Consider the following 54,388-nt stretch of genomic DNA (forward strand, 5'->3'; position numbering starts at 1 on the left):
AGGGCCATCGCCGCACCGCTCGCCAGCACGGCGGCGACGGTGCGCCGCAGCAACTGGCCGATGAGCACGCCCAGCGCCAGGCCGAACAGCGGCCAGGCGACGGGGACCACGCCGAGCACGGGGTAGGTGAACCCCTGGAACGGCGGGTCGAAGGCCCCCCGGCTGTTCAGGATGTCCGACCACCACACCCAACTGGTCAGCCCGGACAGCACGGTGGACAGCAGCAGCACGACGGCGCCCGGGACGGCGAGCCGGGCGGCCAGCCAGCGGGCCGGGCCGACGGACTGCGCCAGCACCAGCCGCAGGGTGCCGCGCTCGTACTCCTGGGCGAGCAGCGGACCGCCGAGGAAGGCGCCGAGCAGCACCGGGACGGCGGCGATGGCCGGCTGCAGGCCGTCCGTGAAGATCCGGGTCAGCAGACCGAGCCGGCGGTACTGCTCCCGGCACGCGGGATTCCAGTCCATCGCGTCGTAGCAGCCGCTCTGCTTCATCAGCCCGGTCTGGTCCTGGATGAGGAAGTGCAGGGCGACCAGGAGCAGTGCGGCGAGGATCGCCGGAATGGCCATCACCCTTATCTGCAAGCGACTCTGACGCCAAGCCAGCCAGAGGACACCGCGCGGACCGCGGGCGCGGCGGACGGGCGCGGACCGCCCGGCCGCACCGTCCGCGGGCGCCGGAGCGGGCGGACCGGTCAGGGTGCTGGTGCTCATGCGGCGGCCTCGCGATCGGTTTCGGTGACGGCGGCGGGGGCGTCGGCCGGGGTCGGTACCGGAGTGCGGAGGTAGGAGAGCAGCAGTTCCTCCAGACTCGGCCGGGTCGACTCCCACGGCCCGTCGACCGGCTCCCCGGTGTGCAGCAACGCGGTGACCTGGCGGCCGCGGACCCGCCGCTCCACGGCGGTGCCGGCGGGCAGTTCGGCCCCGTCGGCGACGCCGGTGAGCAACTGATGGCCGTCGAGGATCTCCTCCAGGTCACCGGCCAGGCGGATCCGGCCCTCCTGGACCAGCAGCAAATGGTCGATGACGCCGTCGAGTTCGGGCAGGATGTGGGAGGAGACGAGGATCGTGGAGCCGCGCTCGGCGGCCTCGGCCATCAGCACGCCCATCAGCTCGTGGCGGGCGAGCGGGTCGAGGTCGGCCATCGGCTCGTCGAGCAGGAGCAGTTCGGCGCGCTTACCGAGCGCGACCGCGAGCGCGACCCGGGTGCGCTGGCCGCCGGAGAGCGAGCCGATCCGCGCGTCCGTCCGCAACTCCCCAATCTCGACAACCCGTTGGGCCGCCTCATCGTCCCACCGGGGGTTGAGCTCGCGCCCTATGCGCAGGGTGTCCGCCACCGTGAAGGAGGGGTAAAGCGGCTTCTCCTGGGTGACGTAGGCGACCCGGGCGCGGGACTCCGGGGTGCTCGACACCTCGCCGAACACCCGCAGTTCGCCTTCGGTCGGTTCGATCAGGCGGGCGGCCAGGGTGAGCAGGGTGCTCTTGCCCGCCCCGTTGGCGCCGACCACGCCGCAGATCCGGCCGGCCGGGACGGTGAAGTCGCAGTGGCGCAGCGCCCACCGGCCGCCGCGGTAGCGCTTGCCCAGCCCCACGGCCTCGACGGCCGGCGGCCCCTCCCCCGGTATCGCGTCCGGTACGAATGTCGCTTCCCTCATGCGGTCCCCCCGCCCTCCCTAGTTCGATGCGGCCGGATCGGCCGGCCCGGATGACGTGCGCGGCGCCGCCGGGGCGCCGGTCTCGAAGCGCTGCTCCACCACGGCGGCCATCAGCGCGGCGATGTCCTCGCGGTCGAGCCCGGCCGCGCGGGCCTCGTCGACCCACCCCACCAGCCCCGCCCGCAGCGGCCCGTCGGCGGCGGCCTCGGGCCGGGCGAGCGAGCGGCGGACGAAGGTGCCCAGGCCCGGCCGCGGTTCGACCAGCCCCTCGCGTTCCAGTTCGCGGTAGGCCTTCAGCACGGTGTTCGGGTTGATCGCGGTCTGCTCGACGACCTCCCGCGCGGTCGGCAGTTTGTCCCCCGGCTGGAGCACACCGAGCCGCAGCGCCTGCTTGGTCTGCTGCACGATCTGCTGGTAGGTGGAGACGCCGCTGCGCCGCTCGATGCGGTACTCGATCACACCCGCATCACCCTTTCACTAGTTCATTAGTGGAATAGTGGCGGACCACGGTGCCTCGGTCAAGTCGGAACCGGGCCCCTCAGGGCCGGCGCAGCAGCCGCAGGTCTCCGTCGTCCACGACCCGCCGGTAGCCGAGCAGTTCGTACCGGCCGAGCATCCGGACGGTGTCCTCGATCGCGCAGGGCGCGTGCACGCTCGGGTCGGCCAGGTCGACGACCACCCACTGCGGCCCGTCCTGCAGCGCGTCGGCGAGCGGCGGCGCCGGTTCGCGGCAGACCAGGCCGACTGTGGTCCGCCCGGCCAGCTGCGCGGCGAGGCGGTTGGAGGCGGCGACGGTGGCACCGTCGGGTATCCGGGCCAGCATCTCCCTGGTCTGCGTGAGCCGCGCCGAGGTGCCCCAGGCCCCGGGAGCGACGGCCTCGCGCAGCGGGAAGAGCGGGAGCGTCACGGCGGCGACCAGGCCGGCGACCGCCAGCCCTCGCCGGGCCCGGCGAGCGGCGGCACGGTCCGGCGTGGTGGGCCCGGACGTGCCGGACGGCACGGCCGCGCCACGGGCGAACGCGCCGGTCCGGCCCAGGGCGTCCACCAGCGCCGCCAGCAGCAGCGGCATCAGCACCGCGCTGTAGTGGTAACCCACGCCCCAGTAGTGCGGGTTGTCGGCGAGCAGCCGCCAGCCCAGGGTCGGCAGGCAGAGCAGCGCCAGCGGCGAGCGCAGCCCGAGGAGCCCGGCGGTCGCGGCGGCCAGGGCGAGCAGCAGCCACTTCAGCGGCGGCCAGACCAGCCGCACGGCCGCCTCCCACGGCGCCCCGGCGGCCTCCCCGGCGCCCAACTGCCCCCAGTAGTCGAAGTCGCCCCCGGCGTTGAACGACGGCAGCACCACCAGCATGGTCAGCGCCGTCGCGGCCAGCCCGAAGACCGCCGTCGCGAAGCCCAGCACCCGGACCCCGCTCCCGCGCGGGGCCCGTCGGCAGACCAGCGCCCCGACGGCGGCGACCGTCAGCCCGAGATCCTCCTTCACCAGCACCAGCGGCAGCGCCCAGAGCACCGCCGCGACCGGCCGTCCCCGCCCGAGCGCGACGGCCGCGAACGCCAGCAGCGGCACGGCGAAGGCGATCTCGTGGAAGTCGTCGGCCACCGCCTCGACGATCCCCCAGGACACCCCGGTCAGACAGCCGACGGCGACGGCCAATCGCAGGCCGCCGACCTCGTAGGCCCACCGGCTCAGCGGCACCACGGCCAGCGCCATCAGCACCGCCTGGGCGATCAGCAGCGTCACGGCGCCCGGGAACGCCCGGTAGAGCGGGGCGAGGACGACCAGCACCGGGTGGAAGTGGTCCCCGAGCAGGTGGTAGCCGGGGCCCTTGAGCAGCACGACCGGCGCCTCCCCGTGCGCGTAGCCGCGCACCGCCTGCTCGAAGATCCCCAGGTCATAGGCCTGGGTCAGGATGCGCCGGTGCCGGTTGACGGCCACGCAGGAGTAGAGCACGGCGAACACCCCGGCCTGCCCCCAGGACAGGACCCGGGGCCGCCGGAGGGAACGGAGCAGTCTGCGGAGCACCCACATCAATGAACCACCCTTTCACTATCTAATTAGTGAAAGGGTGGTGGAGTCCCGAAGCGCCCGTCAACCCCGGCCCGACCGGACCCGGGGGTATCCCACCTCCCGAAGGTGGGGTTAACTCCCCTGCTGGGAAGGGGGTTTCTCAGGTTCCGGGGCGGCGGCCGGGCCAGCAGACTTCCTGCCATGAGCCCACAGCCCACGGCCGTCCCGGTCCCGGCCGCACCACCGCGCCGCGACCCGGACGGCAGCGACTTCGCCCAGCTCACCCGCCGGATGGTCGAGGAGGGACTGCTGGAGCGCCGTCACGGCTACTACGCCGTCCGCTTCGGCGTCACGCTGGCCGCGTTCGCGGGCGGCTGGTACGCCCTGTTCGCGCTGGGCGACACCTGGCTCCAGCTCGCACTGGCCGCCGCGATGGCCGTCGTCTTCGGCCAACTCGGTCTGCTCGCCCATGATCTGGCGCACCGCCAGGTCTTCGGTGGGCGCCGTGGCAGCGAGACCGGCGGGCGGATCGTCGCCAATCTGCTGATGGGCATGAGCTACGGCTGGTGGATGAACAAGCACACCCGCCACCACGCCAACCCCAACCACGAGGGCCGGGACCCGGACGTCGCCCCCGACATCGTGGTGTGGTCGCAGCAACAGGCCCGGCAGGCGCGCGGCGTCCCCCGGTTCATCGGCCGGCGACTGGCGTACCTGTTCGTGCCGCTGCTCCTCCTGGAGGGCCTCAACCTCAGCTACAACAGCTTCCGCGCGCTGCGCAGCCCGTACCTGAAGCGCCCCCGGCTGGAGGGCACCCTGCTCGTCCTGCACTTCGCGGCCTACTTCGGGGCCGTCCTCACCGCGCTGCCGGCCGGCAAGGCGGTCGCCTTCCTCGCCGTCCACCAGGCCCTGCTCGGCGTCTACCTGGGCTGCGTCTTCGCGCCGAACCACAAGGGCATGCTGATGGTGACGCCGGAGATGCGGCTGGACTTCCTCCGCCGCCAGGTGCTGACCTCGCGCAACGTCCGGGGCAACCCCGTGCTCGACACGCTGATGGGCGGCCTCAACTACCAGGTGGAGCACCACCTGTTCCCCAGCATGCCCACCCCGGCGCTCCCCCGCGCGGCCCGGATCACCCGCCGGTTCTGCGCGGAGAAGGGCATCCCGTACCACGAGACCGGACTGCTCCGCTCCTACCGCGAGATCTTCGCCCACCTCCACCGCACCGGCGAGCCGCTGCGCGCGGACCACTGAGCGACCGGCTCAACGCCCCTCCGGGCTACGTGAGTTCGTCGGCGAGCAGGTCCATCAGCAGGTTGTCGTGCCAGCTGCCGTCGGCGCCGCGCTCGTACTGGCGCATCACGCCCACGGGGCGGAAGCCGACCTTCTCGTAGCAGCGGATGGCCGGGGCGTTGTCGACCGCCGGGTCGATGACCAGCCGGTGGAAGCCGTGGTGGCCGATCAGGTGGCGGGCCAGGGTACGGACGGCGTCGGTGCCGTGGCCCCGGCCGTGCCGGGCCGGGTCGAGGTAGATGTCCAGACCGGCGTGCCGGTACTCGTCGTCGTCATTGGCGTACCACTGGACGGCGCCGACCACCCGGCCCCCGGCCTCGATGGCGAAGGTCTCGGTACCGGAGTCGGCGAGGTCGTCGGCGACGGCCGCGGTGAGGTCGTCACCGCCCCGCCACCGGGCGAGGACCTCGGGGGTGCGGCGGATGGCGGCCAGGGCCGGGATGTCCTCGGCCGTGGCCGGGCGGAGCGTGACGTGCGCGCCGTGCAGAATCGTCCCCATACCAGCGGATGCTTCCACGGAAGACCCCGCTCGGCGAACCGTTTTCGACTTTGCACGCACCGCCTCCCGGCAGGGATGATTCGCCGTCGTGATACGTCTGCTGATCTTCCTCCTCTTCGTGGTGGGCTACATCGTCTACCGGATCGTCCGCCGCAAGCGCCATCTGAAGTGGGCCCAAGAGGGCTTCGACCCGGCCGCGTACGGCATGCCCCCGCGTGAGCGGCTCGACCCGACCCGGGCCGGGCCGCCGGTCCCGCTGGAGCAGCGGCGTCACTCGCAGGCGATCGCCGACGCGGCCTGGGCCGGGGACTGGCGCCCGGCCGCCGAGTACGTCGCCGAGGCCGGCGACCACTGGGACGAGCGGTGGTCGCGGTTGGGGCTGCTGGCGGCGATCGCCGGCAACGGCGACGGCTGGCTGGGCGCCTGGCGCTCCGCGGAGCCCGGCAACTGCGACGCCGCCACCCTGGAGGCGAAGCTGATGGTGCACCGCGCCTGGGAGGTGCGCGGCTCCGGGTACCGGGACGAGGTCGGCGACGACGCGATCGACGCGTTCCGCGAGCTGCTGCCGGCCGCGATCGAGGCGGCCCGCCGGGCGGCCCTGCTGGACCCGGCGAACCCGGGCCCGTGGGTGGTGGTCGTGACGGCGGCGCGCGGGGCGCAGTTCACCCCGGAGAAGTTCCAGGAGGCCTGGGACGAGCTGGTGAAGCGGGCCTGGTACCACTACGACGGTCATTGGCAGGCCATGCAGTACTGGTGCGAGAAGTGGTTCGGCTCGAACAAGCAGATGCTGGCCTTCGCCGAGCGGGCCATGGACGCGGCCCCGCCCGGGAGCCCGCTGGGCGGGATCTACCTGCACGCCCTCGCCGAGCTGGAGAACCGCGGCGGCATCGCCGGGACGATCGCGGCGGACAAGACCAAGTGGCGCGTCGAGAACCTCGCCGCCCAGCTGCGGCAGGTCCGGCCCGACGACGAGCGGATGCCGCAGCTGCGGCACCTGCTGGCGCACTTCGCCGGCGAGGTGGAGGCCTACGACGTCGCGCTGGAGCAGTTCCGGGCGATCGGGCCGTGGTGCGGCGCCGCGCCGTGGAACGACCGGGAGGACCCGGCGGCGGCATTCGACCTGGCCCGCGCGCTCGCCGTGAAACGGGCCAAGGCGGAGCCGCTGGCGGCCGAGCTGCGGCCGGCGAAGAACTCCGGCGCGGGGCAGGGGCTGTAGGGCCCGCCGCGACGAGGACGAGGGAGGGGCGTTCCCCGCGCTGCGCCCCTCCCTCGTCGCTCCCCTGTCGCTCCCCCGCGAGCGGGCCGCCCGGGTCAGGCGGTCTCGACCGGCAGGCCGGCCGCGGACCAGTCCTGGATGCCCTCGCGGTACTTGCGGACGTCGGTGTAGCCGAGCGCGGTCAGGCGGTCGGCGACCTGGCCGCTGTTGGGGCAGGCCTCGTTGGAGCAGTAGGTGACGATGGCGGCGCCGCGGTCGGGCAGCAGCTCGGGCGCGAGCCGGTCGACGTCGGCCCGGACGAGCTCGATCGCACCGGGCAGGTGCTGCTGGGCGTAGTAGTCGCCGCCGAGGGTGTCGACGACGGTGACGGAACCGGCCTCGATGGCGGTGGCCAGTTCGGTCCGGGTGATGAGTGCGGTCATGCTGCGCCTCCTGGGGCTGCGCGCCGATTCGGACTATAGTCCGCTTATGACTCAGGACAGTACCGGACCGCAGTCCGCTTATGCAACGCCTGCTCCGGCCCCGGGCGCCCCCGTCCCGCTGGAGCTGCTGCGCACCCCGCCGCCAGTCGAGCGCGCCGACGCCGCCCGCAACCGGGCCGCCGTGCTGGAGGCCGCGGCCCGGCTGTTCGCCGAGCACGGGGTGGAGTCGGTCTCGATGGACCAGGTGGCCGCCGCGGCGGGGGTCGGCAAGGGCACGCTGTTCCGCCGCTTCGGCGACAAGGCCGGGCTCGGCGCGGCCCTGCTGGACGCCCGCGAACGCGCGCTCCAGGACGCGGTCCTGCGGGGCCCCGCGCCGCTCGGGCCCGGCGAGGCGGACGCCGGGGCGGCGAGCGGCGAGCGGCTGGCGGCGTTCGTGACCGCCTATCTGGACTACCTGCTGGAACACCTCGACCTGGTCCGGATGTCCGAGACGGCCGGCCGGGGCTCGCGCTACCGCATCGGTGCCTACCGGTTCTGGCACCGGCACGTCGCGCTGCTGCTCGGCGCGGGCGGGCACGCCGAGGACCCCGAGCACGACGCGCACGCCCTGCTGGCGGCGCTGGCGGCCGAGCACGTGGCCGCCCTGCTCCCGGAGCTGGGCGAGGAGCGGATCCGGGCGGGGGTCCTGCGGCTCGCCTCCCGGATGACGTGACGGCCCGGACGACGTGACGGCCCGGGCCCGCCGCTTCCGGTGGCCGGGTCCGGGGAGTGCCGAAAGAATTCTCGGGCCGGCTGTCGAAACGGCCGCCGTCCGTTCGACGCAGGGGTGAGCGGCGGGGAGAGGCCCCGCCCGCACCGACGAGGAGTGAGCCGCCATGCCGCGCTTCATGACGCTGATCCGCATCGACGAGGAGCAGGCCTCCGAGTTCCAGCCCGACCCCGGGTTCGAGGAGCGGATGGGGGCCCTGTTCGAGGAGATCACCAAGGCCGGGGTGATGCTGGACACCGCCGGGCTGCTGCCCACCAAGGAGGGCACCCGGCTGCTCTGGGAGGGCGGCAAGGTGACCTGCACCGACGGCCCGTTCACCGAGACCAAGGAGGTCGTGGGCGGCTACGCGCTGCTCCAGTGCAAGGACAAGGCGGAGGCGGTCGAGTGGACCCGGCGCTTCCTGGAGACCCACCCGGCGCAGTGGACCGTCGGCGCCGAGCTGCGGCAGATCGACGAGGCCGCCACGCCGCCGGAGGCGTGAGCGGCGCGGCGGTGGTTTGCCGCCGTCGGTGACGGCTGCTCTGATGGGTGATCGTGACGGAGCGCAACGCGGGAGCGGCGGGGGCCGCACCGACGACGGGAACGACGGGAACGACGGGGCCCGCGGAGGCCGCGGAGACGGCCAGGACCGTCGAGACCGTGTTCCGGATCGAGTCCGCGCGGATCATCGCGGGCGTCACCCGGATCGTGCGCGACGTCGGCATCGCCGAGGAGCTGGCGCAGGACGCGCTGGTCGCCGCCCTGGAGCAGTGGCCCGAGTCGGGCGTCCCGGACCGTCCGGGCGCCTGGCTCATGGCCACCGCCAAGCACCGCGCGATCGACCTGGTCCGCCGCCGGGAGACGTACGCCCGCAAGCTCGCCGAGGTCGGGCGGACGCAGGAGGACGTGCCGCCGCCCGAGCCGTCCGGCCCCGACGACATCGACGACGACCTGCTGCGGCTGATCTTCACCGTCTGCCACCCGGTGCTGTCGGCGCCGGCCCGGATCGCGCTCACCCTGCGGCTGCTCGGCGGGCTGACCACGGCGGAGATCGCCCGGGCCTTCCTCTCCACCGAGCCGACGGTGGCCCAGCGGATCGTGCGCGCCAAGCGGACGCTGGCGCGGGCCGGGACGCCGTTCGAGGTCCCGTACGGGGAGGAGCGGGCGGCCCGGCTCTCCTCCGTGCTGGAGGTCGTCTACCTGGTCTTCAACGAGGGCTACTCGGCGACCGCCGGGGACGACCTGCTGCGGCCCGCGCTCTGCGAGGACGCGCTGCGCCTGGCCCGGGTACTGGCGGCGCTGATGCCGGCCGAGCCGGAGGCGCACGGGCTGGCGGCGCTGCTGGAGTTCCAGGCCTCCCGGACGGCCGCCCGCACCGGGCCGGGCGGCGAACCCGTCCTGCTCGCCGACCAGAACCGGGCCCGCTGGGACCGGCTGCTGATCCGGCGCGGACTGGCCGCACTGCGGCGGGCGGGCACCGGGCCGTACTCCGTGCAGGCCGCGATCGCCGCCTGCCACGCGCGGGCCGCGCGGTACGAGGACACCGACTGGCCGACCATCGCCGCGCTCTACGGCCGGCTGATGGCGCTGACGCCGTCGCCCGTGGTGGAGCTGAACCGGGCCGTGGCGCTGTCGATGGCCGAGGGGCCGGCGGTGGCGCTGGAGGTGGTGGACGCCCTGGCGACGGAGCCGGCGCTGCGCGGGTACCACCTGCTGCCCAGCGTCCGGGGCGACCTGCTGGCCCGGCTGGGGCGCCGCGCCGAGGCGCGGGCGGAGTTCGAGCGGGCGGCGGGGCTCACCCGCAATGTCCGGGAGCGGGGGCTGCTGCTCGCCAAGGCGGCGGAGGCGGCCGAGGCGGCAGCAGCCCGGGCGGGCGAGGGCTGAGGCTTCGAGGGTTCTGCGGACTTCGAGGGTTTCGAGGGTTCTGCGGGTCGAGGGGAATCAGAGCGCGTCGTCGAGGCGCAGCCGGGCGCTGACCTGGCCGAGGCCGTCGGCGAGCACGGCCAGCTGCTCCCGGGTGAGCACGTCGATGAGCAGTTCGCGGACCAGCGCGACGTGCCCCGGGGCCGCCTCGCGCAGCATCTCGCCACCCTGCTCGGTGAGTTCGGCGAAGACGCCGCGCACGTCGCTGGGACAGGAGCGGCGGCCGACCAGGCCCATCTTCTCCAGCTGGGTGACCTGGTAGGTCAGCCCGCTCTTGGAGGTGACCAGCCTGTCCGCCAGCTCGGTCATGCGCAGCGAGCCGCCCGGGGCGGCGGAGAGGTGGACGAGGATCTCGTACTGGGTGTGGGAGAGGCCCGATTCCTCCTTGAGCTGGCGTTCCAGGCGGCGGTTGAGAAGGTTGCTCGCGGTGACGAAGCTCCGCCAGGCGGCCATCTCCTCCTCGTCGAGCCAGCGGGGCTCGTACGGGGAGGCGGCGGAGGGGGGCGCCGAGGGTGCGGACGAGGTGGAGGGCATGAGGTGATCGTACTCCTATTGTTCAAATTCGAACGAAGGTGTACGGTCGAAGTGTCGGTGTTCAAATTTGAACTACCGGCATCCGCCACCCAAGGGTCCACCGCAGCCGAGGGCCAGAGGAGAAGAGCCGCCATGAGCACCGCCGCACCCGAGCGCATGCCCGCCCTCTACCTGTCGCACGGTGCGCCGCCGCTCGCCGACGACCCCGTCTGGCCCAAGGAGCTGGCCGCCTGGTCCGCCGACCTGCCGCGCCCCAAGGCGATCCTGATGGTCTCCGCGCACTGGGAGGAGGCCCCGCTCGCGCTCGGCGCCGTCACCACCGTGCCGCTGGTCTACGACTTCTGGGGCTTCCCCGAGCACTACTACGGCGTCCAGTACGCCGCCCCCGGCGCACCGGAGCTCGCCGAGCGCGTGCGCAAGCTGCTGCGCGCCCCCGGCACGCCCGTCCAGGACATCCCCGACCGCGGCCTCGACCACGGTGCCTACGTCCCGCTGGTGGAGATGTTCCCGGAGGCGGACGTCCCCGTCCTCCAGGTCTCCATGCCGACGCTGGACCCGCAGCGGCTGCAGGAAATCGGCCGCCGGCTCGCCCCGCTGCGCGACGAGGGCGTGCTGATCGTCGGCAGCGGCTTCTTCACCCACAACCTGCGGGCGCTCAGCCGTGACGGGCAGGTCACCTCGGTGATGGCCGAGTTCGACGACTGGGGCCGGCGTGCCCTGGCGGCCCAGGACCTCGACGCGCTGCTGGACTTCGAGCGGAAGGCCCCGGCCGGCCGGCTCGCCCACCCGCGCACCGAGCACTTCGCCCCGCTGTTCGTCACGCTCGGCGCGGCGGAGCACGAGCTGGGCAGCCAGCGCACGGTGATCGACGGGTTCTGGATGGGCCTGGCGAAGCGCTCGATCCAGATCGGCTGACGGCCGGGCCCTCGCCTCCCGCGCTCCGGTCAGAGCGCGCAGCAGGTGAAGCGCTCGCCGATGTGCTCGGGCTGTTCGATCTCGTCGACCAGCGCCACCGCGTAGTCCGGCACCGAGATCCGGCTCTCCCCCTCGGCGTCGGTGAGCAGCTGCTCCAGCCCGGTGCGGTAGCGGCCGGTGCGCTCGCCCGGGCCGATGTGGGCGGCCGGGCTGAGCACCGTCCAGCGCACGTCCGCGACCGTCCGGTAGTACGCCAGGGCGTCGCCGTGGGCGTGCATGATCTGCAGCACCGCCTCCGGCAGGCCCGGGGCGTCCCAGACCCTGGTGCCGGGGGCGGTCTCCAGGCTGCCCGCGCCGCCGACCGCGAGCAGCCGGGGTGCCTCGCCGCCGAGCCGGCGCAGCCCCTCGACCAGCGCCCGGGCGGCCGGTTCGATCAGCGCCAGGTGGCCCGGGCCGTCGCCGCCGCCGACCGCGCTCACCAGGACGTCCTGCCCGGTGGCGGCCCTGGCCACGTCCGCCGGGTCCAGCACGTCGCCGGCCTCGACGGACACCTCCCCCGGAAACCGCGCGGCGTCGAAGCGGGACGGGGTGCGGACGACCGCCGTCACCCGGTGGCCGCGGGTGGCGGCCTCCGCGACGACGGCGCTGCCGATGGTGCCGTTGGCGCCGAACACGGCGATCCTGGCCATGGGGGTACCTGCCTGTTCTCCGGGGGCCGGGTGGGGGGGCCGGGTGGGGATCCGGAGCCAGCAGTAGCACCCGGGGCGGGCGGGACCCTGGCGGACACGCGGGGTCGGTGGGACGGTGGGCCGATGACCGATCATCCATTGGACGGAGACGACGTCCGGGCCGCGCTCGGCGAGCTGACGGCCGTGCTGGGCCCCGCGGCCGAGGACGGCGGCGCCCGCTGGGACGCACCGGCCGGACCGCTGGAGTGGAGCTGCCGGGAGACCGCCGCCCACATCGCGCACGACCTGCTCGCCTACGCCGGGCAGCTCGCCGCCCGGCCCGGCGACCGCTATCTGCCGCTGGACCTGACGGTGCGCCCGGAGGCCGGGCCGGCCGAGGTGCTCACCGTGGTGACGGCCTGCGCGCACCTGCTCGCCACCGCCCTGGACGCGGCGCCGCCCGAGCTGCGGGCGTACCACTACGGGCCGTGCGACCCGGCCGGCTTCGCCGCGATGGGCGTCACCGAGACCCTGCTGCACACCCATGACATCGCCCTCGGGCTCGGCCTGGAGTGGCGGCCCCCGCGGCGGCTCACCTCGGCCGTGCTGGCCCGGCTGTTCCCCGACGCTCCGGCCGGCGACCCGGTGGACGTCCTGCTCTGGTGCACCGGCCGCGGAGAGCTCGACGGCCGCCCGCGCCTGACCTCGTGGAGTTGGCGGGCGGCCGTCGGATAGCGACCGGTGTCAGGAGGTGACGAGCCGCTCGGCGGCGCTGCGCACGACGCAGAACTCGTTGCCCTCGGCGTCGAGGAGGGTCGCCCAGCCCTTGCCGTCCGGGGTGCGGTGGTCCTCGAACAGCGTCGCGCCCAGGGCGAGGAGGCGCTCGACCTCCTCGTCCCGGGTACGGTCCTGCGGCTGGAGGTCCAGGTGGACGCGGTTCTTGACGGTCTTGCCCTCGGGCACCCGGATGAAGAGCAACGAGACACCCGCCGAGTTGACCTCCACCTCCTCGTCCCCCGGCTTGTCGCCCTCGCCCAGGGCGCCGTCCAGCGCCTTCACCCAGAACTGCGCCAGGGCGTAGGGGTCGGAGCAGTCGATCGTCACGTGTCCTACAAGAGAAGCCATGACGGTCACTCTGACCTCGATCGCCGCCCCCGTCCAGTCGTTATCCGGCGGTCCCGAAGGCCCCGGCGCCCCCGGCGGGCCGGCTGTGCCAGTGGCCGTCGAGCGGGTAGCGCGGAGGGGCCGCCGGGACGAGGGCCTCGAAGGGGTAGCCGGCCTTCTCGGCGACCCGGCAGGACGCCGCGTTGTCGCCCTCGTGGAAGAGGTCCAACCGGACCAGCCCGTCGGCGGCGAAGGCCTCCGCCGCCCAGGCGGTGAGCGCCGCCAGCGCGCGCGGGGCCACGCCCCGGCCGCGTGCGGCGGCGGCCGTCCAGTAGCCCACCTCGGAGCCGGCACTGCCCGGGGCGCCGCGCTTGAGCACGACCTGGCCGACCAGCACGCCCTCCTCCAGGACGGCGAAGGAGTACCGGCCACCCTCGCGCCGGCCCCGGTCCTCGGTCTCCAGCCAGCGGGCGGCCTCGTCCGGGCCGGTCACCCGGTTGCGGACGTAGCGGCGCAGCACCGGGTCGCGGTGGATGTCGATCAGGGCGGGTGCGTCGTCCGCCCGGAAGGGGCGCAGCAGCAGCCCCTCGGCGCTCGGGGCACCGGCGGTGGGCGCGGTCGTCACCGCAGGCCCTCCCAGCCCCAGCGCGGGGTGGGCCCCGGTTCGCCGAGGTCGGTGCCGGCCGGGGAGGCGGAGACGTCCTCGGCGATCCTGGTGCCCCAGTCGAAGTACTCCAGGACGCGGGTCCGCAGCAGCCCGTCCTCGGGCAGTTCCTTGCGCACCGCCTCGGCCATCAGCTCCATCCAGCGCAGCCGCTGCTGCTCGGTGATGGCGAGGCCGAGGTGGGCGCGGAGCAGCGCCTGGTGGCCGCCGAGGTCGGTGGTGAAGCGGTCCGGGCCGTCGAACACCTCGGCCAGCCAGAGCGCGACGTGCTCGATGTGGGTGGGAGTGAAGTGCGCGAAGACCGGCGCGAGCAGCGGGTCGGCGAGCACGCCCTGGTAGAAGGTGTTGCTCAGCCGCCGCAGGGCGTCGAGGCCCCCGATCGCGTCGTACAGGCTGCCGGAGCGGTGGTCGGTCATCGGTTTCTCTCCCCCGTGGGCGGATCTCCTGCCGCCTTTCCTAGCAGTGGAACGCCGGGCCCGCCTCCTCCCGGCCCCCTGTTCGCCGCCGGCTCACCAACCGGAGCCCGGACCTCCGTTCCGGGCCGGGCTTGACCTTGCCGTTGGCGGCAGGGTCGGAGGGTTGCGGGCATGAACGGGACAGTGGCGCAGGGGCTCCGGGTGGTGGTGGTCACCGGGGCGGGGACCGGGATCGGGCGGGCGACGGCGTGGGCCTTCGCCGAACAGGGGACGCAGGTGCGGGTGGTGGCCGTCGGGCGGCGGGCGGAGCCACTGGCGGAAACGGCGGAGCGGAGGCCGGGACGGATCGTGCCGGTGGCCGCGGACATCACCGCGCCGGACGGTCCCGAACTGGTCGTCCGGGCGGCACTGGAGCGGTTCGGACGGCTGGACGTCCTGGTCAACAACGCGGGCATCGCGCCGCACGCGACGCTCGGCGACTACACCCCGGAGGGCGTCGGCGCGCTGCTGGCCACCAATCTGACGGCGCCGGTCCTCCTCGCCCAGGCCGCGCTGCCCGCGCTCACGGCGAGCCGGGGCGTGATCGTCAACGTCAGCACCGCCGTCGGGCAGCGCGGCTGGCCCAGCAACTCGGCCTACGCGGCGAGCAAGGCGGCGGTGGACTCGCTGACCCGCAGCTGGGCGGTGGAGCTGGCACCGCGCGGCATCAGGGTGGTGGCGGTGGCGCCGGGCGCGATCGAGACGCCGATCGGCGACCACGCCGGGATCGGCCCCGAGCGACGGGCGGCCCTGCGGGCGTGGCAGCTGGCGAGCACCCCGCTCGGCCGGATCGGCGACGCCGCCGAGGTGGCCTGGGCGATCACCCGGCTCGCCTCGCCCGGGGCCTCCTTCGTGACCGGCGTAGTGTTGCCGGTGGACGGGGGCGCGGTGGTGGGCTGAGCGGCGCGGCAGACGGACGGGGGCGAGCACGGGTGCTGATCGGCGAGCTGGCGCGGGCCACGGGGACGACCCCCCGGGCCCTGCGGCACTACGAGCAGGCCGGGCTGATCGGCTCCGGGCGCGCGCCCAACGGCTACCGGGTGTACGACGAGGCGGCGGTGGTGCGGGTGCGCAACATCCGCGCGCTGCTGGAGGCCGGGTTCACCCTGGAGGACGTCCGGCCGTTCCTGGGGTGCCTGGACCGCGACGCGCTGGGGCCGCCGTCGGCCGGCGCGCTGCGGATCGCCCGGGAGCGGCTGGCGGTGCTGGAGCGCCGGATCGCCGCCCAGACCGAGGCCCGGGACCGGCTGGCCGCCGCGATCGAGGCCGCGCAGAAGGCCACCGTTTCCCGGGCGTGGGGCCCGTCCGGGTGACACCCCCGATCGGGGGTGTGCAGGGGGCGGCGGGCGGAGGACAGTGGGGCCCATGCAGATTCCACTCTCCGTGATGGACTTCCTCGACCGGGCCGAGCTGGTCTACGGCGACCGGGTCGGCATCGTCGACGAACCGGTTCAACCGGCCGAACCCTGGGCCGATCTGACGTACCGTCGGATCGCGCGGCTGGCGCGGGCGCAGGCCGCCGGGCTCGACCGGCTGGGCGTGGGCCCCGGCGAGCGGGTCGCGATCGTGTCGCACAACTCGGCGCGGCTGCTGACCTCGCTGTTCGGCGTGAGCGGGCACGGCCGGGTGCTGGTGCCGGTGAACTTCCGGCTGAAGGCCGAGGAGGTGTCGTACATCGTCGAGCAGAGCGGCGCCTCGGTACTGCTGGTCGACCCGGAACTGGCCGAGCCGCTGGCCGGGGTGGTCGCCAAGCACAAGTTCGTGATCGGGTCGGCCAGCGACGCGCTGCTGTACGACTTCGAGCACGCGCCGCGCCGGTACGCGATCGACGAGAACGACACCGCGACCATCAACTACACCAGCGGAACCACCGCCCGCCCCAAGGGCGTTCAGCTCACCCACCGCAACGTCTGGCTGAACGCGACGCTGATGGCCCTGCACTTCGGGGCGAGCGACCGGGACGTCTACCTGCACACCCTGCCGATGTTCCACGCCAACGGCTGGGGCCTGCCGTTCTCGCTCACCGGGCTGGGCGCCCGGCACGTGGTGCTGCGCAAGGTGGACGGCGCCGAGATCCTGCGCCGGGTCGAGCGGCACGGGGTGACCTTCCTGTGCGGCGCGCCGGCGGTGGTGCAGATGGTGCTGGACGCGGCGGCCGAGTGGGACGGGCCGGTCCCCGGCCGGGACCGGGTGCGGATGGTGGTGGCCGGCGCGCCGCCGCCGACCTCGGTGGTGCAGCGGATGGAGTCCGAACTCGGCTGGGAGTTCATGCAGATCTACGGCCTGACCGAGACCTCGCCGGTGGTGACGGTCAATCGCACCCGCGCCGAGTGGGACGAACTGCCCGCCGAACAGCGGGCGGAGAAGCTGGTGCAGGCGGGTGCCCCGGCGATCGGCAACCAGGTGCGGGTGGACGGGCAGGGCGAGGTGCTGGTCCGCTCCAACGTCGTGCTGGACGGCTACTGGCAACAGCCGGAGGCCACCGCGGAGGCCCTGCGGGACGGCTGGTTCCACACCGGTGACGGCGGCGTCCTGACCGACGGCTACCTGACCATCTCGGACCGGAAGAAGGACGTCATCATCAGCGGCGGGGAGAACGTCTCCTCAATCGAGGTGGAGGACTGCCTCTACGACCACCCGGCGGTGGCCGAGGCCGCGGTGATCGGCGTGCCGGACGCCAAGTGGGGGGAGACGGTCAAGGCGCTGGTGGTGCTGAAGCCGGGCGCGGAGACCGGCGAGGCGGACCTCATCGCGCACTGCAAGCAGCGGCTGGCCGGCTACAAGTCGCCCACCTCGGTGGAGTTCCGGGACGCGCTGCCGCGCACGACCACCGGGAAGCTGCAGAAGTTCCGGCTCCGCGAGCCGTACTGGTCGGGGCGCGAGCGCAAGGTCAACTGACCGGTCCGGCCGGGGGATTCAGCCGAGCAGGCCGGATTCCCGGGCGGTGAGGGCGAGTTCGGTGCGGTTGCGGACGCCGAGCTTGTGCATGGCGCTCTTCAGGTAGCCGGTCACCGTGTTGCAGGTGAGGCCGAGCTGGGCGGCGATCTCCGGGTTGGTCCGGCCGGTCGCCGCCCAGCGGAGCACCTCGTGCTCGCGCCGGGTGAGCGGGGTGTGCGGGAGTGCCCGTGCGGCGCCGGAAGCGGCGCCGGTAGCGGCGGTGGCGGTGGGGGCCGGGGTCGGCGCGGCCGGGGGCTCGCGCCAGGCGGCCGCCCCGGCGAGGGCCAGGGTGGCGGCCTCGGCGAGCCCGGCCACGGCGGCGATCCGGACGTCCCCGAACGGGACCACCGCGCGCAGCGAGGCGTACACCACGCCGTGCACCGTGCCGTCGTGCAGCAGCGGCACGGTGAGCATCGCGTAGAGGTCCTCGGCGATGACGGCGGCGTCGTAGTGGTGGGAGATGGTGGTGTCGGCCCGGTAGTCGGGGGCCCAACTGGGCGCCCGCTCGGCCAGCGCCCGGCCGCCGAGGCCGGTGCCGGCCGACACCTGGAGGTCGTGCAGCAGGTCCGCCCGGGTGCCGGCCCAGTGCCGCAGAACCATGCCCTCGCCCCCGCCCCCGGCCACGCCCGGCTCGGGCACGCCGACCAGGCCGACGTCGGCGCCGCAGTCGGCGATCACCCGGCGGGCGAGGTCGCCGAGCACGGCGTCCCGGACCAGCTCGGCGGCCCGGGCGGCGAGGCCGTCCGGGGCCTCGGCGCCGCGCTTCGACGCGGTCGGGGCGGTCGTCATCGCGCGATTGTCACACGACCTCCCGGTGGTGGGGAGGGGTCGCGAACGTGTTCGGGGCGCGTGTCGTGCGGAGTTGCGCGGAGTTCCGGGTGGGCGCGGGCGCGGCGGCGTAGGGTGCGGGCGCGGGGTTACCGGCGGGTCACCCCCATGGCCCGTTGCGGCCCGCCGGGGCTTCCGATGTTTCCAAGGTTTCCGACCGTTGCGAAGGGGAGATCCATGGCCGATCCGAACGTTCCCGAGAGCTCGTCCGTCCTGGCCGGGCTGCTGGCCGACCTGCGGGCCGAGAGCGGGGTGCTGGACGGACTGGTCGCCGCCCTGGACCCCGACGACTGGGCGCTGGACACACCCGCGACCGGGTGGACGGTGGCGCACCAGATCGCCCACCTGGCCTGGACGGACGACTGGTCGGAGCTGGCCGCGCGCGATCCGGAGGCCTTCGTCGCCGAATCCGGCCGGGTCTTCGGCGAACTGCCGGCGGCCGGCGCGGACCCGGTGGAGGACGGCGCGGCGCGCGGGGCGGGCGAGCGGCCGGCCGCACTGCTGGCCCGCTGGCGGGCCGGGCGGGAGCGGCTCGCGGCCGCGCTCGCGGCGGTGCCGGCCGACGCCCGGCTGCCCTGGCTGGGCCCGCCGATGAAGGCCGCGTCGATGGCCACCGCGCGGCTGATGGAGACCTGGGCGCACGGCCAGGACGTGGCGGACGCGCTCGGCGTCCGCCGGGAGCCGACGGCGCGCCTGCGGCACGTCGCGCACCTGGGGGTGCGGACGATGGGGTTCGCGTTCACCGTGCACGGGCTGCCCGCCCCGCAGACCCCGGTGCGGGTGGAACTGACCGCGCCGGACGGCGGGTCGTGGACCTGGGGACCGGCCGACGCCGGGGACCGGGTGACCGGCCCGGCCCTGGACTTCTGCCTGCTGGTCACCCGGCGCCGGCACCGGGACGACCTCGCGCTGACCGCCGTCGGCGAGGTGGCGACGGCCTGGCTTCCGATCGCCCAGGCCTTCGCGGGACCGCCCGGAGCGGACCGGGAGGCAGGGTCGTCGCTTTAGCGGATGATGCGTCAAATACGCCGCATTGCACGGCAAACCACACGTTTCGGCGATATACAGGGTTCGTCGTCGAATGATGGACTTCGGGCATGACGCGAATGAACCCGCTGCGCACCGCCCTCGCCGGGGCCGCCGCCCTGCTCGCCGTGGGCGGTCTCGTCGCCACCCCCGCCCAGGCCGCGTTCGCGCCGCCCGCCGGGCGGACCGGGGCCGCCGCCCCGGCGCAGGTCCGGGCGGGGACACCGGCCGCGCACGAGGTGGTCACGTTCTTCGAGGAGTACCGGCGGGCGGTGCTCGGTGAGAGCGGCGAGAGCCCGCGGGCCGTCCGCGAGCGACACCTCGCCCCGCACCTGAACCTCCGCCTCGACGCCTGGGCGCAGCAGCACGGCGCCGACCCGGTGTTCCGGGCCCAGAACGTGCCGGTGGACTGGTCGGCCCAGCAGGTGAAGGAGGAGTACGGCTTCGCCTCGGTCCGGCTCACCGAGTTCTGGGGCGGGGGCGGGGGCCAGGAGGTCTGGTACACCGTCCGCCTGAGCGATCTGCGGATCGTCGAGCTGAACGACCAACCCGCGTTCTGACCGGCCCGCCGGAGGGCCCGGTCACCATGGACCCCGGCGCGGCGCAGGCACCCCCCACGACTGCGCCGCGCCGGTCATCTGCCGCTGCCTCCCGCCGTCACGCAGGAGCAGCAGCCCGCCGCCCCGCTCCAGGGCGCCCGCCGTCCAGGCCGGGAGCGACTCGCCGACCAGCCATTCGGCCTCCTCGGCCGCGTCCTCGTCGCCGCCCGGCAGGAGTCCGGGATCCTCGTTGATCCGGCCGGGGTCGAAGCCCGCCAGTTCGGCGCGGACGCGGCCGGGTTCGGGGCCGGCCGCGAGGGAGGGGAAGGGCCGGGGGCGCGCCCAGAGGCCGGCCAGCGCCGAAAGCCCCCAGGCCTCGAAGGCGTCCGCCAACTCGTGCCGGCCGCGCCCGGGCAGGACCGCCGGGCCGGCCGGATCGCGCCGGCCGGTGGGTCCCGCCCGGAACTGCGCTCTGCGGCAACGGCGTCGAGTCCATGGGGACGATCATCCGCACCCGTCACAGTCCGATCCGCAGCGGGGTGAGCCGGGTGGCGACCAGGTTGGTGGCACCCCGGTCCCGCTCGACGTGCCCGTGCACCAGCAGCCCGGCCCGGTCCAGGGCGGTGCGGCGCTGGGACTCCCAGACCGGCCGGCTGCAGATCACATTGATCAGCCCGGTCTCGTCCTCCAGGCTGAGGAAGAGCACCCCGCCCGCCGTCGGCGGCCGCTGCCGGTGGGTGACCAGGCCGCCGACCACCACCGCCGTCCCCGCCGGAACGTCCGGCAGCTCGGCGGCCGAGAGCGCGCCGCCGCGCTCCAGATGGGCGCGCAGGTGCTGGAGCGGGTGGCTGGTCGCGGACGTCCCGGTGGCCCAGAGGTCGGCGATGGTCTCCTCGACCGGGGTCATCGCGGGCAGTTGCGGCGCCTCGGTGCCGGGCGTGGTGCCCGGGATGAGGTCCGCCGAGACGCCCGCGAAGGCGCCCGCCGCCCAGAGCGCCTGCCGCCGGCCGAGCCCGAAGCAGCCGAACGCGCCCGCCGCGGCCAGCGCTTCCAGTCCCGGCGCGGGCAGCCCGGTGCGGCGGGCGAAGTCCTCCAGGTCCGCGTACGGCCGCCCGGCCGCGATCGCCTCGGCCTGCGCGGCGCCGATGCCGCGCACGGTGTCCAGGCCGAGCCGGATCGCGGGCTGCGGCTTCCCGGCGGTGAGCGGCGGGGTGGGCGTCGGCCCCCGGTACGGCTCCAGGGTGGGTCCGGCGCCGCTGGCGTTGACGTCCACCCCGCGCACCCGCACCCCGTGCCGCCGGGCGTCCGAGATCAGGCTGAGCGGCGAGTAGAAGCCCATCGGCTGGTTGGCCAGCAGGGCGCAGGTGAACGCCGCCGGGTAGTGGTACTTGAGCCAGGCGCTGGCGTACACCAGGTAGGCGAAGCTGATCGCGTGGCTCTCCGGGAAGCCGTAGTTGGAGAAGGCCTCGATCTTGGTGTAGACGTCCTGCGCCACCTCCTCCGGGATGCCGCGCCCGGCCATGCCGTCGAGCAGCCGCTCGCGCAGCCGGGCGACCCGTTCGTGCGAGCGCTTGGCGCCCATCGCCTGGCGCAGCCGGTCCGCCTCGGCGGGGGTGAACCCGGCGCAGTCGATGGCGAGTTGCATCATCTGCTCCTGGAACAGCGGCACCCCGAGGGTCTTGCCGAGCGCGTTCTCCATCAGCGGGTGCGGGCAGCCGGGCGGCTCGACCCCGGCGCGCCGGCGCAGGTACGGGTGGACGGAGCCGCCCTGGATCGGGCCGGGCCGGATCAGCGCGACCTCCACCACCAGGTCGTAGAAGTGGTCCGGCTTGAGCCGGGGCAGGGTGGCCATCTGGGCGCGCGACTCGACCTGGAAGACGCCGACGGTGTCGGCCCGCCGCAGCATCGCGTACACGCCCGGGTCGTCGTCCGGGATGGTCGCCAGGTCGTACTGCTCGCCGTGGTGCCGGGCGACCAGGTCGCAGGTGTCGTGCAGGGCGGCGAGCATGCCGAGGCCGAGCAGGTCGATCTTGACCAGCCCGGCGCCGGCCACCGACTCCTTGTCCCACTGCAGCACGGAGCGCCCCGGCATCCGGGCCCACTCGGTCGGGCAGATCCCGGCGATCGGCTCCCGGGTGAGCACCATGCCGCCCGAGTGGATGCCCAGGTGGCGCGGCAGGCCGTGGAGCTGTCCGGCGAGCGCGAGCACGTCGGCGGGGACGACGGCGTCCGCGCCGGGCGGCGAGCGGAAGTCGGCCTGCCGGCTGAACGCGTCCACCTGTCCCTGCGGGTAGCCGAGCACCCGGGCGGCGTCGCGCAGAGCCAGCCGGGGCCGGTAGGTGATCACATTGGCGACCTGGGCGGCGTGCTCGCGCCCGTAGCGGCGGTAGACGTACTGGATGACCTCCTCGCGGCGGCGGTTCTCGATGTCCAGGTCGATGTCCGGCGGCCCGTCGCGGGCGGTGGAGAGGAAGCGTTCGAAGAGCAGCTTGTAGTGCACCGGGTCCACGGCGGTGATCCCGAGCGCGTAGCAGACCGCCGAGTTGGCCGCCGAGCCGCGCCCCTGGCACCAGATGGACTCCCGGCGGCAGAAGTCGACGATGTCGTGGACGATCAGGAAGTAGCCGGCCAGGTCCAGCGTCTCGATGACGTCCAGCTCCCGGGCGAGCTGGCGCCGGGCCGGGCCGTTTCCGGGCCCGAACCGGGCCGGGCCGCCCTCGGCGACCAGTGCGCGCAGATGGCTGATCTCGGTGTGGCCGGGCGGGACGGGGTAGCCGGGCAGCTCCGGGTCCAGGGTGGCGAAGTCGAAGGCGCAGGCGCGGGCGAGGTCCACGGTGGCCTCGCGGACGCCGGGGAAGCGGGCCAGCCGGGCCGCCATCTCGCGGCCGGAGCGCAGATGGGCGGTGCCGGCGGCCTGGGTCCAGCCGGCCGCCTCGGCGAGGGTGCGGCGGTCGTGCAGGGCGGCCAGGCTCTGGGCGAGCCGGCCCTCGGCGGGGCTCGCGTGATGGGCGTTGGTGGAGGCGACGGTGGTCAGGCGCAGCCGGGCGGCGAGCGCGGCGAGGGCGTCGTTGCGCAGGTCGTCGCCGGGGAGCCACTGGTGGATCAGCTCGACGTGGACGTTCTCCGCCCCGAACGCCTCGGTGAGGGTGCGGAGTTGGTCTTCGGGGTCGGCCGGGCCGCTTCCGGCGGCGGCCAGGGCGGCGGGGGCGCGGCCGAGGCGGCAGCCGGTGAGCACCGCCCAGTGGCCGCCGTGCGCGTCGGCGAGGGCCGCGAAGTCGTAGACCGGGTTCCCCTTGGCCCCGCCCGCGAGTTGGGCCGCGCCGATGACGGCGGAGAGCCGGCGGTAGCCCTCCGGGTCGCGGGCCAGGACGAGCAGGTGCTCGACGCCGCCCCGTTCCTGACGGAGCGTCAGTTCGGCGCCGAAGGCGGTGGAAACGCCCGTGCCACGGGCCGCCTCGGCGAGCCGGACCGCGCCGTAGAGGCCGTCGTGGTCGGTGAGCGCGAGGGTCTCGACGCCCAGCCGGGCGGCCTCGGCGACCAGTGCCTCGGGGTCGCTGGCGCCGTCGAGGAAGCTGAAGGCGGAGTGGACGTGCAGCTCGGCCCAGGCCGGTCCGGCGGGCTGCTCTCCGTCGGGCCGCTTCCCGACGGGCTCGGCGGGGCCACCGTCGGGGGCGCCCGCAGGAGCGCCGGTCCGGACGCCGGGCGCGGGCGCGGGCGGGTGCAGCGGGACGACGTCGCCGCCGGACATCCGCCGGTGCAGCTCGCTCCAGGGGAGGAAGGGATGGCTGGTGAATCCCATCGGGGTGGGCCTTCGGTCTCTCGTGTGCTTCCTGCCCCCCTGTTCTTTCGGCTGCGGACGGCCCGGCCGTCAGTCGTACCCGGCCTCCACGAACCAGGCACCCCCCTCCACCGTGAGCAGCAGCGCCCGCCCGCCCGCCACCGTCACCTGGAACCGGGCCCGGCGGCGGGCGCGCGCCTGGTCCCACCAGTACTCCACCGCCGGCCAGGGTCCGGTCCAGCCGTCCACCGCCAGTTCCCGCCCGCGCACCGCCACGGTGGCCGGCCGGGCCGACACCCCCGCCCGGCCGTCCACCGTCACCGGCCGCCCGTCACCGTCCAGCACTGCCGCCGGCACCGGGACGCGGTGCACCACGGCCGGCCAGACGTCCCGCAGCCCGCCGACCCGCCCCGGCCAGGGCGCGTCGGCCGGCGCCGCCGGGTCGTACGGCTCGCCCCACGGCACCCGGACCACCTGGTCGTCCGGCCCCCGGCCGCCGGCCGGCTCGATCCGGCGCAGCCCGGCGTGCCCGAGCACCGCCTGCACCCGGGCCACCGCGCGCTCCACCCGGTCGTCGGCCACCGCCTGTCCCCAGAGGGCGAGTTGGCGGCCCTGGTCGGGGGTGAGGTCGTCGGGGACGAGGCGCAGGGCGGTGAAGCCGCCCGGTTCGGGGGCGTGCGGGTCGCCGGGGTCGCCGCGGTCACCGCCCCGGTCGAAGGTGCCGGTGCTCTGCCAGGCCTGGAGCTGCCAGCGGACGCGTTCGGCGAGCGCCGTCGCCGAGAGCCGTCCCTCGTGCCGCCAGAGCCGCGCGACCGTCCGGCCGTCGGCGCACTCCACCTCGACGGCGACCCGCTGGCAGGTCAGCCCCGCCCCGGCGAGTCGCCGGTGCAGCCGCTCGGCCAGGGTGCGGGCGACGAACACCAGCGGTTCGGCGAGCGGCTCGGGCGGGTCGAAGCGCTGCTCGACGGAGAGGTCGGGACCCTCGGCGCGCGGCACCAGCGGGCGCGGCTGCAGACCGCGGGCCAGCCGGTGCGCCACCGTGCCGGGCGGGCCGAAGCGGTCGGCCACCGACTCGGCGGGCAGCGCGGCGAACGCCCCGACCGTGGGCAGGCCCAGCCGCTCCAGCAGTTCGGCCAGGTCGGCGTCGCCGAGCGCGGCCACCGGGTAGGGCGCGAGGAACTCCGCCGTCCGCCCGGCGGGGACCAGCACCCCGGCGCGGGCGGCGAGCACGGCGGCGAACAGGCCGTCGGCCACGCCGACCCGGCCGAGCGGGTGCGGCGCGGCGGCGGAGGCGGACACGGCCCCGGGGGCGGGGGTCGGCGGGTAGGCGGGCGGGCGGGCGAAGCCGCCCCGGGCGCCGTCCCGGGCGGCGGGTGCGGCGGCGAACAGCTCGTCCACTCCGGCGGTCCGCCGCCCCCCGGTCCGCTCGGCGTCGGCGGGGTGCAGTGGGACGACCTCGGCCAGGCCGGCGCCCTGGCGGCCCTCGGCCTCGCCGTCGTCGCGACTCCCGGCCGGCTCGGCGTCCGCGGGGTGCGCCTGGGGGACGGCTTCCGCAGGGTGCACCTGGGGGCCGGCGACCGCCGCCGACGCCGCCAGGGCGGCCGTGACCGCCCCCTGGACCTTCGCCGCCAGGGCCTCCTCCCCGCCGAAGTAGCGGGCCGGCCCCTTCACCGGGATCGCGCACAGCCCCGGGCGCAGCACCTCCACCCTGGGGGTGAACGCCTCCACCGACGCGACCACCGGTTCGAACCGCCGGGCCTCCGCCTCCGGGTCACGGTCGCGCAGCTCCAGCGCCGGGCAGAGCCGCTGGGCCAGCTTGAGCCGCTGCCCCTGCCGCACCCCGGCGGCCCGGGCCGCCGCCGAGCAGGCCAGCACCCGGCCGCCCTCGACCACCGCCACCGGGGCGCCCTCGGCCTCCCCCGGACGTTCGACGGCCACCACCGGCCAGTCCGGACACCACACCACCAGCACCCGGGGGGTGACCGCGCCACCCGTCCCGGTGGACCCGGCGACCTCTCCACCGGTCATCTCACACCACCGCCATACGGTCGAGGCCCACCCCGGCCCCCGACACCGCGTCCTCCCCCACCACGTTCACGTCCATGTCCACCGTCGCGGCGCCGACCGTCTCCTCCACGGTCCGCACCGCGCCCTGCGCGTCCGGCAGCCAGAGCCGGGCCGTCCGCCCGCGCCCCGCCGAGCCGCGCCCCTCGGCCACCACCTCCACCTGCCGCCCGGTGAGCTGCCCGTGCCCGTCCCCCAGCCCGAACCAGCGCCCGGAGCGCACGCCCAGCCGCAGCCCGGCCCCCGGCCACGGCCCGGCCACCAGCAGCACGCAGCCGCTGCGCCGCAGCACGGCGGCCAGCCGGGCGGCCAGGTTCGGCGGCACCGGGCCGTCCGGGCGCAGCATGATCAGCTCGACGGCGCCGGCCAGGACGGAGACCACCTCGGCCCAATGCGGTCCGGGGTCGTCGGCCACCAGCAGCCGCCGCAGGTCGAGCCCGTACCCGGCGGCCGCGGCCAGCCCGAGGTCCGGCAACCCGACCGCCGCGGCCCAGCCGCCGTCGGTCTCCCGTACCCCGGCGGCCAGCGCCAGCAACAGCCCGGCGTCCCCGCCCGCCACCGACACCGCCGCACCGCGCCGCAGCCCGCCCTCCGGCAGCAGCCCGCGCAGCGCGGGCACCACCGGCAGCAGGCCCCGGGCGGGGGCAGCGGTCGACGCCACCGGTCGGAGCGCGGGCTTCCGCTCCAGGGTGGATTCGAAAACAGATTCGAAAACGGGCACACCCCCAGGATCGAACATCCGTTCGTAAAGATTCAAGTCCGAATCGCCCGCATTGGGCCGGTGACTCTCCGTGTCCACCCAGAGGGGGCACACGCTCGCGCACGCCGGTCACGGCGGTCGCACCCGCGTCCCACCCCCGCCCGAACGGGGTCGACGCGACCTGATGTCGCGTCACCATCCGGCTGCGCATAGGGTGTCGTCGATAGTCCGTTGAACGGAGCGTCGGGCGCTGAGGCGGGGGTTTCAGTGCCCACGCCAAGCCTGCGTTTATTTCCGACCGGCAGGATCAGCCGGTGCGACCGAGGGCCCTCCCGGCCCCGGCGGCGGTCGCGATGACGAAACGAGGTCGAGGAGAATCATGCGTGGCACCACGCTCGGTGACCGCTACCGGCTGAACGAGTGGCTCGGCGGCGGTTCGATGGGCGACGTCTGGCTCGCCCAGGACCAGGTGCTCGACCGCCGTGTGGCCGTCAAGGTCCTGAAACCCGCGCTGCTGGAGGAACCGGGCTTCGCGGAACGGTTCCACGACGAGGCCCGGGTGATGGCCCGGCTCCAGCACCCCGGCATCGTCGGCGTGTACGACTTCGGCCCCGGCCGCACCACCGAGGCCGTCCCCTCCTGGGGCGCGCCCCCGGAACCCGCCGCCCGCCCGGTCGCCTACCTGGTCATGGAGCTGATCGACGGCGAACCGCTGAGCACCGTGATGGAACGGCGCGGCCCGCTGGACGTCCCCGAGGCGCTCGGCCTGGCACTGGAGGTGCTGGGCGCTCTCCAGGCCGCGCACGAGGCCGGCATCGTCCACCGGGACATCAAGCCCGCCAATCTGATGGTGCGCGACGGCCACGTGGTCGTCACCGACTTCGGCATCGCCCGCCCCGGCTGCGACCCCCGGCTCACCGTGCCCGGGATGGTGCTCGGCACCGCCGCCTACCAGGCACCCGAGCAGGCCTCCACCGGTACGGTCACCGCCTCGGCGGACCTGTACGCGCTCGGGGTGGTGCTCTACGAGTGCCTGGCCGGACGGCTGCCGTTCGAGGGCGAGACCGCGCTGGAGCTGATCCTGAAGCACCTGACCGACCCGGTGCCACCACTGCCCGCCGAGGTCCCGGACCCGGTCCGGGCCCTGGTCGAACGGGCCATGGCGAAGGACCCGGCACTGCGCTGGCCGGACGCCGCCGGCATGGCCGCGGCCGTCCTGGCGGCCCTCGCCGGCGAACCGGCGGAGGGCCTGGCCTCCGGGCCGGCCTGGGCGGCGGTGGTCCGGTCGACCGGCGCGCTGGCGGCGCTCCGGGCCACCGGGTCGGCGGTGCGTCCGGCAGTCGCGGACGGGGGCGGGGCCGGGAACGGGGCCTCCGCTCCGCCCGGCCGTGCGGCCAGGTGGCGGGCGGCACTGTTCGGCACCCGGCGCCGGACCCTGCTGGTGGCGGGCGCGGCCACGCTCTGCTGCGCGATCACCGCCACCGCGGCCGTCGTACTGCACCGGGAGGGGGGTCCGGCCGACGTCCGGGCCGCCACCGCCGCCTCCTCCGGCCAGGCGGGACTGCCGCTGACGGCACCCGTCGGGCTGCTCCCCGACCCGGGCGCGCCGTCCCCCTCCCCCGGCGCGCCGACCCCGTCCGGGGACCCCTCGCCGAGCGCGCCGGTCCTGCCGGGCGCGCCGCTTCCCGAGGCGGGAGCCGTGGGCGGCGCCGGCGTTCCGGCGGGCGGCGTTCCGGCCGCCGGGGTGGCGGGCGCCGGTGGAGCGGCGGGTGGAGCGGCGGTCGGCGCCCCGTCGAACGCCCCCGCGAACACCCCGGGCGCGCCGCCCCTCCCCGCTCCGGACGTACCCGCCGGCTCAGCCGCCCCGGGCGGCGCACCGGCCGCCCCGCCCGACCCCTCACCGGCGCCCGGGCAGCCCTCGACGCCGGAGCGCCCCGCCTACACGGCCGCCCCGGCGCCGAGCGTCCCGGCCTACACCTCCGCTCCCGGACGGACCGTGCCCCCCGCCCCGGACTACACCTACGCGCCCAAGCCGACGTACACCTCCACCCCTCCCCCGTACACCGCCACGCCGCCCCCGTCCCCGCCGCCCGGCACCGTCCCGACGGACCCGCCCATCAAGCCCCCGACCCAGCCGGGCGGCCCGCTGCCCCCGTACGTCCGGCTGTCCAACGGCGGGTCCGTGCTGTACGACCAGGCGTCGCTCAACCGGCCGGGCAACCCGGTGATCATGGCCTCGGACGACGGCGGCACGGGCGGGATCTGGCAGCTGACCCCCTACGTGGAGGGCGGGTACGCCCTCTCCAACGGCGCCACCGAGTACTCCAAGGTCCTGAACCTGGAGGAGACCCGCGCCCAGACGCAGCTGGCGTACCGGCCGGTGCCCCCCGCCACCGCCCCGGGCCAGGTCTGGTCGTTCTTCCCGGTGCCCGGCGGCTACGTGGTGACCGTCGCACGGGACGCGAAACGCTGCCTCTCCGCCGCCGGCCCGGGCGTGCCCGCCACGGTCCGCACCTGCGCGGGCTCCACCGACCAGGTGTGGACGGTCTCCGCGGCCTGATCAGGCCCCTGGTGCGCCCGCCCGGGCGCACCAGGCCATCACCGCCGGGACCGGGATCCCTACCGGCTGCTACGGCAGCAACTCCCCGAGGGAGCGGACCTCCTCCGGCCAGGAGCCAGGGCAGCCCGGCCGCTCGCGCCGGGCCACGGCACCGCGTGGTGGGGCAGGTCCGTAGCAGGGGCGCCAGGACCGGACGCCCTCCGTGGCGGGGTCAGGCCGGGAGCCAGGAGGGCCAGGGGCGGCGGGGTGGGTCGGGTGGGTGGGGGGTGCCGAGGAGGGGGAGGAGCCGGTCGGCTTCCGGTGCGCCGATCGGGGCGAGGATCGCGTGGGCCTCGGCCCAGTAGGGGCGGGCCAGGGCCGGGTCGGGCAGGGCGTCGCCGAGGGCGGCGAGGGCCAGGCCGCGGCCGCGGTGGTCGCCGTCCAGGGTGAGCGCCTCGACCGCGCGCTCCGCGGCCTCCGCCGCTTCCGCGCCGCGTCCGGCCGCGCGCAGGGACTCGCCGAGCCGCAGCAGGAGGCGGCCGGTGCGCCGGTGGTCGTCCGGGTCGGTCAGGGCGAGGGCGGCGCGGCGGTGGGCGGCCGCATGGTCGTGCCGGCCGAGGTCGTGGGCGATCGAGCCGAGCGAGTCCCGGGCGCGGGCCTCCAGTTCGCGGTCGGCCAGGTCGTGGCCGATCACCAGGGCCTGGTCGACCACCCGGCCAGCCGCGCCGAAGCGGCCCTGCCGGGCGAACGCCGCCGCCAGTTCCAGCAGTTCGGCGGCCAGCGCACGCCGGTCGCCGGTCCGCTGCCACACCGCGACGGCGGCCGAGAACCCGGCCACCGCCTCGTCCGGGCGACCGAGTTGGACGAAGCAGGCGGCGAGCGACCCGTGCGCGAGCGCGAGCAGCGGCTGCGGCAGGCCGTGCGCAGTGCACAGGTCGCGGGCCCGGAGCAGCTCGGCCAGGGCCGACGACGCGGAGCCGACCTCGGCCAGCAGCCGGCCGAGCACCAGGCGCGCCCGGGCCTCGGCGGTCCGGTCACCCTCCTGAAGGGCGGCGCGCAGCAGGGCGTTGGCGGCGTGCCCGAGCGGCCGGGTGGCGTGCCCGGAGTCCGCCGACAGGCAGACGTCCAGCAGGAGTTCGGCGAGCCGGTCGAGGCCGGGCGCCGCCCCCGGGGAGCGGCCGGGGAGCTCCGCGCACTGGCGTACCAGCGCTCCGACGGCCAGGTAGTCCCCGGCGCTCCGGGGCCCGGCCGTCACCCTGGCGTGGTGGTGGTCCACCAACCGGGCCAGCACGGCCGCCCGTTCGGCGTCGCGCTCCGCCTCGTCGCCCGGGCAGGCGGACCGGTCGACCCGCCGAGCGAAGGCCCGCAGCAGATCGTGGTAGCGGTAGCGGTCGGGGCTCGCCGCGACCTCCAGCATCGAGCAGTCCACCAGCGACTCGGCCAGCGACTCGGCGGCCGGATCCGGCCGGTCCAGGACGGCCGCCGCCTCCTCCGCCGACAGGTCCGGCACTTCCGGGACGGCCAGCAGCCTGAAGGCGCGGGCCTGTTCGGCGTCCAGCAGGTCGAAGCCGAAGCGGAACGAGGAGTCGACGGCGAGGTCCCCGCTGCGCAGCACGTCCAACCGGTACCGCTCGGAGCCCAGTTGCTCGACCAGCCGGGCGACGCTCCAACCGGGACGGCAGGCCAGCCGCGCCGCGAGGATCCGCACCGCGAGCGGCAACTGCCCGCAGAGGCGGACGAGTTCACGGGACGACTCGCTCTCGGCCGCCACCCGCCCGGCGCCGATCACCCTGGTCAGCAGGGTGACCGCCTCCTCGGCGGGCAGCACCGGCAGTTCGGTGAAGCGGGCGTTGGGCAGCGCCCCGATCCGGGTCCGGCTGGTGACCAGGACGGCGCAGCCCGCGCCGCCCGGGAGCAGCGGCCGGACCTGCTCGGCGTCGCGCGCGTTGTCGAGCAGCACGAGGACCCGCCGCCCGGCGAGCAACGACCGGTAGCGGGAGGACCGTTCGGCGAGTCCCGCCGGGATCGCCTCGCCGGGGACGCCGAAGGAGCGCAGAAAGACCGCCAGCGCCTCCTCGGGGCGGGTGGGGCGGCCGTCCGCGCCGTGCAGGTCGAGGTAGAGCCGGCCGTCCGGGAACTCCTCGGCGAGGCCGTGCGCGACGTGCAGGGCGAGCGCGGTCTTGCCGACCCCGCCCATGCCCGCGACCGCCGCCACGGGCATCAGGCCCGGCTCGCGCAGGGCGGCCCGCACCGCCTCGACCTCGGCCGACCGGCCGGTGAAGTCGGCGACGGCGGCGGGGAGTTGGTCGGGCCTGAGCAGGGTGGGCGGATCGGCCGCGGCCGGCGGCCCGGCCTCGGCCCCGGCCTCGGCAAAGACAGCAGCCGCGATAACCGGCGCCGGTCCGGCGGGCGCCGCCAGGGTCGCGTCCGCCGCGAGGATCCGCCCGTGCAGGTCGCGCAGCCCCGGGCCGGGGGCGACGCCCAGCTCGGTGCGCAGCCGGCGGTCGGCCGCCCGGTACACCTCCAGCGCGTCCGCCTGCCGTCCGGAGCGGTACAGCGCGAGCATCAGCAGCTCCGAGAGGCGCTCGCGCAGCGGGTGCTCCTCGGCCAGGGCGGTCAGTTCGGCGACCGACTCCGCCCACCGGCCGCCGTCGACCTCCGCCTCCAGGGCCGACTCCAGGACGGTGAGCCGGCGTTCCTCCCACTCCCGGCGCTGGCGCTGCACATAGGGGCCGGGCACCCCGGACATCGGCTCGCCGCGCCAGAGCGCCAGCGCCGCCCGCAGCGCGGCCGCCGCCTCGGCGTGCCGCCCCTCGGCGCGCAGCGTCCGGGCGCGGGCCAGCAGCGCCTCGCAGCGGGCGGTGTCCAGGCCGTCGGGGTCGGCGACGAGCAGGTACCCGCCGCCGAGCGAGGCCAGCACCTCGGGCCCGAGGACCCGGCGCAGCCGGTGCACATAGGTACGGATGACGCCGTGGGCGCTGGCCGGCGGCTCCTCGCCCCACAGGTCGTCGACCAGCTGGGCGCCCGACACCTGGCGGCCGGCCCGGAACAGCAGCGCGAGCAGCAGCCCCTGCTGCTGCGGCGAGCCGAGCGCCAGTTCCGTCCCGTCCCGCAGGCCGCGCACCGGCCCGAGCACCTCGAACCGCAGCCCGTCCCGCCGTTCCCCGTGGTCCACCGATCGACTCCCCCCGTGCCGGTACGACTCCCCCGTCCGCATGATAGCCACCGGCATTCCCGCTGCTCAGATCCGGTGGAGCGGCGACCGCCGGGGCCGTGGCGGCGATGCTTGCCTTCGAGTGGACTCCAACTCATAGCTTCGATCACACGACGCACCTCGTACGACCCGACCCGGGAACGGAGAGCCCCCATGAGCACGAACAGGGACAGTGACACCGCCGCCGCCACGCGGGAGGAGCGATTCGAACGGGGGCTGGCCGTCCTCACCTCCGTCGACGGCGAGGCCGGGCGGCGGGTGGTCGACGCGCTCGCCGACATCCACCCCGAACTCGCCCACCAGATCGTGGCCTGGGGCTTCGGCGAGATCTACAGCCGGCCCGGACTGCCGCCGCGTGACCGGCAGTTGGTCACCCTGGGCATGCTCACCGCGCTCGGCGGCTGCGAGCCGCAAGTGGAGGTGCACCTCAACGCCGCGCTCAACGTCGGCCTCACACCCGCCGAGATCACCGAGGCCCTGCTGCACTCCGCCGCCTACTGCGGCTTCCCCAAGGCGCTGAACGCCACCTTCGTCGCCAGGAAGGTCTTCGGCGAGCGCGGTCTGCTGCCCGTGGACGGGCGGTGATCGTGGACAGGCCTTGACCTGGACAGGCCGTGACCGCGCCGGCCCCGGGCCGAAAAAGACGGTGAAGGACGGGAGCGGCGGCGGCAGACTGGCCGGCATGACCGAGGAGACGCCGGAGGCGTTCAAGAAGGACCTGCTCGTCTATCTCCAGGACGCCCGGGACGCCCTGTTGTGGAAGCTCGAAGGGCTGTCCGAGTACGACGTCCGCCGGCCGCTGACGCCGACCGGGACCAACCTGCTGGGACTGGTCAAGCACGCGACGGCGGCGGAGGCCATGTACTTCGGGGAGACCTTCGGGCGGCCGTTCGACGCGCCCCGGCCGTGGATCACCGGGGACTCCGAGCCGAACTCCGACTTCTGGGCGACCCCGGAGGAGAGCCGGGAGCGGATCGTCGGCCTGTACCGCGCGGCCTGCGCGCACGCCGACGCGACGATCGCCGCGCTGCCGCTGGACGCGGTCGGCCGGCTGCCGTGGGGCGGGGGCGGCGAGGTGACGCTGCACCACAGCCTCGCCCACATGACCGCCGAGACCCAGCGGCATGCCGGGCACGCCGACGTCGTCCGCGAACTCGTCGACGGCGCGACCGGCCAGCGGCGGGGCGGGGAGAACATGGCGCCCGGTGACGAGGCCTGGTGGGCCGGTCACCGGGCCCGCGTCGAACGTGCCGCCCGGGAAGCCCGGGAGACCCAGGAGACCAAGGAGACCAAGGAAGCCCGGGAGGCACAGAAAGCACAGGAGGCCCGGGCCGAACCGCCGGTTCAGGCGTAGCGGCGGGCGACGGCGGTGGCGGCGGCCGCGACGGCCTCCCGCAGCCCGGGCGGGCCGAGCACCACGGCCTCCGGGCCCAGCCGCAGCAGGTCGCCGACGGCCACCGCCGTGCTCTCGACCGCGAGGTCCACCTCCACCCACCCCTCGCCGTCGGGCGGCCCCTCGGTGTCCAGGGCCCGGGTGCCGGCGGCGCCGAACTGCATCGGGAGCAGCCAGCGGGCCTGCGGGGAGATCCGCAGGCGGGCGGTCTGCTGGTGGAGGGCGGCGGTCAGCCGGCGGGCGGTCTCCACCCAGTGGGCGGCCAGGTCGAAGCCGGCGGGGCGTTCGAAGGTCTCCTCGGCGACCTCGACGGTGAGCAGCCGGGAGACCCGGTAGGTGCGGACGGCCGGCCCCGCGGAACCAGTCCCCTCCGCGTCCGCCGCACCCTCCGCGTCCGCGACGCCCGCCGCACCCGCGACCAGGTACCAGATGCCGCCCTTGAGGACGAGGCCCAGCGGGTGCAGCTCCCGGTTCACCTCGCCGCGCCAGCGGCGGTAGTGGACGCGCAGCACCCGCTGTTCCCACACCGCCCGGGCGACCGGGGCCAGATGGGCGACCGGGTCGGCGTCGCGGAACCAGGCCGGGGCGTCCAGGTGGAAGCGGTCCTGGACCCGGCGGGTGCGGTCGGCGAGTTCGGCGGGCAGCGCCGCCTGGAGCTTGAGCTGGGCGGTGGTCAGCACCGCGCCGAGGCCGAGGTCGCGGGCCGGTCCGGGGGCTCCGGTGAGGAACAGCGCGTCGGCCTCGGCGTCGGTGAGCCCGGTGAGCCGGGTGCGGTAGCCGTCCATCAGCCGGTAGCCGCCCTCGGGCCCCCGGTCGGCGGTCACCGGGACGCCGGACGCGGCCAGCGCCTCGACGTCCCGGTAGACGGTGCGGACCGACACCTCCAGCTCGGCGGCGAGCTCGCCGGCGGTCATCCGGCCGCGGTTCTGGAGCAGGAGCAGCAGGGCGAGGAGCCGGTCGGCGCGCATGGCCCCATTCTGGCGCCCGTACCTGACAGAAGGTGTCAGGTACGGGCGCCAGAGTGGTCACCGAGCGCCCGGCAGACCCGCCGTGCGCCGGCCCGAGCACCACCAGAGGACGACCATGAGCACTACCACCACCGTGACCGTCACCGGCGGTTTCGGCTACGCCGACTGGACCGAGACGGCGATCGGCCCGGCGGAGACCCTTCCCCGGCTGGCCCGGGCCTCCGTCGTCAACGCCTTCACCGGCGGCATCGAGGCGGCGGCGACCGTCTGCGAGTACGTCTTCGTCTACGCCACCGAGAAGACCGGCACCTTCACCGGCCTTCAGCAGATCACCGGCCGGCTGGACGGCCGCAGCGGCGGCTTCACCGTGGAGGAGCGCGGCACCTTCGCGGAGGACGGCACCGTCCGCTGCGCCTTCGAGGTGGTCCCCGGCACCGCCACCGGTGAACTCACCGGGCTGCGCGGCGCCGGCGACTACCTCTACCACCCCGGTGAGTCGCCCGTCCCCTACACCTTCAGCTATGAGCTCGACTGAGCCCGGCGAAGGCGCAGGGGCCTACGCCCGGCCGGTGAGGAGGGAGATCCGGACCTGCTCCGGGTAGCCGGCGGCGGTGGGCGGGGCGGGGAGGGCGGCGCGCAGGCGGGCGGCGAAGGCCGGGCGTTCGGCCTGGGAGGGCAGGGACGTGGCGGGGATGGCGGAGAAGAGGGTGCCCAGGAGCTGATCGGGGGTCAGGGCGTCCTCGTAGTCGATCACCGTCTCCCGCACGTCCGTGAAGCCGGCGGCCTTCAACGCGTCGGCGTAGCGCTCGCGTTCGGCGCCGTCGGTGCCGCAGGAGGCGGTGATCGGGCGGCCGAAGTGCTCCTCCAGCGCGCCGCGCAGGGCCTGCGACCAGTCGCTGTCCTGGGCCCAGACCGGCGCCCCGTTGGCGATCACGGCGACCCCGCCGCCCGGGCGGGTGAGCGGGCACAGGGCACCGAACAGTTCCTCGGGCTGCATCCAGTGCAGGGCGTTGCCGATCACGGTGACGCCGAACGGGCGGTCGCCGGGCAGCAGGGCGGCGAGGCCGGGGACGTCCGCGTCGGTGCCGAGCAGCCACAGGGCGTTGCGCACGCCCGCCCGGTCGGCGGCGGCCCGGGCCCCGCGGAGCATGTCCGGCTCCGGGTCCAGGCCGATGACGGTCCGGACGTGGGCGGCGAGCGGGAGGGCGAGTTGGCCGGTGCCGCAGCCGAGGTCGAGCGCGAGGTCGCCGATGCCGGCATGGGCGTCCAGGCCGAAGGCCCGGACGAGGGCGTCGAAGACGGCCGGCGGATAGCCGCGGCGGTACTCGGCGTAGTAGGCGGCGACCTCACCGGAGAAGTCCGGGAGGCCGGAGCCGGGTTCCGGGGCGGAGGCGGCGGATGGGACGGAAGCGGAGGCTGGGGCGGAGGAGGAGGTCATGCCCGAGTATCTGCCCGACCGGGCCGGGCCCAGTCGGCTGATCGCTCTGGGCGGACGGCCCGGACCGGGCTGCCGGGCCGGGCCGTCAGGCCTCGACGGGCGGTCAGACCTCGATGGGCGGTTCGGACATGACCCTCCGCACCTCGATCGGCATGTCGAGCGGCCGGCCGCCGGGGCCGGGGGCGGCGGAGACCCTGGCAGCGATCTCGACCGCGCGCGACTCGGCGCCGCAGTCCACGATCCACCAGCCGGCCACCCACTCCTTGGTCTCCGCGAACGGGCCGTCGCTGACCACCGGTTCGCCGCCGCCGCCGGCGCGGACGATCCGGGCGGTCTCCGGCATGGCCAGCCCCTGGGCGTCGACGAGCTCGCCGGTGGCGGCGAGTTCGGCGTTCAGGTCCCGCATGTACCCCACATGGATCCGGACGTCCTCGATCGGCCACTCCCCGACCTTCGGGATGTCGAGGTCCTTCGCGCTGAACTGCATCAGCAGCATGTACTTCATCGTTCCGCTCCTCGGTCGTGCGCGGGCTCTCACAGGATGGTCGGAGCACACCGCGCGGTCTCGACATCCCGGCGCAAATCCGTGGGAGGAAGTTACCGGATCCGTCCGCGCACCCCCGGGAGCGACGTCGTTGACCGGGTGCCGAGCACGCGCCTAGGGTCGGGGGCCGTGCAGCGATACGACTGGCTGAAGCGGATTCAGCGCATGGACCCGGAGACCGAGTTCACCGAGATCTACCGGATCAGCAACTGGTACGAATTCCCCTGGGACTACACCCAGTCGCTCGGCTTCGCGCTCTACCGCACGTACGCCGTCCCCAGCATCGGCCGGCTGCTCGCGCGGACCGGCGAGTTCACCGGGCGCCCCCAGAAGCGCTACGACGACACCCTGCTGATCCTGGAGGCGGTGGTCGAGCACGGCTTCGACTCCTCCCGGGGCCGGGAGGCGATCCGCCGGATGAACCGGATGCACGGCCGGTACGACATCTCCAACGACGACTTCCGGTACGTGCTCGCCACCTTCGTGGTGACGCCCAAGCGCTGGATCGACGACTACGGCTGGCGCCGCCTCTCCCCGCACGAGATCCGGGCGGCGGTCAACTACTACCGCGAACTGGGCCGGCACATGGGGATGACCGGCATCCCGGAGACCTACGAGGAGTTCGAGCGGCTGCTCGACGACTACGAGCGCGAGCACTTCGCCTTCGACCCGGGCGGCCGGGCGGTCTCCGACGCCACGCTCGGCCTGATGGCCTCCTGGTACCCGGTGCCGATGCGGCCGTCGATGCGGACCTCCTCGGTCTGCCTGCTCGACGACCCGCTGCGCGAGGCCTTCGGCTACCCGGCCCCGCCGGCCGCGCTGCGGCGCGCCGTCCGCGCCGGGATGCGGCTGCGCGGGCGCTTCGTGCGGCTCCTGCCGCCGCGCCGCAGGCCGCACCTGGGCCGGGACGGCCGGCAGATGCGCAGCTACCCCGGGTATCCGTACGGCTATCGGATCAGCGACCTGGGGACCTTCGGGCCGAAGGACCGCTCCGGGTCCTCCTCCGGCGGCTGCCCGTTCCCGCACGCCGCGGTCCCCGGCGACGGGGACTGAGCGAACGGCCGCGCGGACGTCCCGGACGGACGGCTGCGGCGCTATGCCACGCCCGCCGCGGTGAGGTGGCGCAGGAGCGGGCCGGGGTCGTGGCTGCCGCAGGCGGTGCGCAGGGCGGCGTCGTGGGCGGCGGCGAGGGCGTCGAGGCGGGCCAGGCGGGTGTGGCCGAGCCGGGAGAGGTGGGCGGTGACGCGGCGGCGGTCCTGCTCGTCCTGGCGGCGGTAGACCCAGCCGGCCTCGGCGAGGGCGTCGACGATCCGGCTGAGGCTGGCCTGCGGGATGAGCAGCGTCTGGGCGAGGTCGCCCATCGAGCGGCCGGTGCCCTCGGTGAGGGCGCGCATCACGCGCCACTGGTCGAGGGTGCAGCCCTCGGCCTCCAGCCGGGCGGCCAGGTCGCGGGCGAGGCGGCGCTGGGCGAGCGTGAGCAGCTCGATCAGCAGCGGCTGGTCGGCGGTGGCGGCCGGAACGGCGGCAGGGGAGGCGGCGGGGGCGGTGGTGGCTGGTGGTCTCATGGCCGTTCTCGTTTCCCCATCGCTGGTCCTGGTCGCCGGCCCGGTGGCCGGTCCCGGTCTGTGGCCCGGTCTCCGGCGCCGGTCGTTCCGTCCTCGTTTGGCCGGATCGGCTGGCCATGACGATACTCGCAAGCGATGAGCGCCGACGTGAAGCTTCTGGAGCCGCTCGACGCGCGGTACCTCCCCCGGGAGGCGCCGACGCTGCGGGTGGGCCTGGTCGTGCCGCAATCCGGACCGCTCGGCCTGACCGGGCCGTCGGCGCTGGACGGCGCGCTGCTGGCCGCGCACGAGGTGAACGCGGGCGGCGGGGTGCGCGGGCTGCCGCTGGAGCTGGTGCTGGTGGACGGCGGCGGAGCGCCCGCGGCAGTGGCCGGGGAGGTGGCGCTGCTGCTGGACGCCGGGGCGGTGGACGCGGTGGCCGGCTGCCACTCCAGCGATGTGCACCGGGCCGTGGAGACGGTGACCACCGGGCGGACCGCGTACGTCTACACGCCGCCGCACGAGGGCGGCGACCGGCTGCCGGGCGTGTTCTGCACCGGGGCGGACCCGGCGCGGCAACTGGAGGGGGTGGTGGAGCGGCTCACCGAACGGCACCGGCTGCACCGGTGGGCGCTGGTCGGCAACGACTACATCTGGCCGCACGCGGTGCACCGGGCGGCCGGAGAGGCGGTGGCCCGGGCCGGGGCGCGGGTGGTGCTGCGGCGGCACCTGCCGTTCGGGACGGCGGAGCGGTCGCTGGAGCCGCTGCTGGACGCGCTGCGCGCGGAGCGGGCGGACGCGCTGCTGCTGAGCCTGATCGGCGCCGACCTGGTGCGCTTCAACCGGGCGCTGCGCCGCAGCGGCCTGGACCGCCGGCTGGTGCGGCTGTCCGGCGCGCTGGAGGAGAACAGCCTGCTCGCGTACGGCGGGGACGCCACCGGGACGCTGTACGCCACGATGCCGTCGTTCGCGTCCCTCGCGGAGGAGCGGCGGGTGCGGCTGGCGGAGCAGCACCGGGCGGTGTTCGGGCCGTACGCGCCGGTGCTGGACGCGTACGCGGTGGGCCTGTACGACGGGCTGCACCTGCTGGCGGCGCTGGCGGCGCGCGGGGAGCTGGTCGCGGACTGCGGGCTGGGGCGGGCGGCGGCGCGGCTGCTGCGCGGTGACGGCGCGGCGGTGCGGCGGGCGTGGGCGCTGGCGCCGCTGGGGCCGGCCCGGGACGGGGTGCACCTGGCGCGGGCGGAGGGGCTCGGGTTCACCGTCCTGTCGTAGGGCGGCTCGTAGGGCGGCGACGCGCCGCCGCGGTGTTCGCCATGCGGACGGGACCGCCAAACCCTTCCATTTGGAAATAACTAGCTCTAGTGTCTCCCCACCACCTCGGGTCGCCCCGCCACGGGTCGTCACGGAAGAGAGCCCCCACATGCCCGAAGCACCTCCCTCCTCCCCTGCCGGCATCGAGAGCTACGGCTACAAGCAGGAACTGCGCCGCTCGCTGCGCTTCACCGACCTGCTGGTCTACGGCCTGGTCTTCATGGTGCCGATCGCCCCCTTCGGCATCTTCGGCAGCGTCTTCCAGGGCTCCGGCGGCATGGTCGCCCTGGCCTACGTGCTCGGGATGGTGGCGATGATGTTCACCGCCCTCTCCTACGCGCAGATGTCCCGGGCCTTCCCGATGGCCGGCTCGGTCTACACCTACGCCGGGCGCGGCATCGCGGCGCCGGTCGGCTTCCTGTCCGGCTGGATGATCCTGCTGGACTACGTGCTCGTCCCCGGCCTGCTCTACCTGATCGCCGGCGTGGCGATGAACTCGCTGGTGCCGGCCGTGCCGGTCTGGCTGTGGCTGGTCGGCTTCGTGCTGCTGAACACCGCTGTCAACTACCTCGGCGTCGAGATGACGTCGAAGGTCAACAAGGCGATGCTGATCGGCGAGCTCGTGGTGCTGGTGGTGTTCATCGCCTTCGGCGTGGCGGCGCTGGCCTCCGGCAAGGGCCGGGGCTTCGACTTCACGCCGGTCTTCAACTCGCAGACGTTCTCCTGGAGCCTGGCCTTCGGCGCGGTGTCGATCGCGGTGCTGAGCTTCCTCGGCTTCGACGCCATCTCCACCCTCTCCGAGGAGAACCGGGACTCCGCCAAGGCCATCGGCCGCTCGATGGTCGCCGCGCTGCTGCTGGCCGGCTCGCTGTTCATCGTGCAGACCTGGATCGCCTCGCTGCTCGTCCCGGACCCGGACGCGCTGATCGCGGACGGCGACCCGAACGGCACCGCCTTCTACGACGCGGCGCGCGTCGCCGCCGGCGGCTGGCTGGCCACCGTCACCGCCGCCGCGACCGCCGTGGCCTGGGGCTTCGCCAACTCGCTGGTCGCCCAGGCGGCCACCTCGCGCCTGCTGTTCGCGATGGCCCGCGACCGCCAGCTGCCCGCGTTCCTCGCCAAGGTCCACCCGCGCCACCGCGTCCCGGTGAACGCGACCCTGCTGACGGCGGGCATCTCGCTCGTCCTCGGCCTCTACACCGCCTCCCGCGAGGACGGCATCACCCTGCTGTCCACGCTGGTCAACTTCGGCGCGCTGACCACCTTCCTCGTCCTGCACGTGTCCGTCGTGGTGCACTACGTGGTCCGCCGCCGCAGCCGCGACTGGTGGCGCCACCTGATCGCCCCGGTCATCGGCTTCGCGATCCTCGCGTACGTGGTGATCAACGCGGACATCGCCGCCCAGCGGCTCGGCTTCGCCTGGCTGGCGATCGGCGGGCTGGTCCTCACCGGGCTGCTGCTGACCGGCCGCCGCCCGAACCTGGCGGCGGTGGCCGTCGACGCGAACCCCGATTCCGCCCCCGCCCCCGCCTCCGGCAAGGAGAACCCGTGAGCCTGCCCGACGTCGTCTCCCTCTCCCCCGAGCCCGACGACTACGCCTACACCTTCGGCGGACGCACCCCGCTGGTGACCGTCCAGCCCGGCACCGTGGTCGAGCTGACCACCGAGGACTGCTTCGGCGGCCGGGTCCGCGGCTTCGCCGACCTGCCGAGCGCGGTCTGCGAGTTCCCCTACCTCAACCCGGTCACCGGGCCGATCGCGGTGGCCGGCGCCGAGCCCGGCGACACCCTGGCCGTGCACTTCGTGGAGATCACCCCGGCCCGCGACTGGGGCGTCTCCAGCACCTTCCCGCACTTCGGCGCGCTCACCGCCACCCACAGCACGGCGATGCTGCACGCCCCGCTGGAGGAGCGGGTCTGGGTGTACGAGCTGGACGTCGCGGCCGGCGTCTGCCGGTTCCGGGCCCGCAACAGCGACTTCACCGCCGAACTCCCGCTGGACCCGATGCACGGCACGGTCGGCGTCGCCCCGGCCGGCGGCGAGACCCTGATGTCGATCACCCCCGGCGCCCACGGCGGCAACCTCGACACCCCCGAGATGCGGGCCGGCACCACCGCCTACTTCGGCGTCAACGTGCCCGGCGGACTGCTCGCCATCGGCGACGGCCACGCCCGCCAGGGCGAGGGCGAGGTGTGCGGGACGGCGGTCGAGACCGCGATGCGCACCACCGTGGTGGTCGACCTGATCAAGGGCGGCGGACCGGCCTGGCCCCGGCTGGAGAACGACCACTACCTGATCACCACCGGCTCGGCCCGACCGCTGGAGGACGCCTTCCGGATCAGCCAGCACGACCTCGTCCGCTGGAGCGGGGAGCTGCTCGGGCTGGACGTGCTGGACGCCTACCAGCTGGTCAGCCAGGCCGGCCTGGCCCCGGCGGCCAACGTGTGCGACACCAACTACACGATGGCCGCCAAGCTGCCCAAGTCCCTGCTGGGCCGCACCCGGGCGTACGACGGCCTGCACGACCGCCTCCGCGAGACCGCCGCCGGCTACCTGCGGGGGCGTTGAAGAGGGGTCAGGTTCCCAGCACAACGGTGTTCTGATTGGCGGTGAGCAGCCACCGGCCGTCCTCCTTCGCCATGACGTACAGCGGGCTCCCCTCCTCCCCGATCTGCCCGCCGTCGCCGTCGAGGTAGCGCTGGCGCACCTTGACGGCGGCGACGTCGGGCCGGATGAAGAGCACGTGCACCACTTCGTAGGTGGCCGTGTTGCCGCTGCCGGCGAAGGCGCCGGGCAGCACCTTGCGGGTGAACCCGGCGATCTCCTCCCGGCCGCGCAGCAGCACGCCGTGGCCGGTGGTCCAGATCGCGTCCGACCGGAACAGGCCGATGAACTCCTCGGGGAGCTCGTTGACCTGCGCGTGCTGGACGGTGGCGACCACCCGTTCGATGGCGGCGATCTCGCCTTCGAGCGAGCCGGCGTCCATCAGGGCGGTCCCGCCGGTGTCGCCGTTGATGTTCCTGTTGACATTCCCGTTGGCGTTCATGGCGCCCATGATGAAATCTCAAGCCAGCTTCAGGTCAAGGCCCGGGGCGGCCGCCTCCGGGAGCGACCGGCGGATGGCGGGGCGGGGCGCTGCTCGCGGCGTCCTGCCTGCCTGCCGTCCCCCTCTCCCCGCTGCGCACTGCCGCACCCCCGTCCGAGGGCACCAGCGGGTCCACCGCCCGCGCCCGCTCGTCGCCGCCCCGACCCGCCCCACCCCTGCACCCGAACGGGTGATCTAGGCTGGTGGGGTGCCCCTTCTCGTTCGCCGTCGCCACGTGGACCTGCTCCGCGTGACCAGCATGTCCTGTCGACGCTCCGGCTGAACCTCGCGCCCCTCACCCTCAGCGCGGCCCGCAGCGGCCGCGTCCCCCCTCCCGGCCCCGGGCACACCGCCGCACCAGGCGCGCGTGCCCGGCGTTCCCGGTCACCACCGGAGCCGGCCGGGACGAGACCCAGCGGATGTCACCCATGTCGCAGCACCACCCCACCAGCCCCGCCGACGCCGGCCCCGCCGACGCCAACGCCGCCGACGCCCTTCCGGTGATCGACCTCTCGCTCGCCGACGGCGGCCCGGCGGACCGCACCCGTCTGCGCGACGCCCTGCGGAGCGCGGCCACCGGCGTCGGCTTCTTCCAGCTCGTCGGCCACGGGGTCACCCCGGCCGAGACGACCGCCCTCACCGACGCCATGCGGGCCTTCTTCGCCCTCCCCGAGGCCGACCGCCTCGCCGTCGCCAATCTGCACTCCCCGCACTACCGCGGCTACACCCGCACCGGCGACGAGCGCACCGGCGGCAACCGGGACTGGCGTGACCAGCTCGACATCGGCGCCGAGCGGCCCCCGCACGTCCCCGCCCCCGGCGAGCCCCCGTACTGGTGGCTGGAGGGCCCCAACCAGTGGCCCGCCGCACTCCCCGAGCTGCGCGAGGCCGCCCTGGCCTGGATCGACCGCCTCGGCGCGGTCGCCCGCACGCTGCTGCACGAACTCCTCACCGCGATCGGCGCCCGCCCCGACTTCTACGACCCCGCCTTCGCCGGCCACCCGCACCTGCGGCTCAAGCTGGTCCGCTACCCGGGCACCGCCCCCGACGGCGCCGCCCAGGGCGTCGGCGCGCACAAGGACTACGGCTTCATCACCCTGCTCCTCCAGGACACCGTCGGCGGCCTCCAGGTGCAACGCCCGGACGGCTCCTTCCTGGACGTCCCGCCCCTGGACGGCGCCTTCGTCGTCAACCTCGGCGAACTCCTGGAGGTCGCCACCGACGGCTACCTCAAGGCCACCAGCCACCGGGTGATCAGCCCGCCCGGCGCCCGCGAGCGCTTCTCCGTCCCGTTCTTCTACAACCCCCGCCTCGACGCCCACATCGAGCCCCTGGACTTCCCCCTCGCCCACCACGCCCCCGGCATCACCCAGGACCCGGCCAACCCCCTCCACGCCGATTTCGGCTTCAACGAATGGAAGGGCTACACCCGAGCCCACCCCGAAGTCACCCGCCGCCACCACCCCGACCTCGCCGCCTGAGCCCGCGGGACCGGCCCGTCCGAACGTGGACCCGGCCAACCCCCTCCACACCGACTTCGGCTTCAACGAATGGAAGGGCTACACCCGAGCCCACCCAGAGGTCACTCGCCCCCCACGCCCCGCCTGGCATGGACCCGGTGGGGCAGTGGTGTCACACTCGTGGTGTCACAGTGGTGGTGCTACGGGTGGGAGGCGGGGGTGGAGGTGCGGCTGACGGTGGACGAGTTGGCGGCGCGGGCGGGGGTGACGGTGCGGACGGTGCGGTTCTACGGGACCAAGGGGCTGCTGCCGCCGCCGGTGCTGGGGGCGCGGCGGGTGGGGTGGTACGGGGCGGAGCACCTGGACCGGCTGGGGCTGATCGAGGAGTTGCAGCGGCAGGGGCTGACGCTGGCCGCGATCGAGCGGTACCTGGCGCGGCTGCCGGAGGACTCCACGCCGCTGGATCTGGCGATCCACCGGGCGCTGGTGGCGTCGTGGACGCCGGAGGTGCCGCAGGAGGCGGGCCGGGAGGAGGTGGAGCGGCGGGCCGGGCGGCGGCTGTCGGAGGAGCAGCTGGACCGGCTGGCCGCGATGGGGGCGCTGGAGCGGACGGCGGACCCGGAGGTGTTCCGGGTGGATCCGGGGCTGCTGCCGCTGGGGGTGCGGATCCTGGACGTGCCGATCCCGCTGGAGACGCTGGTCGCGGCGCGCGCGGTGGTGGTGGAGCACAGCCGGGCGACGGCGCGCGAGTTGCAGCGGCTGTTCCGGGAGACGGTGTGGAGGCCGTACCGGGAGAGCGAGCCCGCGCCGGACGAGGTCGAGCGGATGAAGGCGCTCACCGACCACATCCAGCCGATGGTGGCGCAGGCGCTGGTCACGGCATTCCAGAAGTCGTTGCGGGAGGAGTTGGGCGAGGAACCGGGCGAGGAGCCGGGCGAGGCGGCCGCCGATGAGGAACGGGCCGCCCCGCCCGAGCGGTGATCAGTCCGTGAAGGTGCGCCCCTCGGCGGCGATCCGCTCCAGCAGGGCGGGCGGCGCGAACCGCTCGCCGTACGCGGCGGCGAGTTCGCGGGCGCGGTCCGCGAAGCCGGCCGGGCCGCCCGGGTAGCCGTTGATGTACTGGAGGACGCCGCCGGTCCAGGCCGGGAAGCCGATGCCGAGGACGGAGCCGACGTTGGCGTCCGCGACCGAGGTGAGCACGCCCTCCTCCAGGCAGCGCACCGAGTCCAGGGCCTCGCTGAACAGCATCCGCTCCTTGAGGTCCTCGAACGGGACGTCGGCGTCCGGGCGGGTGAAGTGCTCCCGCAGGCCCGGCCAGAGGCGGCCGCGCCCGCCGTTCCCGTCGTACTCGTAGAAGCCGGCGCCGCCGCTGCGGCCGGGGCGGCCGAACTCGTCGACCATCCGGTCCACCACCGCGTCCGCCGGGTGGGCGGTCCACTCGCCGCCGGCCGCCTCGACCGCGCGCCGGTGCTCGTCGCGGATCCTGCGCGGCAGGGTGAGGGTCAGCTCGTCCAGCAGCGAGAGCACCTTGGCCGGGTAGCCGGCCTGGGCGGCGGCCTGCTCGACGCTGGCCGGCTCCACGCCCTCGCCGATCATGGCGACGCCCTCGTTGATGAACCGGCCGATCACCCGCGAGGTGAAGAAGCCCCGCGAGTCGTTGACCACGATCGGCGTCCGGTCGATCTGCCGGACCAGGTCGAAGGCTCGGGCCAGCGCCTCGTCCCCGGTCCGCGGCCCGCGGACGATCTCCACCAGCCGCATCCTGTCGACCGGCGAGAAGAAGTGCAGGCCGATGAAGTCGGAGGTGCGCCGAACGCCCTCGGCGAGCAGGCCGATCGGCAGGGTGGAGGTGTTGGAGCAGAGCAGGGCGTCCGGCGCGACGACGCCCTCGATCTCCTGGAACACCTTCTGCTTCAGCTCGGGGTTCTCGAAGACCGCCTCGATCACCGCGTCGCAGCCGGCCAGGTCGGCCGCCTCGGCAGTGGGGGTGATCCGGGCGAGCAGCTCGTCGCGCTGCGCCCCGGTGCTCCGCCCGCGCGCCACCGCCTTGGCCAACAGGCCCTCGGAGTACGCCTTTCCGCGCTCGGCGGCCTCCAGGGTGACGTCCTTGAGCAGCACCTCGATGCCGGCCCTGGCGCAGACGTGGGCGATGCCGGCGCCCATCATGCCGGCGCCGAGCACGGCGACCTTGCGGACCTTCCGCTTCTCCACCGAAGCGGGCCGCCCCGCGCCGGAGTTGACCGCCTGGAGGTCGAAGAAGAGTCCCTGGATCATGTTCGTGCTGGTCTGCCCGCAGGCCAGCTCGGTGAAGTAGCGGGCCTCGACCTCCATCGCGGTGTCGACGTCCACCTGGGCGCTCTCGACGGCGGCGGCGAGCACATTGCGCGGCGCCGGGTAGGGGGCACCGGCCAGCTGCTTGCGCAGGTTGGCGGGGAAGGCGGGCAGGTTGGCGGCGAAGGCCGGGGTGCTGGGGGTGCCGCCGGGGATCTTGTAGCCCTTGACGTCCCAGGGCTGGACAGGGGCCGGGTTGGCCTCGATCCAGGCCCGTGCCCGGACTGCCAGCTCCTCCGGGGTGTCGGCGAGTTCGTGGACCAGGCCGTGTTCGAGGGCCTGCGCGGGGCGGTACTGGCGGCCCTGCAGCAGGAACTTCAGCAGGGCGTCGGTGATGCCGAACAGCCGGACGGTGCGGACGATCCCGCCGCCGCCGGGGAGCAGGCCGAGGGTGACCTCGGGCAGGCCGATCCGGCTCGCCGGGGTGTCCAGGGCGATCCGGTGGTGGCAGGCGAGGGCCAGCTCCAGGCCGCCGCCGAGCGCGCTGCCGTTGACCGCGGCGACGACCGGCCTGCCGAGCGTCTCCAGGGTGCGCAGGGCGCGCTTGATCCGCATCGACTTCTCGAAGACGGCGGCGGCGTCCCCGGGTCCGGCGGCGGAGAGCATCCGCAGGTCGCCGCCGGCGAAGAAGGTCTTCTTGGCGGAGGTGACGACCACGCCGCGCAGTCCACCGGCGGCGGCGAGGCCGGCCAGCCGGGCGACGACGGACTCGAAGTCGGCGGTGAACGCCTCGTTCATGGTGTTGACGGACTGGTCGGGGTCGTCGAGGACGAGGGTGACCACGCCGTCCTGGTCCTGCTCCCAGCGGATGGTGGTGGTGTCGCTCATGGGTTCGGATCTCCGGAGAGGTGGGGAGGAGGACGGGGGTCAGACGCGCTCGACGATGGTGGCGATGCCCATGCCGCCGCCCACGCAGAGGGTGGCCAGGCCGTAGCGCAGCTCGCGCCGCTCCAGCTCGTCGACGAGGGTGCCGATGAGCATCGCGCCGGTGGCGCCCAGCGGGTGGCCGAGGGCGATGGCACCGCCGTTGACGTTCACCTGCTCCGGGGAGAAGCCCATCTCGCGGATGAAGCGCAGGGCGACGGCGGCGAAGGCCTCGTTGATCTCGACCAGGTCGATGTCGGCGGCGGTCAGCCCGGCCTTGGCGAGCGCCTTGCGGGTGGCGGGCGCGGGGCCGGTGAGCATGATGGTCGGCTCGGAGCCGGAGACGGCGGCGGAGACGATCCGGGCGCGCGGCCGCAGCCCGTAGCGCTCGCCGGTCTCACGGTTGCCGATGGCGACCAGGGCGGCGCCGTCGACGATGCCGGAGGAGTTGCCGGCGTGGTGGACGTGGTCGATGGCCTCCACCCAGTGGTACTTCTGCAGGGCGACGGCGTCGAAGCCGCCGGCCTCGCCGATGGCGGCGAAGGAGGGCTTGAGCGCGGCGAGCGTCTCGACGGTGGTGCCGGGGCGGATGAACTCGTCGCGGTCCAGCACGACCAGGCCGCTGCGGTCGCGGACCGGGACGACCGAGCGGTCGAACAGGCCGTCGGCCTGGGCCTTGGCGGCGCGGGCCTGGGACTCGGCGGCGAACGCGTCGACGTCGGTGCGGGAGAGGCCCTCGATGGTGGCGATGAGGTCGGCGCCGATGCCCTGCGGCACGAAGTTGGTCTCGTAGGCCGTCATCGGGTCGGCGAACCAGGCGCCGCCGTCGGAGGCCATCTTCACCCGGGACATCGACTCGACGCCGCCGGCCAGGACGAGGTCCTCCCAGCCGGAGCGGACCTTGGCGGCGGCCAGGTTGACGGCCTCCAGGCCGGAGGCGCAGAAGCGGTTCTCCTGGACGCCGGCGACCGTGTCGGGCAGACCGGCGGCGACGGCGGCGATCCGGGCGATGTCGGAGCCCTGGTCGCCGACCGGGCTGACCACGCCGAGCACGATGTCGTCGATCGCCGCCGGGTCCAGCTCCGGGAAGCGGCGGCGGATCTCGTGGATCAGGCCGACGACCAGGTCGATCGGCTTGGTGCCGTGCAGCGAGCCGGTGGCCTTGCCCCGGCCGCGCGGGGTGCGGATCGCGTCGTAGACGTACGCTTCGGTGGTCACGGTGGGGAGCCTTTCGGGGCGGGGGGTGGCGGCGGAGTCGGGTGGTGGGGATCAGTCGAGCAGGGAGCGGCCCACGATCTCCTTCATGATCTCGGTGGTGCCGCCGTAGATGGTCTGGATGCGGCCGTCGGTGAACGCCCGGGCGACCGGGTACTCGGCCATGTAGCCGTAGCCGCCGTGGAGTTGGAGGCAGCGGTCGGCGGTGCGCTTGTGCAGTTCGGTGGCCCACCACTTGGCCATCGAGGCGTCCGCAGGGGTGAGCGCGAAGCGGTTGTGCTCGGTGATGCAGCGGTCGACGAAGGCGCGGGTGACGGCGCACTCGGTGGCCAGTTCGGCGATCTCGAAGCGGACGTGCTGGAGCTTGGCCAGCGGCCGGCCGAACGCCTCGCGCTGCTTGACGTGGTCGGTGGTGATCTCGACCAGGTGCTCGGCGCCGGCGATCGCGGCGGCGGCGATGGTGAGCCGCTCCTGGGCGAGGTTCCGCATCAGGTAGCGGAAGCCCTGGTGCGGTTCGCCGAGCAGGTTCTCCTTGGGGACGCGGACGTCCTGGAAGAACAACTCGGCGGTGTCCTGGGCCTTCTGGCCGATCTTGTCGAGGTTGCGGCCGCGCTCGAAGCCGGGCATGCCGCGCTCGACGACCAGCAGGCCGAGGCCGTGCGCGCCGCCCTCGGGGGTGGTGCGGGCGACCACGACCACCAGATCGGCGAGGATGCCGTTGGAGATGAAGGTCTTGGCACCGTTGAGCAGGAAGTGGTCGCCCCGGTCGACCGCCTGGGTGCGGATGCCCTGGAGGTCGGAGCCGGTGCCGGGCTCGGTCATCGCGATGGCGGTGATCAGCTCGCCGCTGCAGAAGCCCGGCAGCCAGCGGCGCTTCTGCTCCTCGGTGGCGAGCGAGGTGAGGTAGGGGCCGATGATGTCGTTGTGCAGGCCGAGCGCCAGACCGGAGGCACCGGCCCGGGCGAACTCCTCGGCCAGTACCGCGGCGTAGCGGAAGTCGGCGGTGCCCCCGCCGCCGTACTCCTCGGGGACGGCGAGGCCGAGCAGGCCCTGCCGGCCGGCGGCCTGCCAGGCCTCGCGGTCGACGATGCCGGCCTTCTCCCAGCGGTCGTAGTGCGGCAGCACCTCCTTGGCGAGGAAGGCCCGGACGGTGGCCCGGAAGTCCTCGTGCTCATCGGTGAAGAGGTCGCGTTGCACGGCAATCTCCTTGGCGGGGTGGGAGGTTCAGTCGACCGACGACGAGTCCAGCACGGGCACGCCCCAGTCGGCGGCGACCTCGGCGGCGTCGGCGCCCGGCCGGGCGGGCGGGCGGCGCAGCGCGCCGGGGGTGGCGGAGAACCGCGGGGCGGGCGCGGGCTGGGTGACGCCGCCCACCTCGACATAGGTCGACCGGCTCGCCAGGTGCGGGTGGGCGTGGGCCTGACGCATCGTCAGCACCGGCTCCACGCAGGCGTCGGAGCCCGCGAAGACGGCCTCCCAAGCGGCGCGTGGCCTACTGGCGAAGCGGGCGGCGATCCGGGCCCGCAACTCGGGCCAGCGGGCGGTCTCCCACTGGCCGGGCGCGTCCGGACCGAGCTCCAGCAGCCGGGCGAACTCGGCGTAGAACTGCGGCTCCAGGGCGCCCACCGCGAGGTGGCCGCCGTCGGCCGCCGGGTAGACGGCGTAGAACGGCGCGCCGCCGTCGAGCAGGTTGACGCCGCGCCGCTCCTGCCACCGCCCGCCGGCCAGCAGGCCCTGGAGGACGGCGGTGAGGTGGGCGGCGCCGTCGACGACGGCGGCGTCGACGACCTGGCCGACGCCGGTGGCGCGGGCGTGGTGCAGGGCGGCGAGCAGGCCGACGACCAGGTAGAGCGAGCCGCCGGCGTAGTCGCCGAGCAGGTTGGCGGGGATGGCGGGCGGGCCGTCGGCGGCGCCCGCGGCTTCGGGGCCGACGGCGGGGCCGGCGGTGGGGGCGACGGCGGGACCGGTGGCGGGGGCGACCAGGCCGAGCGCGCCCGACACCGCCGTGTACCCGATGTCGTGCCCGGCCCGGGCGGCCAGCGGCCCGTGCTGGCCCCAGCCGGTCATCCGCCCGTACACCAGCGCGGGGTTGCGGGCCAGGCAGTCCTCGGGCCCGACGCCGAGACGCTCGGCGACGCCGGGCCGGTAGCCCTCGATCAGCAGGTCGGCCCGGGACGCCAGGTCGAGCACCAGGCCGGGCCCGCCGGGGGACTTGAGGTCGACGACCACCGAGCGCTTGTTGCGGCCCGCGACGTCGTACGCCGGGTCGATGCCGAGCGGCGAGGGCTCCGGCCGGTCGACCCGCACGACGTCGGCGCCGAGGTCGCCCAGCAGCATCGCGGCGAACGGCCCGGGGCCGATCCCGGCGAGTTCGACCACGCGGACGCCGGCCAGCGGACCGCCGCGCTCGCCGCCGGTGCTGTCACGTTCGGACGCCACTGCCCCTCCGGGGGTCGACGAAGTCTGACAGTAAAGCTGTCACACTCGCGATGATAGGGAAGCGACCGTTCAGTAACAAGACCCTCGGGCGCCCGCGGAGGGCCCGCCCCGGTGGGCGGCGGCCGGACGCGATGACACCCCTCCTCATCCCCCGGGACGGCCGCCTCCTCCTCCGGTTCACCCCGGCGGGGGAGGCGGATCGGGTTGCCGGAGGACGTGCGGGTGGGCGGGTGCGCGGGAGCGTGGGGGCATGACCTCAACGTTTCCGCTCCTTCCCGCCACCCCGCCCGTCGGCCGGGTGCGGACGGCGGCGGCCTCGGTGGCCGTCGCCGCGACCGTGCCGTACCTCACCCTCAAGCTGCTCTGGCTCACCGGCCACCCGGTGGGGGCCGGGGACGCCGAGGCGATGGACGACCTGTGGCTGGTCAACCTGCTCACCTTCGGCATGGACGTTGTCGCCGTCGTCCTGGCACTCGCGTTCGTCCGCCCCTGGGGGCGGCGGGCGCCCGCCGGGCTGCTGGCCTTCCCGATGTGGGTGGCGACCGGGCTGCTCGGCACCATCCTGGTCGCCATGCCGCTCTTCCTGCTCTCCGCCCTGGTGCTCGGCCCGGAGCAGCAGACCACACAGGCCGACGACGGCCCCAGCGGCTGGGTGTTCACCCTGGTCTACAGCGGATTCGCCGTCCAGGGGCTGGCGCTGATCACCGGGTTCCTGCTGTACGCGCGGGAGCGCTGGGGCGGGCTGCTGCACCGCGACCGGATCGGCGACCTGCCGCACTCCCCCACGCTGACCACCCAGCGGGCGTTGGCGGGCGTCGCCGCGCTGCTCGCGGTCGGGGTCGCGGCGGCCCGGCTGTACTGGGCGCTCGGCGGGTCGGCCGGGCTGCCGCTGACGTGGGTGGACCAGCGCGGACGGAGCACGGCGATCATGGACAGCGTGACGGCGGTGATGGCGGTGGCCGCGGTGGCGGCGCTGCTGGTGCTGGTGTTCCGGTGGCGGCCGGGGTGGCGGCTGCGCGGGCCGCTGGCGGTGGTGTGGACGGCGGCCGGGTCGGTGTTCGCCTGGGGCTCCTGGCAACTGGTGGCGAACGGGACATCCGTCACGGCCTCCGCCGACCCGCGCGAAGCGGTGCCGGGGCTGCTCCCGCTGGTGGAGGCGGCGCAGGTGGTGACCGGCCTGCTGGTGCTGGCGGTGGGCGCGGTCGCGCTGGCCGAGCGGGCGGCGAGGGCCGCCGTCCCGGACACCGCCTGGGCCACGACGACCGTCGTCCGGGCCGGGGATGCTGACGTAGAGTCGGCGGGATGATCACGGGGGCGGGTCGGGAGCGGGGCGGGCGCGGGAGCGCGCCGAGGCGGGTGGCGGGCGCCCTGTTCGGGCGCCGCGCCCGGCTGCGGTGGGTGCACCTGGTGCTCGGCGGCGCGCTGCTGATGCCGTACTGGATGCTGTCGACGGTCGTGCTGGGTGCGCTGGACCCGCGCAAGGGCCCGCTGGTACAGGTCCTGCTCTACTTCGCCGCCCTCGCCGCCTCGCTCCCGATGGCCGCCGTCACCGCCCTGGTCCCGACCGTCCGGGCGCTGGAGGGGGCCGCCGCGCTCGCGCTGTGCTCACCCCGGCGGGCGGCGGAGGTGGTGACCGGCCCGGCCCGGTCCTGGGCGGCGCGGCGGCGGACGGCCGGGTGGTTCGTGCTGCACCTGCTGTTCGGCGGCGTCGTCAGCGGGATGACGCTGGCCGGTGCGCCGTTCGCGGCCGTGCTGGTCCTGCGGCCGACCGGCTTCGAGGAGATGGTGCGGTTCTGGGAGGAGCAGGGCCTGCCCGGGTGGCTGCCGGGGCCGGTGCTGGGCGGCGCGCTGCTGGCGCTGATCGTCGCCACCAGCGCCGGCCTCGGCGCGCTGCTGGCGCGATGGGCACCCGTGCTGCTCGGCCCGACCCCGGACGAGCGGCTGGCGGCCGCCGAACGGCGGGCCGGCGTGCTCGCCCAGCGCAACCGGCTGGCCCGGGAACTGCACGACTCGGTCGGCCACGCGCTGAGCGCCGTCGGCATCCAGGCCTCGGCCGCCGCCCGGGTGCTGCGCTCCGACCCGGAGTTCGCGGCGGAGGCGCTGGCCGCCATCGAGGAGACCGCGCGCGGCGCCGTCGCCGAACTGGACGCGGTGCTGGGACTGCTCCGTGAGGAGGACGGCGACGCGGCCGGGCCCGCCGGACCGACCCTCGGCGCACTGGACGACCTGCTGCGGCAACTGGCCCGCATCGGGCTGGCGGTGGACGCCGAGGTGGCCCCCGGGCTGGACCGGCTGCCGGCCGCGCTCTCCCGTGAGGCCTACCGGATCGTCCAGGAGGGCCTGACCAATGTGCTGCGGCACGCCGGTCCGGCCGGCCCCGTGCCCGCCCGGCTGCGGGTCGCCCCGGCCGGCGGGCGGCTGGAGATCGAACTGACCAACCCGCTCGGCCGCTCGCGGCCCGGCCGGCCCGGCGGCGGGCGCGGGCTGCGCGGGATCGGCGAGCGCGCGACGGCGCTGCACGGCGGCTGCGAGGCCGGGCCGGTGGACGACGGGACGACGTGGCGGCTGGCCGTCTGGCTGCCGATGGGAGGAGAGCGGTGAACGGGAACGTCAACGGGAGCATCGCGGACGGGACGGGCGGTACGGCCGGCGGACCGGTCCGGGTGGTGATCGCCGACGACGAGCGGCTGGTGCGCACGGGTCTGCGGGTGGTGATCGACGCCGAGCCGGACCTCACCGTGGTCGGTGAGGCGGCCGACGGCGCCGAGGTGGTGCCGCTGGTGCGCGAACTGCGGCCGGACGTGGTGCTGATGGACGTCCGGATGCCGGGGATCAACGGCATCCGGGCCACCGAGCAGTTGCTCGCCGGGATGGCCGAGCCGCCGCGGATCCTGGTGGTCACCACCTTCGAGCACGACGACCACGTGTACGACGCGCTGCGGGCGGGGGCGGCCGGGTTCCTGCTGAAGCGGGCGCGGGCCGAGGAGATGGTGCAGGCGGTGCGGCTGATCGCGCGCGGGGACTCGCTGCTGTTCCCGGCGGCCGTGCGCGAACTGGCCCTGCGGCACGCGGCGCCGCCGGGGCGGGCCGACCGCCCGGCCCCCGGGCGCGGCCCGATCGCACGGCTCACCGAGCGGGAGGGGCAGGTGCTGCGGCTGATGGCGACCGGGCTCAACAACGGGGAGATCGCCGCCAGGCTGGTGCTCAGCCAGGAGACGGTGAAGACGCACGTCGGCGGCGTACTGGCCAAACTGGGCGCGCGGGACCGCACCCAGGCGGTGATCGCGGCGTACGAGTCGGGGTTCGTGCTGCCGGGCTGAACCCGGGGCTCGGCAGCGGGCGGGAACCGGTGATCGCCGACTGGCTGGTGCTTTCAGGCCGCGCAACGCCTCCGGCCGGCCGCGCGGGCCACCGAGGGGTACGGCTACGTCCGGGGCCGGAGCGCGCTGCTGACGGTCGGTTCATCGCACCGGACGCCGCGCCGCCGTGGTCGGCCTGGACCGGCCGGACACGCCGGTCCGCGCTCAGATCCGCCAGGACCGGATCCGGTCGGCCGCCGCGAACACGTCCGCCCGCCCGTCGGCGATGTCCCTGGCCAGCTCCACCAGCGTCCCGTACGGCGGGTCGATGCCCTCCCCGGCCGCGTGCATGTACGCGGCCGTCGTCATGCAGGCGTACAGGTTGTTGCGCACCGGGAGCGGGCGCAGCAGCACGATCGTGTGCATCAGGGTGGCCGCGCACCAGGCCGGATCGGCGTCGTGGCCGAGCTGCGCGGTGTTCACCCGGTGCCGCGCGACGGCCGCCTGGAGCGCCGAGTAGTCCCGCACGCTGAGGTCCTCGGGCGAGGCCAGCTCCTGGACGTCGAGCAGCCAGCGCAGATCGACTCGCAACAGCATCATCGCGCCCCCCGTCGCGCGCGCCCGCTCAGGCGGCCGGCGCGTCCTCCGGGAACTCCCGGTCGAACTCCTCGCGGTGCGCGTTCCAGAACGCCACCGCGTGGGAGACGAACACCCGGCGCTGCTGCTCCCGCACACTCAGGTCGTGCACATACGCCTTGACGCTCTTGCCGTCGGCGGC

At 75.1% G+C, this 54,388-nt stretch carries 53 protein-coding genes (2 of these 53 only partly in view); 25 read left to right on the forward strand and 28 right to left on the reverse strand.

Translation table 11 applies throughout. The features are described 5' to 3' along the window. The 4 genes from ACFZBX_RS27800 to ACFZBX_RS27815 all read right to left on the reverse strand — a co-directional run. A protein-coding gene (locus ACFZBX_RS27800; RefSeq protein WP_391536524.1) for an ABC transporter permease subunit crosses the window boundary here: on the reverse strand, positions 1-566 show its 5' portion. The gene continues 331 nt to the left of window position 1, outside the view; the window shows 566 of its 897 coding nt (coding positions 1-566); it begins with the start codon at positions 564-566; the stop codon falls past the left edge of the window. Between the two features lie 140 nt (positions 567-706). After that, complete coding sequence (locus ACFZBX_RS27805; RefSeq protein WP_391536525.1) at positions 707-1,651, reverse strand: ABC transporter ATP-binding protein; 945 nt, start codon at positions 1,649-1,651, stop codon at positions 707-709. 18 nt (positions 1,652-1,669) lie between these two features. Continuing rightward, on the reverse strand, positions 1,670-2,110 hold the full coding sequence (locus tag ACFZBX_RS27810; protein WP_391536526.1) for a GntR family transcriptional regulator: 441 nt from the start codon (positions 2,108-2,110) through the stop codon (positions 1,670-1,672). Between the two features lie 79 nt (positions 2,111-2,189). Next, positions 2,190-3,668 (reverse strand): DUF2079 domain-containing protein, encoded by a 1,479-nt coding sequence (locus ACFZBX_RS27815; protein ID WP_391536527.1) that lies wholly within the window; start codon positions 3,666-3,668, stop codon positions 2,190-2,192. 186 nt (positions 3,669-3,854) lie between these two features. Here ACFZBX_RS27815 and ACFZBX_RS27820 point away from each other — a divergent pair, with 186 nt between their 5' ends. Then, positions 3,855-4,907, forward strand: a complete 1,053-nt coding sequence (locus ACFZBX_RS27820) for a fatty acid desaturase family protein (RefSeq protein WP_391536528.1) — start codon at positions 3,855-3,857, stop codon at positions 4,905-4,907. 25 nt (positions 4,908-4,932) lie between these two features. Here the strand turns inward: ACFZBX_RS27820 and ACFZBX_RS27825 are convergent, their stop codons facing one another. Beyond that, positions 4,933-5,445: a GNAT family N-acetyltransferase gene (locus tag ACFZBX_RS27825; protein WP_391536529.1), complete on the reverse strand. Its 513-nt coding sequence runs from the start codon at positions 5,443-5,445 to the stop codon at positions 4,933-4,935. A gap of 88 nt (positions 5,446-5,533) precedes the next feature. Between ACFZBX_RS27825 and ACFZBX_RS27830 the strand changes: the two genes are divergently transcribed. Beyond that, entirely contained in the window at positions 5,534-6,661 is a 1,128-nt protein-coding gene (locus ACFZBX_RS27830; RefSeq protein WP_391536530.1) for a hypothetical protein, read from the forward strand. A gap of 95 nt (positions 6,662-6,756) precedes the next feature. Here the strand turns inward: ACFZBX_RS27830 and ACFZBX_RS27835 are convergent, their stop codons facing one another. After that, positions 6,757-7,083: a rhodanese-like domain-containing protein gene (locus ACFZBX_RS27835; RefSeq protein WP_391536531.1), complete on the reverse strand. Its 327-nt coding sequence runs from the start codon at positions 7,081-7,083 to the stop codon at positions 6,757-6,759. Between the two features lie 46 nt (positions 7,084-7,129). Here ACFZBX_RS27835 and ACFZBX_RS27840 point away from each other — a divergent pair, with 46 nt between their 5' ends. The 3 genes from ACFZBX_RS27840 (at position 7,130) to ACFZBX_RS27850 (ending at position 9,715) form a co-directional block, all read left to right on the forward strand. After that, positions 7,130-7,795, forward strand: a complete 666-nt coding sequence (locus ACFZBX_RS27840) for a TetR/AcrR family transcriptional regulator (protein ID WP_391536532.1) — start codon at positions 7,130-7,132, stop codon at positions 7,793-7,795. A 163-nt stretch (positions 7,796-7,958) separates the two neighbouring features. Then, on the forward strand, positions 7,959-8,333 hold the full coding sequence (locus tag ACFZBX_RS27845; protein ID WP_391536533.1) for a YciI family protein: 375 nt from the start codon (positions 7,959-7,961) through the stop codon (positions 8,331-8,333). A gap of 158 nt (positions 8,334-8,491) precedes the next feature. Then, positions 8,492-9,715: an RNA polymerase sigma factor gene (locus ACFZBX_RS27850; RefSeq protein ID WP_391536606.1), complete on the forward strand. Its 1,224-nt coding sequence runs from the start codon at positions 8,492-8,494 to the stop codon at positions 9,713-9,715. Between the two features lie 57 nt (positions 9,716-9,772). On the opposite strand, the gene ACFZBX_RS27855 is transcribed toward ACFZBX_RS27850, so the two are convergent. Then, positions 9,773-10,288, reverse strand: coding sequence for a MarR family winged helix-turn-helix transcriptional regulator (locus ACFZBX_RS27855; protein ID WP_391536534.1), 516 nt, complete (start codon positions 10,286-10,288; stop codon positions 9,773-9,775). Positions 10,289-10,420: 132 nt separating this feature from the next. On the opposite strand from ACFZBX_RS27855, the gene ACFZBX_RS27860 reads away from it, so the two are divergent. After that, on the forward strand, positions 10,421-11,203 hold the full coding sequence (locus ACFZBX_RS27860) for a dioxygenase (RefSeq protein WP_391536535.1): 783 nt from the start codon (positions 10,421-10,423) through the stop codon (positions 11,201-11,203). A 29-nt stretch (positions 11,204-11,232) separates the two neighbouring features. Here the strand turns inward: ACFZBX_RS27860 and ACFZBX_RS27865 are convergent, their stop codons facing one another. Continuing rightward, the gene (locus ACFZBX_RS27865; protein WP_391536536.1) at positions 11,233-11,892 is read right to left on the reverse strand and encodes an NAD(P)-dependent oxidoreductase; all 660 of its coding nucleotides are present in this window, start codon (positions 11,890-11,892) and stop codon (positions 11,233-11,235) included. A gap of 123 nt (positions 11,893-12,015) precedes the next feature. On the opposite strand from ACFZBX_RS27865, the gene ACFZBX_RS27870 reads away from it, so the two are divergent. Then, complete coding sequence (locus tag ACFZBX_RS27870; protein ID WP_391536537.1) at positions 12,016-12,606, forward strand: maleylpyruvate isomerase N-terminal domain-containing protein; 591 nt, start codon at positions 12,016-12,018, stop codon at positions 12,604-12,606. Positions 12,607-12,615: 9 nt separating this feature from the next. Here ACFZBX_RS27870 and ACFZBX_RS27875 read toward each other — a convergent pair whose 3' ends face one another. The 3 genes from ACFZBX_RS27875 to ACFZBX_RS27885 are packed head-to-tail and all read right to left on the reverse strand — an operon-like array spanning position 12,616 to position 14,055. Continuing rightward, a complete protein-coding gene (locus tag ACFZBX_RS27875) occupies positions 12,616-12,996 on the reverse strand; it encodes a VOC family protein (protein ID WP_391536538.1) in 381 nt (126 codons plus the stop codon). A 40-nt stretch (positions 12,997-13,036) separates the two neighbouring features. Then, complete coding sequence (locus ACFZBX_RS27880) at positions 13,037-13,600, reverse strand: GNAT family N-acetyltransferase (RefSeq protein WP_391536539.1); 564 nt, start codon at positions 13,598-13,600, stop codon at positions 13,037-13,039. After that, on the reverse strand, positions 13,597-14,055 hold the full coding sequence (locus ACFZBX_RS27885) for a group II truncated hemoglobin (RefSeq protein ID WP_391536540.1): 459 nt from the start codon (positions 14,053-14,055) through the stop codon (positions 13,597-13,599). The genes ACFZBX_RS27880 and ACFZBX_RS27885 overlap by 4 nt, the downstream gene beginning before the upstream one ends. 171 nt (positions 14,056-14,226) lie before the next feature. Here ACFZBX_RS27885 and ACFZBX_RS27890 point away from each other — a divergent pair, with 171 nt between their 5' ends. The 3 genes from ACFZBX_RS27890 to ACFZBX_RS27900 are packed head-to-tail and all read left to right on the forward strand — an operon-like array spanning position 14,227 to position 16,992. Beyond that, the gene (locus ACFZBX_RS27890; RefSeq protein ID WP_391536541.1) at positions 14,227-14,994 is read left to right on the forward strand and encodes an SDR family NAD(P)-dependent oxidoreductase; all 768 of its coding nucleotides are present in this window, start codon (positions 14,227-14,229) and stop codon (positions 14,992-14,994) included. 32 nt (positions 14,995-15,026) lie between these two features. Beyond that, the gene (locus ACFZBX_RS27895; protein ID WP_391536542.1) at positions 15,027-15,407 is read left to right on the forward strand and encodes a MerR family transcriptional regulator; all 381 of its coding nucleotides are present in this window, start codon (positions 15,027-15,029) and stop codon (positions 15,405-15,407) included. 52 nt (positions 15,408-15,459) lie between these two features. Beyond that, a complete protein-coding gene (locus ACFZBX_RS27900) occupies positions 15,460-16,992 on the forward strand; it encodes an AMP-binding protein (protein WP_391536543.1) in 1,533 nt (510 codons plus the stop codon). Between the two features lie 18 nt (positions 16,993-17,010). Here the strand turns inward: ACFZBX_RS27900 and ACFZBX_RS27905 are convergent, their stop codons facing one another. Beyond that, positions 17,011-17,820 carry a LuxR C-terminal-related transcriptional regulator gene (locus ACFZBX_RS27905; protein ID WP_391536544.1) on the reverse strand — a complete coding sequence of 270 codons (810 nt, stop codon included), beginning with the start codon at positions 17,818-17,820 and terminating at the stop codon, positions 17,011-17,013. 216 nt (positions 17,821-18,036) lie between these two features. On the opposite strand from ACFZBX_RS27905, the gene ACFZBX_RS27910 reads away from it, so the two are divergent. Both ACFZBX_RS27910 and ACFZBX_RS27915 read left to right on the forward strand, forming a co-directional pair. Further along, positions 18,037-18,867: a TIGR03084 family metal-binding protein gene (locus ACFZBX_RS27910; RefSeq protein ID WP_391536545.1), complete on the forward strand. Its 831-nt coding sequence runs from the start codon at positions 18,037-18,039 to the stop codon at positions 18,865-18,867. Between the two features lie 89 nt (positions 18,868-18,956). Then, positions 18,957-19,445, forward strand: a complete 489-nt coding sequence (locus ACFZBX_RS27915) for a hypothetical protein (RefSeq protein WP_391536546.1) — start codon at positions 18,957-18,959, stop codon at positions 19,443-19,445. A gap of 21 nt (positions 19,446-19,466) precedes the next feature. On the opposite strand, the gene ACFZBX_RS27920 is transcribed toward ACFZBX_RS27915, so the two are convergent. From ACFZBX_RS27920 to ACFZBX_RS27935, 4 genes are all read right to left on the reverse strand, one after another. Continuing rightward, on the reverse strand, positions 19,467-19,817 hold the full coding sequence (locus tag ACFZBX_RS27920; RefSeq protein ID WP_391536547.1) for a hypothetical protein: 351 nt from the start codon (positions 19,815-19,817) through the stop codon (positions 19,467-19,469). Between the two features lie 124 nt (positions 19,818-19,941). Beyond that, positions 19,942-23,223, reverse strand: coding sequence for an error-prone DNA polymerase (locus ACFZBX_RS27925; RefSeq protein WP_391536548.1), 3,282 nt, complete (start codon positions 23,221-23,223; stop codon positions 19,942-19,944). 69 nt (positions 23,224-23,292) lie between these two features. After that, positions 23,293-25,230, reverse strand: coding sequence for a DNA polymerase Y family protein (locus ACFZBX_RS27930; protein ID WP_391536549.1), 1,938 nt, complete (start codon positions 25,228-25,230; stop codon positions 23,293-23,295). A 1-nt stretch (position 25,231) separates the two neighbouring features. Further along, positions 25,232-25,987 carry a hypothetical protein gene (locus ACFZBX_RS27935; protein ID WP_391536550.1) on the reverse strand — a complete coding sequence of 252 codons (756 nt, stop codon included), beginning with the start codon at positions 25,985-25,987 and terminating at the stop codon, positions 25,232-25,234. A 358-nt stretch (positions 25,988-26,345) separates the two neighbouring features. Between ACFZBX_RS27935 and ACFZBX_RS27940 the strand changes: the two genes are divergently transcribed. Further along, complete coding sequence (locus ACFZBX_RS27940; protein WP_391536551.1) at positions 26,346-28,526, forward strand: protein kinase; 2,181 nt, start codon at positions 26,346-26,348, stop codon at positions 28,524-28,526. Positions 28,527-28,737: 211 nt separating this feature from the next. On the opposite strand, the gene ACFZBX_RS27945 is transcribed toward ACFZBX_RS27940, so the two are convergent. Next, positions 28,738-31,680, reverse strand: coding sequence for a BTAD domain-containing putative transcriptional regulator (locus ACFZBX_RS27945; RefSeq protein WP_391536552.1), 2,943 nt, complete (start codon positions 31,678-31,680; stop codon positions 28,738-28,740). A gap of 192 nt (positions 31,681-31,872) precedes the next feature. Here ACFZBX_RS27945 and ACFZBX_RS27950 point away from each other — a divergent pair, with 192 nt between their 5' ends. Continuing rightward, positions 31,873-32,304 carry a carboxymuconolactone decarboxylase family protein gene (locus ACFZBX_RS27950; protein WP_391536553.1) on the forward strand — a complete coding sequence of 144 codons (432 nt, stop codon included), beginning with the start codon at positions 31,873-31,875 and terminating at the stop codon, positions 32,302-32,304. Positions 32,305-32,401: 97 nt separating this feature from the next. After that, positions 32,402-33,073 (forward strand): DinB family protein, encoded by a 672-nt coding sequence (locus tag ACFZBX_RS27955; RefSeq protein ID WP_391536554.1) that lies wholly within the window; start codon positions 32,402-32,404, stop codon positions 33,071-33,073. Here the strand turns inward: ACFZBX_RS27955 and ACFZBX_RS27960 are convergent. Next, positions 33,064-34,080 carry a helix-turn-helix transcriptional regulator gene (locus ACFZBX_RS27960; RefSeq protein ID WP_391536555.1) on the reverse strand — a complete coding sequence of 339 codons (1,017 nt, stop codon included), beginning with the start codon at positions 34,078-34,080 and terminating at the stop codon, positions 33,064-33,066. The genes ACFZBX_RS27955 and ACFZBX_RS27960 overlap by 10 nt on opposite strands. A 115-nt stretch (positions 34,081-34,195) precedes the next feature. Here ACFZBX_RS27960 and ACFZBX_RS27965 point away from each other — a divergent pair, with 115 nt between their 5' ends. Beyond that, the gene (locus ACFZBX_RS27965; RefSeq protein ID WP_391536556.1) at positions 34,196-34,615 is read left to right on the forward strand and encodes a DUF3224 domain-containing protein; all 420 of its coding nucleotides are present in this window, start codon (positions 34,196-34,198) and stop codon (positions 34,613-34,615) included. Positions 34,616-34,636: 21 nt separating this feature from the next. On the opposite strand, the gene ACFZBX_RS27970 is transcribed toward ACFZBX_RS27965, so the two are convergent. Next, complete coding sequence (locus ACFZBX_RS27970; RefSeq protein WP_391536557.1) at positions 34,637-35,518, reverse strand: class I SAM-dependent methyltransferase; 882 nt, start codon at positions 35,516-35,518, stop codon at positions 34,637-34,639. A gap of 103 nt (positions 35,519-35,621) precedes the next feature. Beyond that, the gene (locus ACFZBX_RS27975) at positions 35,622-36,023 is read right to left on the reverse strand and encodes a YciI family protein (RefSeq protein ID WP_391536558.1); all 402 of its coding nucleotides are present in this window, start codon (positions 36,021-36,023) and stop codon (positions 35,622-35,624) included. Positions 36,024-36,227: 204 nt separating this feature from the next. Between ACFZBX_RS27975 and ACFZBX_RS27980 the strand changes: the two genes are divergently transcribed. Then, positions 36,228-37,115, forward strand: a complete 888-nt coding sequence (locus ACFZBX_RS27980; protein WP_391536559.1) for an oxygenase MpaB family protein — start codon at positions 36,228-36,230, stop codon at positions 37,113-37,115. 41 nt (positions 37,116-37,156) lie between these two features. Here the strand turns inward: ACFZBX_RS27980 and ACFZBX_RS27985 are convergent, their stop codons facing one another. After that, a complete protein-coding gene (locus ACFZBX_RS27985; protein WP_391536560.1) occupies positions 37,157-37,627 on the reverse strand; it encodes a MarR family winged helix-turn-helix transcriptional regulator in 471 nt (156 codons plus the stop codon). 135 nt (positions 37,628-37,762) lie between these two features. On the opposite strand from ACFZBX_RS27985, the gene ACFZBX_RS27990 reads away from it, so the two are divergent. The 3 genes from ACFZBX_RS27990 (at position 37,763) to ACFZBX_RS28000 (ending at position 41,485) form a co-directional block, all read left to right on the forward strand. Continuing rightward, positions 37,763-38,878 carry an ABC transporter substrate-binding protein gene (locus ACFZBX_RS27990; protein ID WP_391536561.1) on the forward strand — a complete coding sequence of 372 codons (1,116 nt, stop codon included), beginning with the start codon at positions 37,763-37,765 and terminating at the stop codon, positions 38,876-38,878. Positions 38,879-39,026: 148 nt separating this feature from the next. After that, the gene (locus ACFZBX_RS27995; RefSeq protein WP_391536562.1) at positions 39,027-40,469 is read left to right on the forward strand and encodes an APC family permease; all 1,443 of its coding nucleotides are present in this window, start codon (positions 39,027-39,029) and stop codon (positions 40,467-40,469) included. Beyond that, positions 40,466-41,485 (forward strand): acetamidase/formamidase family protein, encoded by a 1,020-nt coding sequence (locus ACFZBX_RS28000; RefSeq protein WP_391536563.1) that lies wholly within the window; start codon positions 40,466-40,468, stop codon positions 41,483-41,485. Before ACFZBX_RS27995 ends, ACFZBX_RS28000 begins: the two co-directional genes overlap by 4 nt. Positions 41,486-41,492: 7 nt before the next feature. Here ACFZBX_RS28000 and ACFZBX_RS28005 read toward each other — a convergent pair whose 3' ends face one another. Beyond that, entirely contained in the window at positions 41,493-41,963 is a 471-nt protein-coding gene (locus ACFZBX_RS28005) for an SgcJ/EcaC family oxidoreductase (RefSeq protein WP_391536564.1), read from the reverse strand. 467 nt (positions 41,964-42,430) lie between these two features. Here ACFZBX_RS28005 and ACFZBX_RS28010 point away from each other — a divergent pair, with 467 nt between their 5' ends. After that, a complete protein-coding gene (locus ACFZBX_RS28010) occupies positions 42,431-43,483 on the forward strand; it encodes an isopenicillin N synthase family dioxygenase (protein ID WP_391536565.1) in 1,053 nt (350 codons plus the stop codon). A 159-nt stretch (positions 43,484-43,642) separates the two neighbouring features. Beyond that, on the forward strand, positions 43,643-44,443 hold the full coding sequence (locus ACFZBX_RS28015) for a MerR family transcriptional regulator (RefSeq protein ID WP_391536566.1): 801 nt from the start codon (positions 43,643-43,645) through the stop codon (positions 44,441-44,443). Here the strand turns inward: ACFZBX_RS28015 and ACFZBX_RS28020 are convergent, their stop codons facing one another. Genes ACFZBX_RS28020 through ACFZBX_RS28035 form a run of 4 tightly spaced genes read right to left on the reverse strand, consistent with a single transcriptional unit; the run spans position 44,444 to position 50,311 of the window. Beyond that, on the reverse strand, positions 44,444-46,621 hold the full coding sequence (locus ACFZBX_RS28020) for a 3-hydroxyacyl-CoA dehydrogenase NAD-binding domain-containing protein (protein ID WP_391536567.1): 2,178 nt from the start codon (positions 46,619-46,621) through the stop codon (positions 44,444-44,446). It abuts the gene before it with no gap. 39 nt (positions 46,622-46,660) lie between these two features. After that, a complete protein-coding gene (locus ACFZBX_RS28025) occupies positions 46,661-47,875 on the reverse strand; it encodes an acetyl-CoA C-acetyltransferase (protein ID WP_391536568.1) in 1,215 nt (404 codons plus the stop codon). A gap of 51 nt (positions 47,876-47,926) precedes the next feature. Continuing rightward, a complete protein-coding gene (locus ACFZBX_RS28030) occupies positions 47,927-49,069 on the reverse strand; it encodes an acyl-CoA dehydrogenase family protein (RefSeq protein WP_391536569.1) in 1,143 nt (380 codons plus the stop codon). A 27-nt stretch (positions 49,070-49,096) separates the two neighbouring features. Further along, positions 49,097-50,311, reverse strand: coding sequence for a CaiB/BaiF CoA transferase family protein (locus ACFZBX_RS28035; RefSeq protein ID WP_391536570.1), 1,215 nt, complete (start codon positions 50,309-50,311; stop codon positions 49,097-49,099). Positions 50,312-50,561: 250 nt separating this feature from the next. On the opposite strand from ACFZBX_RS28035, the gene ACFZBX_RS28040 reads away from it, so the two are divergent. The 3 genes from ACFZBX_RS28040 to ACFZBX_RS28050 are packed head-to-tail and all read left to right on the forward strand — an operon-like array spanning position 50,562 to position 53,631. Beyond that, positions 50,562-51,617: a hypothetical protein gene (locus ACFZBX_RS28040; RefSeq protein ID WP_391536571.1), complete on the forward strand. Its 1,056-nt coding sequence runs from the start codon at positions 50,562-50,564 to the stop codon at positions 51,615-51,617. After that, positions 51,614-52,912, forward strand: coding sequence for a sensor histidine kinase (locus ACFZBX_RS28045; RefSeq protein WP_391536572.1), 1,299 nt, complete (start codon positions 51,614-51,616; stop codon positions 52,910-52,912). The genes ACFZBX_RS28040 and ACFZBX_RS28045 overlap by 4 nt, the downstream gene beginning before the upstream one ends. Next, entirely contained in the window at positions 52,909-53,631 is a 723-nt protein-coding gene (locus ACFZBX_RS28050) for a response regulator (protein ID WP_391536573.1), read from the forward strand. Before ACFZBX_RS28045 ends, ACFZBX_RS28050 begins: the two co-directional genes overlap by 4 nt. A gap of 204 nt (positions 53,632-53,835) precedes the next feature. Here the strand turns inward: ACFZBX_RS28050 and ACFZBX_RS28055 are convergent, their stop codons facing one another. Continuing rightward, positions 53,836-54,207 (reverse strand): toxin Doc, encoded by a 372-nt coding sequence (locus ACFZBX_RS28055; protein WP_391536607.1) that lies wholly within the window; start codon positions 54,205-54,207, stop codon positions 53,836-53,838. A gap of 28 nt (positions 54,208-54,235) precedes the next feature. Beyond that, positions 54,236-54,388 carry the 3' portion of a hypothetical protein gene (locus ACFZBX_RS28060; RefSeq protein WP_344322900.1) on the reverse strand. 60 nt of this gene lie beyond the right edge of the window, so only the last 153 of its 213 coding nucleotides appear in the window; its start codon lies off the right edge, out of view; the stop codon is at positions 54,236-54,238.

It is taken from the genome of Kitasatospora sp. NPDC008115 (genome assembly GCF_042957205.1).
Classification (GTDB): Bacteria; Actinomycetota; Actinomycetes; order Streptomycetales; family Streptomycetaceae; genus Kitasatospora.

What these genes read in the sequence shown, in the direction of transcription:
- ACFZBX_RS27805 (WP_391536525.1), bottom strand. Translation starts at nt 1,651, where the DNA reads ATGAGGGAAGCGACATTCGTACCGGACGCGATACCGGGGGAGGGGCCG.
- ACFZBX_RS27820 (WP_391536528.1), top strand. Translation starts at nt 3,855, where the DNA reads ATGAGCCCACAGCCCACGGCCGTCCCGGTCCCGGCCGCACCACCGCGC.
- ACFZBX_RS27825 (WP_391536529.1), bottom strand. Translation starts at nt 5,445, where the DNA reads ATGGGGACGATTCTGCACGGCGCGCACGTCACGCTCCGCCCGGCCACG.
- ACFZBX_RS27835 (WP_391536531.1), bottom strand. Translation starts at nt 7,083, where the DNA reads ATGACCGCACTCATCACCCGGACCGAACTGGCCACCGCCATCGAGGCC.
- ACFZBX_RS27840 (WP_391536532.1), top strand. Translation starts at nt 7,130, where the DNA reads ATGACTCAGGACAGTACCGGACCGCAGTCCGCTTATGCAACGCCTGCT.
- ACFZBX_RS27845 (WP_391536533.1), top strand. Translation starts at nt 7,959, where the DNA reads ATGCCGCGCTTCATGACGCTGATCCGCATCGACGAGGAGCAGGCCTCC.
- ACFZBX_RS27855 (WP_391536534.1), bottom strand. Translation starts at nt 10,288, where the DNA reads ATGCCCTCCACCTCGTCCGCACCCTCGGCGCCCCCCTCCGCCGCCTCC.
- ACFZBX_RS27860 (WP_391536535.1), top strand. Translation starts at nt 10,421, where the DNA reads ATGAGCACCGCCGCACCCGAGCGCATGCCCGCCCTCTACCTGTCGCAC.
- ACFZBX_RS27865 (WP_391536536.1), bottom strand. Translation starts at nt 11,892, where the DNA reads ATGGCCAGGATCGCCGTGTTCGGCGCCAACGGCACCATCGGCAGCGCC.
- ACFZBX_RS27870 (WP_391536537.1), top strand. Translation starts at nt 12,016, where the DNA reads ATGACCGATCATCCATTGGACGGAGACGACGTCCGGGCCGCGCTCGGC.
- ACFZBX_RS27875 (WP_391536538.1), bottom strand. Translation starts at nt 12,996, where the DNA reads ATGGCTTCTCTTGTAGGACACGTGACGATCGACTGCTCCGACCCCTAC.
- ACFZBX_RS27885 (WP_391536540.1), bottom strand. Translation starts at nt 14,055, where the DNA reads ATGACCGACCACCGCTCCGGCAGCCTGTACGACGCGATCGGGGGCCTC.
- ACFZBX_RS27890 (WP_391536541.1), top strand. Translation starts at nt 14,227, where the DNA reads ATGAACGGGACAGTGGCGCAGGGGCTCCGGGTGGTGGTGGTCACCGGG.
- ACFZBX_RS27900 (WP_391536543.1), top strand. Translation starts at nt 15,460, where the DNA reads ATGCAGATTCCACTCTCCGTGATGGACTTCCTCGACCGGGCCGAGCTG.
- ACFZBX_RS27905 (WP_391536544.1), bottom strand. Translation starts at nt 17,820, where the DNA reads ATGACGACCGCCCCGACCGCGTCGAAGCGCGGCGCCGAGGCCCCGGAC.
- ACFZBX_RS27910 (WP_391536545.1), top strand. Translation starts at nt 18,037, where the DNA reads ATGGCCGATCCGAACGTTCCCGAGAGCTCGTCCGTCCTGGCCGGGCTG.
- ACFZBX_RS27915 (WP_391536546.1), top strand. Translation starts at nt 18,957, where the DNA reads ATGACGCGAATGAACCCGCTGCGCACCGCCCTCGCCGGGGCCGCCGCC.
- ACFZBX_RS27925 (WP_391536548.1), bottom strand. Translation starts at nt 23,223, where the DNA reads ATGGGATTCACCAGCCATCCCTTCCTCCCCTGGAGCGAGCTGCACCGG.
- ACFZBX_RS27930 (WP_391536549.1), bottom strand. Translation starts at nt 25,230, where the DNA reads ATGACCGGTGGAGAGGTCGCCGGGTCCACCGGGACGGGTGGCGCGGTC.
- ACFZBX_RS27940 (WP_391536551.1), top strand. Translation starts at nt 26,346, where the DNA reads ATGCGTGGCACCACGCTCGGTGACCGCTACCGGCTGAACGAGTGGCTC.
- ACFZBX_RS27950 (WP_391536553.1), top strand. Translation starts at nt 31,873, where the DNA reads ATGAGCACGAACAGGGACAGTGACACCGCCGCCGCCACGCGGGAGGAG.
- ACFZBX_RS27955 (WP_391536554.1), top strand. Translation starts at nt 32,402, where the DNA reads ATGACCGAGGAGACGCCGGAGGCGTTCAAGAAGGACCTGCTCGTCTAT.
- ACFZBX_RS27960 (WP_391536555.1), bottom strand. Translation starts at nt 34,080, where the DNA reads ATGCGCGCCGACCGGCTCCTCGCCCTGCTGCTCCTGCTCCAGAACCGC.
- ACFZBX_RS27965 (WP_391536556.1), top strand. Translation starts at nt 34,196, where the DNA reads ATGAGCACTACCACCACCGTGACCGTCACCGGCGGTTTCGGCTACGCC.
- ACFZBX_RS27970 (WP_391536557.1), bottom strand. Translation starts at nt 35,518, where the DNA reads ATGACCTCCTCCTCCGCCCCAGCCTCCGCTTCCGTCCCATCCGCCGCC.
- ACFZBX_RS27975 (WP_391536558.1), bottom strand. Translation starts at nt 36,023, where the DNA reads ATGAAGTACATGCTGCTGATGCAGTTCAGCGCGAAGGACCTCGACATC.
- ACFZBX_RS27980 (WP_391536559.1), top strand. Translation starts at nt 36,228, where the DNA reads ATGGACCCGGAGACCGAGTTCACCGAGATCTACCGGATCAGCAACTGG.
- ACFZBX_RS27985 (WP_391536560.1), bottom strand. Translation starts at nt 37,627, where the DNA reads ATGAGACCACCAGCCACCACCGCCCCCGCCGCCTCCCCTGCCGCCGTT.
- ACFZBX_RS27990 (WP_391536561.1), top strand. Translation starts at nt 37,763, where the DNA reads ATGAGCGCCGACGTGAAGCTTCTGGAGCCGCTCGACGCGCGGTACCTC.
- ACFZBX_RS27995 (WP_391536562.1), top strand. Translation starts at nt 39,027, where the DNA reads ATGCCCGAAGCACCTCCCTCCTCCCCTGCCGGCATCGAGAGCTACGGC.
- ACFZBX_RS28005 (WP_391536564.1), bottom strand. Translation starts at nt 41,963, where the DNA reads ATGAACGCCAACGGGAATGTCAACAGGAACATCAACGGCGACACCGGC.
- ACFZBX_RS28010 (WP_391536565.1), top strand. Translation starts at nt 42,431, where the DNA reads ATGTCGCAGCACCACCCCACCAGCCCCGCCGACGCCGGCCCCGCCGAC.
- ACFZBX_RS28020 (WP_391536567.1), bottom strand. Translation starts at nt 46,621, where the DNA reads ATGAGCGACACCACCACCATCCGCTGGGAGCAGGACCAGGACGGCGTG.
- ACFZBX_RS28040 (WP_391536571.1), top strand. Translation starts at nt 50,562, where the DNA reads ATGACCTCAACGTTTCCGCTCCTTCCCGCCACCCCGCCCGTCGGCCGG.
- ACFZBX_RS28045 (WP_391536572.1), top strand. Translation starts at nt 51,614, where the DNA reads ATGATCACGGGGGCGGGTCGGGAGCGGGGCGGGCGCGGGAGCGCGCCG.
- ACFZBX_RS28055 (WP_391536607.1), bottom strand. Translation starts at nt 54,207, where the DNA reads ATGCTGTTGCGAGTCGATCTGCGCTGGCTGCTCGACGTCCAGGAGCTG.